At 71.0% G+C, this 56,582-nt stretch carries 50 protein-coding genes and 2 pseudogenes (1 of these 52 running past the window's edge); 23 read left to right on the plus strand and 29 right to left on the minus strand.

Going from position 1 to position 56,582, the window contains the following annotated elements; translation table 11 throughout:
• Window positions 1–217 (minus strand): hypothetical protein (locus ADL01_RS45145; protein WP_159049761.1); only part of this gene is annotated, 217 nt, incomplete at its 3' end.
• A 208-nt stretch (window positions 218–425) separates the two neighbouring features.
• Between ADL01_RS45145 and ADL01_RS39770 the strand changes: the two genes are divergently transcribed.
• From ADL01_RS39770 to ADL01_RS39780, 3 genes are all read left to right on the plus strand, one after another.
• Window positions 426–968 (plus strand): PH domain-containing protein, encoded by a 543-nt coding sequence (locus ADL01_RS39770; RefSeq protein WP_078961054.1) that lies wholly within the window; start codon window positions 426–428, stop codon window positions 966–968.
• Window positions 965–2,551 carry a PH domain-containing protein gene (locus tag ADL01_RS39775; protein WP_053746967.1) on the plus strand — a complete coding sequence of 529 codons (1,587 nt, stop codon included), beginning with the start codon at window positions 965–967 and terminating at the stop codon, window positions 2,549–2,551. The genes ADL01_RS39770 and ADL01_RS39775 overlap by 4 nt, the downstream gene beginning before the upstream one ends.
• A 97-nt stretch (window positions 2,552–2,648) precedes the next feature.
• Window positions 2,649–4,838, plus strand: coding sequence for an MMPL family transporter (locus ADL01_RS39780; protein WP_234354964.1), 2,190 nt, complete (start codon window positions 2,649–2,651; stop codon window positions 4,836–4,838).
• 125 nt (window positions 4,839–4,963) lie between these two features.
• On the opposite strand, the gene ADL01_RS39785 is transcribed toward ADL01_RS39780, so the two are convergent.
• Window positions 4,964–5,239 (minus strand): DUF5988 family protein, encoded by a 276-nt coding sequence (locus ADL01_RS39785; protein WP_053746968.1) that lies wholly within the window; start codon window positions 5,237–5,239, stop codon window positions 4,964–4,966.
• A 94-nt stretch (window positions 5,240–5,333) separates the two neighbouring features.
• Entirely contained in the window at window positions 5,334–6,050 is a 717-nt protein-coding gene (locus ADL01_RS39790; RefSeq protein ID WP_053746969.1) for a hypothetical protein, read from the minus strand.
• Window positions 6,051–6,075: 25 nt separating this feature from the next.
• On the opposite strand from ADL01_RS39790, the gene ADL01_RS39795 reads away from it, so the two are divergent.
• Window positions 6,076–7,788 carry a flavin monoamine oxidase family protein gene (locus ADL01_RS39795; protein ID WP_078961055.1) on the plus strand — a complete coding sequence of 571 codons (1,713 nt, stop codon included), beginning with the start codon at window positions 6,076–6,078 and terminating at the stop codon, window positions 7,786–7,788.
• A gap of 387 nt (window positions 7,789–8,175) precedes the next feature.
• Here the strand turns inward: ADL01_RS39795 and ADL01_RS39800 are convergent, their stop codons facing one another.
• The 5 genes from ADL01_RS39800 to modA all read right to left on the minus strand — a co-directional run bounded on the left by ADL01_RS39800 (window position 8,176) and on the right by modA (window position 12,634).
• Window positions 8,176–8,478, minus strand: coding sequence for a CocE/NonD family hydrolase C-terminal non-catalytic domain-containing protein (locus tag ADL01_RS39800; RefSeq protein ID WP_053746971.1), 303 nt, complete (start codon window positions 8,476–8,478; stop codon window positions 8,176–8,178).
• Window positions 8,479–9,348: 870 nt separating this feature from the next.
• Entirely contained in the window at window positions 9,349–9,768 is a 420-nt protein-coding gene (locus ADL01_RS39805; protein WP_053746972.1) for a TOBE domain-containing protein, read from the minus strand.
• A 90-nt stretch (window positions 9,769–9,858) separates the two neighbouring features.
• Complete coding sequence (locus ADL01_RS39810) at window positions 9,859–10,920, minus strand: ABC transporter ATP-binding protein (RefSeq protein WP_053746973.1); 1,062 nt, start codon at window positions 10,918–10,920, stop codon at window positions 9,859–9,861.
• Window positions 10,917–11,783 carry a molybdate ABC transporter permease subunit gene (gene modB, locus ADL01_RS39815; protein ID WP_078961056.1) on the minus strand — a complete coding sequence of 289 codons (867 nt, stop codon included), beginning with the start codon at window positions 11,781–11,783 and terminating at the stop codon, window positions 10,917–10,919. The genes ADL01_RS39810 and modB overlap by 4 nt, the downstream gene beginning before the upstream one ends.
• Window positions 11,780–12,634, minus strand: coding sequence for a molybdate ABC transporter substrate-binding protein (gene modA / locus ADL01_RS39820; RefSeq protein ID WP_053746975.1), 855 nt, complete (start codon window positions 12,632–12,634; stop codon window positions 11,780–11,782). The genes modB and modA overlap by 4 nt, the downstream gene beginning before the upstream one ends.
• Window positions 12,635–12,900: 266 nt before the next feature.
• Here modA and ADL01_RS39825 point away from each other — a divergent pair, with 266 nt between their 5' ends.
• Window positions 12,901–14,955 carry a phosphocholine-specific phospholipase C gene (locus ADL01_RS39825; protein ID WP_053746976.1) on the plus strand — a complete coding sequence of 685 codons (2,055 nt, stop codon included), beginning with the start codon at window positions 12,901–12,903 and terminating at the stop codon, window positions 14,953–14,955.
• 109 nt (window positions 14,956–15,064) lie between these two features.
• Here ADL01_RS39825 and ADL01_RS39830 read toward each other — a convergent pair whose 3' ends face one another.
• Together ADL01_RS39830 and ADL01_RS39835 are read right to left on the minus strand one after the other, a co-directional pair.
• Window positions 15,065–16,117 carry a hypothetical protein gene (locus tag ADL01_RS39830; RefSeq protein ID WP_053746977.1) on the minus strand — a complete coding sequence of 351 codons (1,053 nt, stop codon included), beginning with the start codon at window positions 16,115–16,117 and terminating at the stop codon, window positions 15,065–15,067.
• Complete coding sequence (locus ADL01_RS39835) at window positions 16,114–16,911, minus strand: phosphatase PAP2 family protein (protein WP_053746978.1); 798 nt, start codon at window positions 16,909–16,911, stop codon at window positions 16,114–16,116. The genes ADL01_RS39830 and ADL01_RS39835 overlap by 4 nt, the downstream gene beginning before the upstream one ends.
• Window positions 16,912–17,140: 229 nt before the next feature.
• Between ADL01_RS39835 and ADL01_RS39840 the strand changes: the two genes are divergently transcribed.
• Complete coding sequence (locus ADL01_RS39840) at window positions 17,141–17,755, plus strand: TetR/AcrR family transcriptional regulator (RefSeq protein ID WP_053746979.1); 615 nt, start codon at window positions 17,141–17,143, stop codon at window positions 17,753–17,755.
• A 195-nt stretch (window positions 17,756–17,950) separates the two neighbouring features.
• Here ADL01_RS39840 and ADL01_RS39845 read toward each other — a convergent pair whose 3' ends face one another.
• Complete coding sequence (locus tag ADL01_RS39845) at window positions 17,951–18,928, minus strand: DUF2510 domain-containing protein (RefSeq protein WP_053746980.1); 978 nt, start codon at window positions 18,926–18,928, stop codon at window positions 17,951–17,953.
• Window positions 18,929–19,312: 384 nt separating this feature from the next.
• Between ADL01_RS39845 and ADL01_RS39850 the strand changes: the two genes are divergently transcribed.
• Window positions 19,313–21,997: an ATP-binding protein gene (locus ADL01_RS39850; protein ID WP_053746981.1), complete on the plus strand. Its 2,685-nt coding sequence runs from the start codon at window positions 19,313–19,315 to the stop codon at window positions 21,995–21,997.
• A 25-nt stretch (window positions 21,998–22,022) separates the two neighbouring features.
• Here ADL01_RS39850 and ADL01_RS39855 read toward each other — a convergent pair whose 3' ends face one another.
• From ADL01_RS39855 to ADL01_RS39890, 8 genes are all read right to left on the minus strand, one after another.
• Window positions 22,023–22,814: an SDR family NAD(P)-dependent oxidoreductase gene (locus ADL01_RS39855; RefSeq protein WP_053746982.1), complete on the minus strand. Its 792-nt coding sequence runs from the start codon at window positions 22,812–22,814 to the stop codon at window positions 22,023–22,025.
• A 64-nt stretch (window positions 22,815–22,878) separates the two neighbouring features.
• Window positions 22,879–24,006 (minus strand): 3-oxoadipate enol-lactonase, encoded by a 1,128-nt coding sequence (gene pcaD / locus ADL01_RS39860; protein ID WP_053746983.1) that lies wholly within the window; start codon window positions 24,004–24,006, stop codon window positions 22,879–22,881.
• A complete protein-coding gene (pcaB, locus tag ADL01_RS39865; protein WP_053746984.1) occupies window positions 24,003–25,364 on the minus strand; it encodes a 3-carboxy-cis,cis-muconate cycloisomerase in 1,362 nt (453 codons plus the stop codon). Before pcaB ends, pcaD begins: the two co-directional genes overlap by 4 nt.
• The gene (gene pcaG / locus ADL01_RS39870; protein WP_053746985.1) at window positions 25,361–25,969 is read right to left on the minus strand and encodes a protocatechuate 3,4-dioxygenase subunit alpha; all 609 of its coding nucleotides are present in this window, start codon (window positions 25,967–25,969) and stop codon (window positions 25,361–25,363) included. Before pcaG ends, pcaB begins: the two co-directional genes overlap by 4 nt.
• Window positions 25,969–26,742, minus strand: coding sequence for a protocatechuate 3,4-dioxygenase subunit beta (pcaH, locus tag ADL01_RS39875; protein WP_053746986.1), 774 nt, complete (start codon window positions 26,740–26,742; stop codon window positions 25,969–25,971). Before pcaH ends, pcaG begins: the two co-directional genes overlap by 1 nt.
• A 9-nt stretch (window positions 26,743–26,751) precedes the next feature.
• Window positions 26,752–27,954, minus strand: a complete 1,203-nt coding sequence (locus tag ADL01_RS39880; protein ID WP_053747016.1) for a thiolase family protein — start codon at window positions 27,952–27,954, stop codon at window positions 26,752–26,754.
• Window positions 27,955–27,959: 5 nt separating this feature from the next.
• On the minus strand, window positions 27,960–28,607 hold the full coding sequence (locus ADL01_RS39885; RefSeq protein ID WP_053746987.1) for a CoA transferase subunit B: 648 nt from the start codon (window positions 28,605–28,607) through the stop codon (window positions 27,960–27,962).
• Window positions 28,607–29,335, minus strand: coding sequence for a CoA transferase subunit A (locus tag ADL01_RS39890; protein WP_053746988.1), 729 nt, complete (start codon window positions 29,333–29,335; stop codon window positions 28,607–28,609). Before ADL01_RS39890 ends, ADL01_RS39885 begins: the two co-directional genes overlap by 1 nt.
• A 231-nt stretch (window positions 29,336–29,566) precedes the next feature.
• On the opposite strand from ADL01_RS39890, the gene ADL01_RS39895 reads away from it, so the two are divergent.
• Window positions 29,567–30,031, plus strand: a complete 465-nt coding sequence (locus tag ADL01_RS39895; protein ID WP_053746989.1) for a MarR family winged helix-turn-helix transcriptional regulator — start codon at window positions 29,567–29,569, stop codon at window positions 30,029–30,031.
• Between the two features lie 166 nt (window positions 30,032–30,197).
• On the plus strand, window positions 30,198–30,929 hold the full coding sequence (locus ADL01_RS39900; protein WP_078961057.1) for an IclR family transcriptional regulator: 732 nt from the start codon (window positions 30,198–30,200) through the stop codon (window positions 30,927–30,929).
• 124 nt (window positions 30,930–31,053) lie between these two features.
• Here the strand turns inward: ADL01_RS39900 and ADL01_RS39905 are convergent, their stop codons facing one another.
• Together ADL01_RS39905 and ADL01_RS39910 are read right to left on the minus strand one after the other, a co-directional pair.
• Window positions 31,054–32,043, minus strand: a complete 990-nt coding sequence (locus tag ADL01_RS39905; RefSeq protein WP_053746991.1) for a DUF3048 domain-containing protein — start codon at window positions 32,041–32,043, stop codon at window positions 31,054–31,056.
• A 148-nt stretch (window positions 32,044–32,191) separates the two neighbouring features.
• Window positions 32,192–33,292, minus strand: coding sequence for an ATP-dependent DNA ligase (locus ADL01_RS39910; protein WP_053746992.1), 1,101 nt, complete (start codon window positions 33,290–33,292; stop codon window positions 32,192–32,194).
• A 74-nt stretch (window positions 33,293–33,366) separates the two neighbouring features.
• On the opposite strand from ADL01_RS39910, the gene ligD reads away from it, so the two are divergent.
• Window positions 33,367–34,377 (plus strand): non-homologous end-joining DNA ligase, encoded by a 1,011-nt coding sequence (gene ligD / locus ADL01_RS39915; protein ID WP_053746993.1) that lies wholly within the window; start codon window positions 33,367–33,369, stop codon window positions 34,375–34,377.
• 78 nt (window positions 34,378–34,455) lie between these two features.
• Here ligD and ADL01_RS39920 read toward each other — a convergent pair.
• Window positions 34,456–35,010, minus strand: a pseudogene (locus ADL01_RS39920) (3-keto-disaccharide hydrolase); the annotation flags it as partial.
• Window positions 35,011–35,048: 38 nt separating this feature from the next.
• On the opposite strand from ADL01_RS39920, the pseudogene ADL01_RS47080 reads away from it, so the two are divergent.
• Window positions 35,049–35,156, plus strand: a pseudogene (locus tag ADL01_RS47080) (copper oxidase); the annotation flags it as partial.
• Between the two features lie 131 nt (window positions 35,157–35,287).
• Complete coding sequence (locus ADL01_RS39925; protein WP_053746995.1) at window positions 35,288–36,307, plus strand: LacI family DNA-binding transcriptional regulator; 1,020 nt, start codon at window positions 35,288–35,290, stop codon at window positions 36,305–36,307.
• Window positions 36,308–36,426: 119 nt separating this feature from the next.
• Here the strand turns inward: ADL01_RS39925 and ADL01_RS39930 are convergent, their stop codons facing one another.
• Window positions 36,427–37,218: a VOC family protein gene (locus tag ADL01_RS39930; RefSeq protein ID WP_053747017.1), complete on the minus strand. Its 792-nt coding sequence runs from the start codon at window positions 37,216–37,218 to the stop codon at window positions 36,427–36,429.
• A 308-nt stretch (window positions 37,219–37,526) separates the two neighbouring features.
• On the opposite strand from ADL01_RS39930, the gene ADL01_RS39935 reads away from it, so the two are divergent.
• Window positions 37,527–37,781: a WhiB family transcriptional regulator gene (locus tag ADL01_RS39935; RefSeq protein WP_053746996.1), complete on the plus strand. Its 255-nt coding sequence runs from the start codon at window positions 37,527–37,529 to the stop codon at window positions 37,779–37,781.
• 125 nt (window positions 37,782–37,906) lie between these two features.
• Here ADL01_RS39935 and ADL01_RS39940 read toward each other — a convergent pair whose 3' ends face one another.
• The 4 genes from ADL01_RS39940 to ADL01_RS39955 form a co-directional block, all read right to left on the minus strand.
• Window positions 37,907–38,884, minus strand: coding sequence for an acyl-ACP desaturase (locus ADL01_RS39940; protein WP_053746997.1), 978 nt, complete (start codon window positions 38,882–38,884; stop codon window positions 37,907–37,909).
• 141 nt (window positions 38,885–39,025) lie between these two features.
• Window positions 39,026–39,802, minus strand: a complete 777-nt coding sequence (ddaH, locus tag ADL01_RS39945; protein WP_053746998.1) for a dimethylargininase — start codon at window positions 39,800–39,802, stop codon at window positions 39,026–39,028.
• A gap of 103 nt (window positions 39,803–39,905) precedes the next feature.
• Entirely contained in the window at window positions 39,906–41,525 is a 1,620-nt protein-coding gene (locus ADL01_RS39950; RefSeq protein ID WP_053746999.1) for an ABC-F family ATP-binding cassette domain-containing protein, read from the minus strand.
• A gap of 329 nt (window positions 41,526–41,854) precedes the next feature.
• Complete coding sequence (locus ADL01_RS39955) at window positions 41,855–42,271, minus strand: SsgA family sporulation/cell division regulator (protein WP_053747000.1); 417 nt, start codon at window positions 42,269–42,271, stop codon at window positions 41,855–41,857.
• Between the two features lie 233 nt (window positions 42,272–42,504).
• On the opposite strand from ADL01_RS39955, the gene ADL01_RS39960 reads away from it, so the two are divergent.
• The 4 genes from ADL01_RS39960 (at window position 42,505) to mmpA (ending at window position 45,023) form a co-directional block, all read left to right on the plus strand.
• The gene (locus tag ADL01_RS39960) at window positions 42,505–43,590 is read left to right on the plus strand and encodes a WD40/YVTN/BNR-like repeat-containing protein (RefSeq protein WP_053747018.1); all 1,086 of its coding nucleotides are present in this window, start codon (window positions 42,505–42,507) and stop codon (window positions 43,588–43,590) included.
• Between the two features lie 65 nt (window positions 43,591–43,655).
• On the plus strand, window positions 43,656–43,982 hold the full coding sequence (locus tag ADL01_RS39965) for a plasmid stabilization protein (RefSeq protein WP_053747001.1): 327 nt from the start codon (window positions 43,656–43,658) through the stop codon (window positions 43,980–43,982).
• 46 nt (window positions 43,983–44,028) lie between these two features.
• Complete coding sequence (locus tag ADL01_RS39970) at window positions 44,029–44,730, plus strand: endonuclease V (protein WP_053747002.1); 702 nt, start codon at window positions 44,029–44,031, stop codon at window positions 44,728–44,730.
• A 146-nt stretch (window positions 44,731–44,876) separates the two neighbouring features.
• Window positions 44,877–45,023, plus strand: a complete 147-nt coding sequence (gene mmpA, locus ADL01_RS45590) for a morphogenic membrane protein MmpA (protein WP_199835143.1) — start codon at window positions 44,877–44,879, stop codon at window positions 45,021–45,023.
• Between the two features lie 37 nt (window positions 45,024–45,060).
• On the opposite strand, the gene ADL01_RS39980 is transcribed toward mmpA, so the two are convergent.
• On the minus strand, window positions 45,061–46,248 hold the full coding sequence (locus ADL01_RS39980) for a saccharopine dehydrogenase family protein (protein ID WP_053747004.1): 1,188 nt from the start codon (window positions 46,246–46,248) through the stop codon (window positions 45,061–45,063).
• Window positions 46,249–46,494: 246 nt separating this feature from the next.
• Between ADL01_RS39980 and ADL01_RS39985 the strand changes: the two genes are divergently transcribed.
• From ADL01_RS39985 to ADL01_RS40005, 5 genes are all read left to right on the plus strand, one after another.
• On the plus strand, window positions 46,495–47,631 hold the full coding sequence (locus tag ADL01_RS39985; RefSeq protein ID WP_053747005.1) for a CaiB/BaiF CoA transferase family protein: 1,137 nt from the start codon (window positions 46,495–46,497) through the stop codon (window positions 47,629–47,631).
• A gap of 45 nt (window positions 47,632–47,676) precedes the next feature.
• The gene (locus ADL01_RS39990; protein WP_053747006.1) at window positions 47,677–48,891 is read left to right on the plus strand and encodes an acetyl-CoA C-acetyltransferase; all 1,215 of its coding nucleotides are present in this window, start codon (window positions 47,677–47,679) and stop codon (window positions 48,889–48,891) included.
• Window positions 48,892–48,959: 68 nt separating this feature from the next.
• Window positions 48,960–51,170, plus strand: coding sequence for a 3-hydroxyacyl-CoA dehydrogenase NAD-binding domain-containing protein (locus ADL01_RS39995; protein WP_053747007.1), 2,211 nt, complete (start codon window positions 48,960–48,962; stop codon window positions 51,168–51,170).
• Window positions 51,171–51,401: 231 nt separating this feature from the next.
• A complete protein-coding gene (locus tag ADL01_RS40000) occupies window positions 51,402–53,354 on the plus strand; it encodes a Xaa-Pro dipeptidyl-peptidase (protein WP_053747008.1) in 1,953 nt (650 codons plus the stop codon).
• Window positions 53,351–54,628, plus strand: a complete 1,278-nt coding sequence (locus ADL01_RS40005; RefSeq protein ID WP_053747009.1) for a M14 family metallopeptidase — start codon at window positions 53,351–53,353, stop codon at window positions 54,626–54,628. The genes ADL01_RS40000 and ADL01_RS40005 overlap by 4 nt, the downstream gene beginning before the upstream one ends.
• A 142-nt stretch (window positions 54,629–54,770) precedes the next feature.
• On the opposite strand, the gene ADL01_RS40010 is transcribed toward ADL01_RS40005, so the two are convergent.
• Window positions 54,771–55,691 carry an FAD-dependent oxidoreductase gene (locus ADL01_RS40010; RefSeq protein ID WP_053747010.1) on the minus strand — a complete coding sequence of 307 codons (921 nt, stop codon included), beginning with the start codon at window positions 55,689–55,691 and terminating at the stop codon, window positions 54,771–54,773.
• A gap of 90 nt (window positions 55,692–55,781) precedes the next feature.
• On the opposite strand from ADL01_RS40010, the gene ADL01_RS40015 reads away from it, so the two are divergent.
• Window positions 55,782–56,582: the 5' portion of a hypothetical protein gene (locus tag ADL01_RS40015; protein ID WP_053747011.1), read on the plus strand. 252 nt of this gene lie beyond the right edge of the window; only the first 801 of its 1,053 coding nucleotides appear in the window; it begins with the start codon at window positions 55,782–55,784; its stop codon lies beyond the right edge, outside the window.

Below are 56,582 nucleotides of genomic sequence, written 5' to 3' on the forward strand. Positions count from 1 at the left end.
CCGCACCCAACACCACCAACGGCCACACCCGCCGCACCGCCAACACCACCACCACAACCACCTGCAACCCCAACCCCGCCCACGGCCCAAACCGCGGATCCTCTTCACGGGGAAAGCCGCTCCACAAAGCGACGAAGACGTTGAGCGCGACGAGTGTGGCGACGAGGATGGTGTCCTGAACGGCGCTGCGGCCCAACCATCGAATCGGCTCTATCACGCGGTCACCCTACTGTCGCCCACGCGCTGCGGAAGCAGACCTGGTTCGTACGAAACAGCGGAGGGTACGAAAGTGGGTAGCGCGCCGCCGAAGTTGCAACCTTGGTCGCTTCCACTCCACACGAACCGCTCTGCCTGATTCACCGCCCGGCTTGTTTGGCTGTTCAGGAACGAACAGCCAAGGGGTCGGAGGAGCAGTGCCACAGCAGATGCGGCAGTCCGCACGGGACGGGTCGGAGCAGGCGGTGCCCGGCGGCGTCGCCCCGCGCCCGCTCTGTGCGCCGCAGCCCGGCCGCCGCCCGGACCGCCGCGCCGTCCACTGGTGGCTGACGCAGAACCTCCTGGTCGTCGTGCCGGTCCTCGCCGGACTGGCGGCCCTGGCGCTGCTGCCGCACACCCCCGCCTGGCTGTGGCACCTGTTCGCGGTGCTGTGCCCGCTGGGTGTGGGGTACGCGCTGCTGACGCCCTGGTACCGCTACCGCGTGCACCGGTGGGAGGCGAGCACCGACGCCGTGTGCGCCACGTCGGGCTGGCTCATCCGTGAATGGCGCGTCGTGCCGTTCACGCGCATCCAGACCCTGGACACCGAGCGCGGCCCGCTGATGCAGCTCTTCGGCCTGTCTGCGGTGACCGTGACGACCGCTTCGGCGGCGGGGCCGGTCATCATCGTCGGCCTGGACAAGGACATCGCGACCGCCCTGGTGCAGGACCTCACCGAGCGTGTCCGCACCCTGCACGAGGATGGCACGTGAGCACGCGTACGCCGGTGCTCGACGCACCCGGGATGCCCGACGAGCCGCGGCTGCCCGCCGGACAGCCGTGGCAGCGGCTTCACCCCCGCATGATCGTGGTCAGCGTGAGCTGGCTCGTGGGCCCGGCCGTGCCGCTGCTCGGCGCCATTCTCGTGGCCCGTGACCTGCTCAACTCTCACGGCCTGATCGTCCTCGGCTCCTACATCGTGGTGGCCGGTGTCCAGGCCGGACACGAGTGGGTGCGCTACCGGACCACCCGCTTCCGGATCACCGACAGCAAGGTCGAGCTGCACTCCGGGCTGTTCTTCCGTACCGACAAGTCGATTCCCCGCGACCGCGTCCGCAGCGCCGACCTGACCGCGAACCCCGTGCACCGTCTTTTCGGGCTCGCGGCCGTCAAGGTCGGCACCGGTCAGCACACCGCCCGCAGCGAGGACGACGAGCTGGTGCTCGACGGGATCTCGCGCGACCAGGCGCTCCAGTTCCGGGCGCTGCTCCTGAACCGGAGCGGCACGACGAACCCCGACGGCACCGCCGCGAGCCCGGAGCTGCCCGTTCCGCTCGCGCGGATGCGCTGGTCCTGGGCCTGGTACGCGCCGCTGACCGTCACCACCGTGGCCGGGGTCCTGGCCGTGGTCACCGGTGGCTCCAAGCTCCTCGACACCCTCGGCCTCGACATCACCGACAGCGGCATCGCGCGGAACGTCTGGGACTGGCTGTCCTCCGTGCCGCTCGCCCTGGCTATCGCCGCCGTGACGGTGGTGCTGCTCGCCGTCGGCGTCGCGGGCTCCCTGGTGGCGTTCGCCGAGGCCTGGTATGGCTACCGGCTCGAACGTGAACCGGAAGGCTCCCTTCATCTGGTCCGCGGGCTGCTCACGTCCCGGTCGGTGTCCGTGGCCGAGCGGCGGATCTGCGGGGTGGAGCTGACCCGGCCGCTGCCGCTGCGCCTGCTCTCCGCGGCCCGCCTCAACCTCCTCGCCACGGGGCTCGGCGGGCACAGTGCCCGCTTCTCCAACCCGGCGCAGCTGATGCCTGCCGCGCCACTCGACTCCGCGCACCAGATCACGGCGGACGTCCTCGACCTGACGTCCTCGCCGATCACCCAGGCAGCGCTGCGCGGTCACCCCCGGCCCGCCCTGCGCCGCCGTCTGGTGCGCGGATGCCTGCTGGCCCCGGCAGGGGCGGCCGCCCTCGCCGGGGCCGGCGCGGGCAGCGGTCTGCTGCCCTGGTGGACCGTCGCCGCGGCCGCCCTGCTCACCGCGGCCTGCGGCGCCCCGCTCGCCTGGGACGCCTACCGCGGCCTCGGCCACGCGCTGCACGGGGACTACCTCGTCGTACGGCAGGGTGCGTTCGTCCGCCGCACGGTGGCGCTCAGGCGCGAGCGGATCGTCGGCTGGACCGGCAGGCAGTCGTACACACAGCGCCGCGCCGGGCTGTGCACGCTGACGGCCACCACCGCCGCGGGCAAGGGCGCCGTCCGGATCCGCGACATCGGCGTCGCCGAGGGGCTCGGCTTCGCGGAGGCGACGCTGCCGGGCCTCCTCGCCCCGTTCTGCGGCACGCCGACCGAGCAGCACCACTAGCACCACCCGAATGGCTCGCATCACAAGACCAAGCCCGCACCACAAGTCCCTTGGAAGACCGAGTTCTCCGGTGTGTTCCGGAGTGGAGGAAAGAACCGTGTTCAAAGCACTAGGACGTTTCGTCGTCGGACACCGATGGCTGGTGATCATCGGCTGGCTCATCGCCGGGGCGGCCGTGATCGGCTACGCCCCGTCCCTGGCCACCACAAGCGATCAGGCCGAGTTCCTTCCCAAGCACTACGAGTCGATCCAGGCGCAGAAGATCCAGGAGAAGGCGTTCCCGAAGGGCTTCAGCCCCTCGGCGATCGTGGTGTTCACGCGCGAGGACGGCAAGGCCCTGGACAAGGCCGACTCGGCCGAGGTCACGAAGGTCGGCAAGGCCATTCAGGCCAAGAAGTACGAGAAGGTCGAGCAGGTCATCACCGTGCCGCCGTCACCGCACAAGAACGTGCAGACGGTGATGGTGTCGATGGCCGACGTGAAGGCGGGCGACAAGAGCCAGCAGCACGCGGTCGAGGACATGCGGGACGACCTCAAGGCAATGGTCGCCAACTCGGGACTGAAGGTGGGCGTCACGGGTGACGCCGCCGCTCAGCTCGACAACGAGGAAGCCTCCAAGAAGGCCGACGGGCTGATCTTCATCGCCACCATCGTCCTCATCATCGTCCTGATGACGATCATCTTCCGCAGCCCCACGATCACCGTCCTCACCATCGTCGGCATCACGCTCGTCTCCCAGATCGCCAACGGCCTGATCGCGATCGCCGCCAAGGAGTTCCACCTCAAGGCCGACAGTTCGGTGTCGCCCCTGCTGATCGTGGTGCTCTTCGGCGTCGGCACCGACTACATCCTGTTCCTGATGTTCCGCTACCGGGAGCGACTGCGGCTCGGTGAGGACCCGAAGACCGCGATGATCTCCGCCGTCAGCCGGGTCGGCGAGGCCATCGCCTCGGCCGCCGGAGCTGTCATCGTCTGCTTCCTGGCGCTGCTGCTCTCCTCGCTCAGCTTCCTCGTCTCCATGGGCCCGGCCCTGTCCATCGCCATCGGCGTGACCCTGCTCGCCAGTCTCACCCTGATCCCGGCGATCATCTCGCTGATGGGCACCAGGGTGTTCTGGCCGTCCAAGTCGTGGCAGCACGAGCCGCGCGCGGCCCGCTTCGAGGCCGTGGGCAAGGCCGTGGCCCGCCGCCCCGGCCTGTCCGTCATCGGCTCCGGGCTGCTCATGATCGTGCTCGCCCTTGGCGCGCTCGGCTACAAGCCGACGTTCGCGAGCCAGGAGGACGAGAACTCCAAGAAGGAGTCCCAGGTTGCGCTGCACGCCATGAGCAAGGACCTGCCGGCGGGCAGCACCAACCCGAGCACCGTCCTGATGCGCTCCACCAACGGCGAGAAGCTCCGCGACGCGGACATGAAGTCCTTCGTCACCGACCTCAAGCAGGTCAAGGGCGTGGGCAGCGCCTCGCGCACCCAGCTCAGCAAGGACGGCACGACCGCCGAGTTCAGCGCCGTTCTGACGATGGACCCCAACGGCCGCGAGGCGATGGATGTCGTACGAGGACCGCTGCGCACCGCAGCCCACGAGGCGGCACCGCCGGGCACCGAGACGAAGGTGGGCGGCGTCACGTCGGTGTTCGTCGACATCAACAAGGCCATCAACCGGGACTTCTCGGTGGTCTTCCCGACGGCGGCCGCGCTCATCATGCTCATCCTCGGCCTGCTGCTGCGCAGCATCGTCGCGCCGATCTATCTGATGGTGTCGGTCGCGCTCGGCTTCGGTGCCACGCTCGGCGCCAGCGTGCTCCTCTTCCAGCAGGTCCAGGAACAGTCGGGCCTGACGTTCTTCCTGCCCGTCATCATGTATTTGTTCGTCGTCGCCATTGGTACCGACTACAACATCCTGATGGTGGCGCGCCTGCGGGAAGAGGCGAAGGAAGGGCTCGGCCCGCGTGAGGCCGCCGCCAAGGGCATCCAGCACGCGGGCCCGACGGTGGCCGCGGCCGGTGTGATCCTCGCGGGTTCGTTCGCGGCGATGATGCTCGCCAGCGATGTCTCGCTCGCCCAGATCGGGTTCGCGGTCGCCTTCGGCATCGTCATCAGCGCGTTCGTGATGGCGATGTTCTTCACGCCCGCGCTCACCGCCCTGCTCGGGCGGGCCGCGTGGTGGCCGCGCCGCATCAAGCCGGAGCAACCGCGGCAGGGCGTGCCTCCGCACGGCAGGCCCCACCACCAGCAGTCGGTTCCGGCCCAGGGCGGCAGCTCGTACGCCCAGGGCGGCCGACGGGACTGACCAACTGCCCCGACCCCCCCCAAAAGGTTCGTGCCCCACCGCCTCTCGCGGTGGGGCACGAACCTTGTGGGGGAAATTCTTGCGTGTGGGGGGAATATCCGAAGCCGGAATCTCGCCCGCTGCTCCTACTCGGCGATTTTCGTGCGGCCGACCCAGCGCAGCTTCAGCGGGCCTGACGCGCCGGATTCCTCGGCACGCGCGGGCGAATTGAAGTGGACCGGAGCGTCGATGAACTCGTAGTGCTCATAACCGTTTCCGAGCCGAATCTTGATCTTCTCCGCGGAGTAGATCACTTCGTTGAGCTCGGCGAGGACGACAGTCCCGGAAAGCGTGCTCGGACCGCCTTCGAGGTGGACGGAGTCCAATGTGATGGCGGAGATGCTGTTGTCGATTCCTCGCATGGGTCACCTCTCGGCTTGGCGCCTCTGACGTGTGAGATTATTCTGCGGCCGCGCGGGGTTCGGATAGTCCTACGGGACCCCTCAATAACCCCTATCACGTCGGCGCTTCATAAGTGGCCATGACCCGGAGCGGTTCACGAACGCACAGTCGAGCGTCCGCGAGCTTGCTGAACTTCTCCCCGAGGGGCCGGATGACGTTCCTCTCGACCTCGTAGTAGTTGGTGAGCGCCGACAGCGGCACCCGGCGCAGGTGCCAGCGCCCCGAAAGGTTGCAGCCGACTGCCGAGTTGGGCGTGAAGTGGCCGGTCAGCCAGCCGTGGTGCTCGCCGTCCTGGGTGTGCTCGAGGCGGAAGTGGTTGAACAGGCTCTGCGCGGTGGTGCGCACCGTCTCGCCCAGGTCCTGCGGCTGCGGGTCGGCCACACCGAACCAACACTCGGGCTCCCCGGCGTCCTTGACGTAGGCGTCGTTGAAGCCGAGCCACGGCCAGACGAAGGCGATGTGACGGGCGTCCGCGGTGCGTACGTCGTCGGCCCGCCGCCCCTCGGGAATCCGGTCGGCGTCGATGTAGAAGCGGCCGAGCCAGCTCGGCAGCCACAGGTAGTACGGGTAGGAGCTGTCGTCGGACAGCAGGTAGCTGTTGGCATTCGAGAACAGTTCGTTCCCGGCTATGGGGCGCAGCCGCACCCCGTACTCCGGCAGGTTGAAACGCACGCTGAGGACTTCGAAGAACGACCGTACGTCCTGGAAGTAGGCGGACAACGTGCCATATGCGTCCGCGGTTTCGACGACGACATCTTTGCGGAAGATCATGAGTTTCTCTCCGGCGTGGTAAGACATGTACGTGAACGAGACTTTAGATCAACAGAAGGGTGCGGTAAACCATGCAGCGGCAAACACGGATACGCCTGCGAGTGCGCGAACTCACCGGCCGTTTCCGGCCGTTCCGTGGCTCGATATCGCGATAGTCGGCGCCGGAATTGGCGGCTGCCTACTGGCGTATCGCCTGGCACGCCACAGGGAACGCGCGGGGGAATTCCGCCCCGAGCGGGTGGCTCTGTTCGAGCGCACGCACCGGGTGGGCGGCCGATTGTGGTCGGCGCCGATGGGGGAGGGCCTCCATGCCGACCTGGGGGCGATGCGCCTGCACCGCGGCCTTCGCCAGGTGCTCGGCGTCGTCGAGGAGGCCGGTCTCGCCTCCGACCTCGTACCCTTCGACTTCGGACGGCCTGAGAACCTTGTCCACGTACGCGGAAGGAGCCTGCGCCAACGCCACTTGACCGACGCCGCGAGACTTCCGTACGACCTGGCGGACGGCGAGCGCGGCCTGAGCCCCGGAAACCTGGTCCTGCGCGCGGCGAACACGCTCGTGCCCGGCTTCAGCGAGCTGCGCCGGGCCCACGGCGAGGCGCTGGAGCAGGGGGACGCGCGCTGGGCCGCGCGGTGCGTGTCGGAATTTCGCGGGCGTATCTCCCAAGTGGCCCTCAGGGGGCGCCCGTTGGCGCAGGTTACGTACCCCGAAGCCCTGCGGGCGGTGCTCGGTGCCGAGGCCGTCGCCTTCCTTCATGACACGGGTGGGTACGACATCGTCGCCAGCAGCGAGAACGCCGCCGAACAACTCGGCATCCTCTTCCGCACCCCGCCGCACGCCGAGTACGTCACGCTGCGCCGCGGCATGCAGAGCCTGCCGCTGGCCCTGTGCGACCGGTTCACGGCGGCGGGTGGCACCCTCCGCACCGGGCACCGGCTCCTGCGCGTCGACCGCGCGACACCGGGGGAGCGGAGTCAGGCGGCATCGGACGACACCGCACACACGGGCCCCGTAGGCTACCGGCTGACCTTCGCCCTGGAGGACCCCGAGGGGCGCGCCACCGGGGAACACGTCCACATCCACGCGCGCACCGTCGTCCTCGCCCTGCCGCAGGGCCCGCTGCTCCGGCTCGACCAGGAAGGGCTGCCCTTCACGCCCCAGCTGCGCGCCGACCTGGCCGCGGTCGAGGCCGTGCCCGCCCGGAAAGTCTTCCTGCTGTACCGGACGGCCTGGTGGGAGGGGCTCGGCATGACGCGCGGGCGCGCCACCACCGACCTGCCGCTGCGGCAGCTCTGGTACGGCGGCACCTGCCCGCCGCCGGGCCCCGCCCGCGGTGACGGCCCCGCGCTGCTGCTCGCCGCGTACCCGAGCGGTCCCGCCACCAGGACGTGGGACGCCCTGCGCGAGCGGCCCGACGCCATGGCCGACTACGCCCACCGCCTCGTCGCGCGGATGCATGACTTGCCCCATCTGGAGGCCCCGCTGTCCGTGCTCTCGCAGGACTGGAACAGCCCGCCGCACGACGGCGCGTGGCACGTATGGCGCCCGGGGCACGGCCCAGACGCCGTCGGGCCCCGGGTCCGTACGCCGTTGCCCGGCGAGGCGGTGCACATCGTCAGCGACTGCTGGAAGGCCGACCCCGGCTCGGTCGAAGGGGTCGTCGCCGACGTGGAAGCGGTACTGAGGGAGCAGTTGGGGTGCGGTCGGCCGCCGTCGCCGCGGGCTCATACCGCAGGGTAGATTCGGATTACAGGATTCAACGTGGTGTGTCTCTTCCATTCTGGAGGCCACCGTCGATGACAGGCGGCTCGCCAGTAACCCCATGCACGCGAAGTCCGTGCGGTGGCCCAAGGCACCGCAGGAGCGGCGCGAGGCTTGACCGTTGGAGAGGGCGCTGCGAGTCCGCGACGCCATCAACCCGCGCAACCGGATAGCTGTCGTGGTCGGTCTGGGGGTGTGGTCTCCGGCAGGGTGAGGTGTTCGGGTTGAGCCCTGAGGACATCGACTACGCGCGAGGCGTGCTTCATGTCCCCAATCCCCTCAGGGGATCGAGCCCTTGAGGGGATTGAGTGACCGGGCATGCGGCTGGGGAGGCCCCGTCAGCAAGTCGTTGGCGATGTCGCCCTCTTACTGGGCCTCCTCGTTCGGATCAGCAGGGAGGCAGTGGCCCCGCTGGAGCCGGTACGCGTTGTCGTCCAGGGCCAGGGTCAGTGAGCTGCCGGCCCGCTCGGACAGGACGGCGCGACCCCACGAGATCGGCCGCGTCGTGGCGTCGGGGTAGACGTCCTGGAGCTTCGTCGAGACATGCGTGGACGGCGCCGAGGACGAGATCCGCCCCGTGAGGACCGGCTGTCCGGCGAAATCGATGTGCTCGGTCAGTGGTTCGGTACGGAAGGCCAGTACGTCGGTGCGGTCCGCGAGGCCGCGCACGTCGGGGGTAGGACGCGAGGAGGTACCAGATCGCCTCGATGTCGGTGCTCGACGGGACGGGGTGGTCCGGGTCGTGCGTCCACGTCAGGGACATCGGCTCCGGGTCCGGGCGGCGGTTCAGGGCGTGCACCCCAGTGCCCTGGGCGGAGAGGTGGAAGGTGAGAGGTTCGTTGGGCCGCGGGTAGTCCCACGAGGACTGCCACCCGGCGTGTCCGACATGCCAACGGGCGCGCGGACGGGGAGTTGTGGGCCGTACCCCGTTCAGGCGCTCGTCGAAGAAGTCCGCGATCTCGCCGCACTCGATCTCGGTCTTCTCGGCGAGGGCGGTCTCGCTGACGTACGGGTTGCGTTCGTCGCCGGCCCCGACGTCCTGGAGCAGGTAGCCGGCGTGGTCGGCCGAGCCGGCGCGGAGGAAGTGCAGGTCGCGTTGGCCGTTCAGAGAGCGGAAATGCCTCCAGTCGCGCAGTCCGAGGGGGGGCGAGGCCGGGGTCGTACCAGGTCAGCCAGTGCAGGATCGGAACGGACGTCGGGTGGTAGGGGTGGCGGTCGCCGTACGGGGACGGCATCGGCTCGCTTCGCTTCTGATCAGGAGCGTCTCCGCCAAGGACTATCCGGTGGTGACCACGGTCAGCGCTTTGATCGGCACGGTCTCCGCGAGCTGCCGGCGCGATCGCCCGCAAGGGTCTTGCGGGTGGTGGCGGTGGTAAAGGCGTCAGAGCTGTGCGGGGGCCAGGTGCGCCGATCGCCTCTGCAACCCGTCCTTGAAGGTCGCAGCCCCATCGCCCGCACAAGCGCAGGTCGGAAAGGTGCGCTACCTGTGGCGATTTCCGTCAAGCGGAAGATCCTCCGCGAAAGGGCAGGTCAGGATGCTCACCCGGTCGCGAGGGAGATCTCCGTGGACTTGATCAGGGCGACGATCGGCGAACCTGCCGCCAGGCCCAGGTCGCGAACGGCGTCCGTGGTGATCGCGGCCGTGAGTGAGCCGCCCGCGACGGTGACCTTGACGGATGCCATCGCGGCACCGGTGGTGATGTCGGAGATCGTGCCGGGGAGTTGGTTGCGGATGGAGATGCCCTCGACGGGGGCGGTGGCGAGCGCGACCTCCGTGGACTTGACCAGGGCCCGCACGGTGGTGCCCGTGGCCAGGTCGAGATCCCTGACGGATTCCCGGGTGATCGCGGCGGTGATCTCCTGACCGCCGTCGAGGCGGACCTTGACGGTGGCCATGACCTCTCCGGTGGTGACGGCGATGACGGTGCCGGGAATCTGGTTGCGGATGCTCAGGCTCATGGCGGACGCCTCACAGGGAAGAAGGTGCGGAATAGCGGCTTTTGGGGTTGTTGTGAGGCTCACGCTAACCGGGCCGGGGCCGGGTCCCGGTCAGGCCGGGTACGCGTGGGTCTGTGTCGCCTTGACGGTCGCCCAGACCTCGGCACCCGGATGGAGATCGAGTTCGGCCGCGGCGATCGTGGTGAGGTCTGCGGCGAGGGGGAGTTCGCCGGTGAGGTTCGCGCGGATCTGGTCGCCGTGGGTCTCCAGACCGACGACCTCGCAGCGCCACAGGTTGCGGGCGCTGGAGCCGGTGGGCCGGTGGCGGTGAAGGGTCACCGCGCCGGGCGGGAAGGCGACGAGGACCGGGCCGGTGAGGTCCTCGGTCGTGGTGATCGCCGGGCCGGTGTCCAGCGTGACGGTGTGGCCCTCGGCCCGGCCCGGGTAGAGGTTGAGGCCGACGAGCTGGGCGATGTAGTCGGTGCGCGGCCGGCGCGCGATGTCCTGCGGCGGCCCCTCCTGTACGACGCGGCCGTGTTCGACGACCACCAGCCGGTCCGCGAGCACCATCGCGTCCAGCGGATCGTGCGTCACCAGGACCGCCACGGCTTCGAAGTCGGCGAGGTGGCGCCGGAGTTGGGCGCGGATGTCGAGGCGGGTACGGGCGTCCAGCGCGGCCAGCGGCTCGTCGAGGAGCAGCAGCCGGGGCCGGGTGGCCAGGGCGCGGGCGAGGGCGACGCGCTGGGCCTGGCCACCGGAGAGCCTGCGCGGCTTGGCACCGGCCTGCTCGGCGAGCCCCATCCGCTCCAGCCACCCGGCGGCCGTCGCCCGGGCCTCCGCTTTGCTCGCCCCCTGGCAGCGCGGCCCGAAGGCGACGTTGTCGAGGGCGGTGAGGTGCGGAAAGAGCAGGTAGTCCTGGAAGACGACGCCGACCGGCCGGGACTCCGGCGGCGTACGCTCCAACTCCACGCCGTCCAGCCGTAGATGGCCGCCGTCGAGCGGGGTGAGCCCGGCCAGTGCCCGCAGCGCGGTGGTCTTGCCGGCACCGTTGGGCCCGAGCAGCGCCACGACATCGCCGGGCGCCGCCGTCAGCCGGACGTCAAGCCGGAAGGAACCCCGCTCGACGACGACACGGGCGTCGAGCCCTGACATGGTTTCGTCCGTGGAGGTCATGACGTGGTCATCCAGCGGTCGCGCAGCCCGGCCAGGACCGCGATCGAGACGGCGAGCAGGACCAGGCTCAGCGCGATGGCGGCGGCCGGGTCGCTCTGGAGTGCCAGATAGACCGCCAGGGGCATCGTCTGCGTACGGCCGGGAAAGTTGCCCGCGAAGGTGATCGTCGCCCCGAACTCGCCCAGCGCCCGCGCCCAGGCCAGCACCGCGCCGGCCGCGACCCCTGGTGCGATGAGCGGCAGTGTGACCCGGCGGAACGCGGTGAAGCGGGAGGCGCCCAGGGTCATCGCGGCCTCCTCGTAGCGCGGGTCGGCGGCCCGCAGCGTGCCCTCCACGCTGATGACCAGGAACGGCATCGCCACGAACGCCTCCGCGACGACGACGCCCGCCGTGGTGAACGGCAGTGTGATCCCGAACCACGAGTCCAGCCACTGCCCGACGACCCCGTTGCGCCCGAGGGCGAGCAGCAGCGCCACACCGCCGACGACCGGCGGCAGCACCAGCGGCAGCGTCACCAGCGCCCGTACGAAACCGCGTCCCGGGAACTCGGTGCGGGCCAGCAGCCAGGCCAGCGGGACACCCAGCACCACACTCACCACCGTCGCCGCGGTGGCGCACAGCAGGGACAGCCGCAGGGCCTTCCACACCTCGGGGCTGGTCAGCTGATCGGGCAGAGTGCGCCACGGCGTCCGTACCAGCAGCGCGATCAACGGCAGCAGCAGGAAAGCCAGCCCCACGAGCGCGGGCACCAGGAGGGGAAGCGGAACGGCCGGCCGTCGGCCCCGGCCCCGGACAGGCCCGCGCCGTGGCCCGCCACCGGTCGGGGTGTCGGCCACGGCTTCGAACCGGCCAGGCTCAGTCACGGCTTGAGGAATCCCGCCCCGGTCAGCACCCGTCGGCCCGCGGCGGACCGGACCAGATCGATGAACGCCTTCGCGGTGTCCGCGTTCCGCGAGCCCTTGAGCAGGACGATCGGATAGTCGTTGACGGCCTTCGCCGACTCGGGGAACTCCACGCCCTCCACTTTGTCACCCGCCGCGTTCACATCGGTCCGGTAGACGACGGACGCGTCGGCCTCATTCAGCTCGACCTTCGTCAGGGCGCTCTTGACGTCCTGCTCGTACGACACGGGCGTGAGCTTCAGGCCGCTCGCGTCGAGGGCCTTCTGCGCGGCGGCACCGCACGGCACCTCCTTGTCGCAGAGGACGACCTTCAGGCCGGACCTGGTGAGGTCCTTGAGAGAGGCGATCTTGTCGGGGTTCCCAGGCAGGGTGGCGATCTCCAACTGGTTGCGGACGAAGGTGGCCGGGGTCCCGGCGGCGTCCTTCGCGTCGGTGACGATCTTCATCGTCTTGGGGCTGGCGGAGGCGAACACGTCGGCCGGGGCGCCGCCGATGATGCTCGCGGCGAGGGAGTCACTGCCGCCGAAGCTGAAGGTGACCTTCGTACCAGGGTGCTGCTTCTCGAACTCCTTGCCCAGCGTCGTGAAGCTCTCCTTGAGGGACGCGGCGGCGAACACGGTCACCGTGCCCGACGGTTTCGAGGAACCCGACGAGGGATCCGACGAGGAATCCGACTTCGCCGACGAGTCGCCGGAGGAGGAGCAGGCGCTCACGGCCAGCAGCACGGCGGCACTCCCACCGGCCAACCGAAGGGTCCGGCGGGTCCGGTGGGCCCGGCGTGCGGAACGGGGCGTCACGGGGCTACTTGGCATAACGCCGATCATACTTCCGCACATGCGGCGAGTCAGGCCTCTTTCGCATCGCATGATCCAGGTTCCTGTCGAAGAAGCCTGGCATATGCGTGGCATGGAGGCTTCTTGGTCCGGCCTTGGCCTCCCCCTCATCTCGCGTACCGACGACCTTCACTCCGAGGCCACCGGACCCTTCCGTGCCGTTCGGTACCCCTGGGAAACTCCTGACGCGCGCATTCCGTCACGTTCCGCTCACTGTCGCCATCAGGACGAGAGGCCCCTCACCCATGCCCGAAGTCAACCGGCGCCGCTTCTTCCAACTCGCGGGCGCGACAACGGCGTTCACCGCGCTCTCGGGCAGCATCGAGCGCGCCGCCGCCCTCCCCGCGCACCACCGCACCGGGACGATCAAGGATGTCGAGCACATCGTCGTCCTCATGCAGGAGAACCGGTCCTTCGACCACTACTTCGGTTCGCTGCGCGGCGTCCGGGGCTTCGGGGACCCGCACCCGGTCAGTCAGGCGAACGGCAAGTCGGTGTGGCACCAGTCGGACGGCACCAAGGACGTGCTGCCCTTCCGTCCCGACGCCGACGACCTGGGGCTGGCCTTCATCCAGGACCTCCCGCACGGCTGGAGTGACGGACACGTCGCCTTCAACAACGGCAAGTACGACAAGTGGATCCAGGCCAAGTCGTCGACGACGATGGCCTACCTGAACCGCAAGGACATCCCCTTCCACTACGCGCTGGCCGACTCCTTCACCATCTGCGACGCGTACCACTGCTCGTTCATCGGCTCCACCGACCCGAACCGCTACTACATGTGGACGGGCTACACGGGCAACGACGGCACGGGCGGTGGCCCCGTCCTCGGCAACAACGAGGTGGGGTACAGCTGGACGACGTACCCGGAGCGCCTCGAAAAGGCGGGCGTGTCCTGGAAGATCTACCAGGACGTCGGCGACGGGCTCGACGCGGCCGGCTCCTGGGGCTGGATCCAGGACGCCTACCGGGGCAACTACGGCGACAACTCGCTGCTGTACTTCAACCAGTACCGCGACGCCAAGCCCGGCGACCCCCTCTACGACAAGGCCCGCACCGGCACCGACGCCCGCAATGGCGAGGGCTTCTTCGACCAGCTCAAGGCCGACGTGTCAGGGGGCAAGCTGCCGCAGATCTCCTGGATCGTCGCCCCCGAGGCCTTCACCGAGCACCCCAACTGGCCCGCGAACTACGGCGCCTGGTACATCTCCCAGGTCCTGGACGCGCTCACCTCCGACCCCGAGGTGTGGGCGAAGACGGCCCTGTTCATCACGTACGACGAGAACGACGGCTTCTTCGACCACCTCGTGCCGCCGTTCCCGCCCCAGTCGGACGCGCAGGGCAAGTCGACGGTCGACGTCGGCCCGGACCTCTTCAAGGGCGACAGCAGCCACGCGGCCGGTACCTACGGGCTCGGGCAGCGGGTGCCGATGCTGGTCGTCTCGCCGTGGAGCAAGGGCGGGTTCGTCTGCTCGGAGACGCTCGACCACACGTCGATCATCCGCTTCATGGAGAGCCGCTTCGGCGTGCACGAGCCCAACATCTCGCCCTGGCGGCGCGCGGTCTGCGGCGACCTGACGGCCGCCTTCGACTTCTCCCGCAAGGACACCAGGCCGGTGGCCCTCCCCGACACCGACGGCTACCTGCCGCCGGACAAGGACCGCCACCCGGACTACGTCCCGACCCCGCCGACTCACCCGGTCCTACCCCGGCAGGAGCGCGGCCTGCGTCCGGCCCGCCCGCTCAAGTACGCCCCGTACGTGGACGGTTCGGCCGACACGACGGCCGGAAAGTTCACCCTCGCCTTCGCTTCGGGCACCCATGCCGGCGCCGCGTTCCTGGTGACCTCCGGCAACCGCACCGACGGCCCGTGGGCGTACACCACCGAAGCCGGCAAGACCGTCTCCGACACCTGGAACTCGGCGTACTCGAAGGACGCCTACGACCTGACGGTGCACGGCCCGAACGGCTTCCTGCGAGTCTTCAAGGGCCAGGGCAAGGGCGCCGCCGGACCCGAGGTGACCGCACGGCACGCCGGCGACGACCTTGAGCTGACGCTCACCAACAAGGGCTCCAAGACAGTGGAGTTGAGGCTGAGCAGCGGGTACGGGGGACGGGCGCGCACGATCAAGGTACGCGCCGGGGCGACCGTACGGCACCGCGTGGACCTGGAGGCCAGCAGGCGGTGGTACGACCTGACCGTCACCTCCGAGACGGACGCGTCGTTCCTGCGCCGGTTCGCCGGGCACGTGGAGAACGGCCGGGCGGGCGTGAGCGATCCGGCGATCGTGACCTGCTGAGAGGCCGGTGAGGGGAGCGGGGGCGCTTTGACCGTGACATGGTTCTGACTGGGCCATGTCACGGTCGACGGGTCGGCCGGTTCACGGCGACGTTCGTTCCCAGCGGCGTTCACAGTGACGTGAGGTGCCCCGGCTCCGACGGCTGCCGGGGCAGCAACGACGGTTCGACGCGTGCCGAACGCGCCTCCAGCGCCAGAACCGTCGCCACCGGATGCTCCTCCTCGCCCCGGACCGAAGCCGAAGCCGCCGCCGTGGCCGAACCCGAACCCGCACCCGAAGCCGAGGACGGAATCACGATGCGCTCCGCAGACACCGGAGCGGGAAGCGGGTCGGTAACCGGCTTCGGCGCCGACCGTGACAGCGTCACCACACCCCACCCCGCGAGCCCCGCACCCGCCAGCGCCAGGAGCAGACCCGCGCCGTCGCCCTGAAGCCGCTCGCCGAGCAGCGTCAGGCCGATCACCGCCGCGGCGACCGGATTGGCCAGCGTCACCAGGGCCAGCGGACCGCCGAGGCCGCCCCGGTAGGCGGTCTGGGACAGGATCAGCCCGCCCGCCGCGAAGGCCGCGACCAGCAGCGCCACCCCGATCACCTGCCAGCCGATCAGCGGACCCGAGTTGTCCGTCGCCGCGACCGTGACGGTCTGGGTGAGCGCCGAGGCCACCCCGGACGCGATGCCGGACGAGCTCGCGTGCCGCAGTCCGGGCTGGGCGCCGGGCCTGGCCAGCACCCCGATCACCACCATCGTCGTACCCGCGACCGCCAGGGCCTCGGGAAGACTCAGCACGTCGTCCGGCGCCGGACCGGACGCCGTGACCAGGATCGCCGCCAGGCCGAGCAGCGTCAGCGCGGTGCCGCGCCATTCCACCGCGCTGACCCGCCGGCCGGCGACCCGCGCCCCCAACGGCACCGCCGCGACCAGCGTGAGCGCGCCCAGCGGCTGCACCACTGTGAGCGGACCGTACCTGAGGGCGACCACATGCAGCAGCGCGCCCGCCGCGTTGAGCAGCACGGAGCCCCACCAGGCGCCGGTCGCCAGCAGTCGTCGTATCCCCGCGTCGGCGTTGCGGGAGGCGAGCCGTTCCTGGGCGACGGCCGCGGCGGCGTAGGCGACGGCGGAGAAGAGGGAGAGGGCGACGGCGGCGAGCGTGGCGGTGTTCATCGGGCCGCTCCCACGAGGACGGGCTCGTCGGCCGGGGTGAGCCTGCCGGCCCGGCCCGCCGTCGACTCGGTGCGGTGCGGCAGGGGGACGACCGTCAGGGCGATGCCCAGCAGGGCCGAGGCCACGATCGCGTCGAGCCAGTAGTGGTTCGCCGTACCGACGATCACCAGCAAGGTCACCAGTGGATGCAGCAGCCACAACCATCGTCGGCGGGAGCGGGTCGCGACGATCAGGCCGATCGCGACCATCAGGGCCCATCCGAAGTGCAGGGACGGCATGGCCGCGAACTGGTTGGACAGGGTGTCGGCCTCGGGTGAGGCGCCGTAGACCGTCGGACCGAACACCTGGCCGGTGTCCAAGAGACCGGTCTCGGCCAGCAGTCGCGGCGGGGCCAGCGGGAAGGCGAGGTGGAACACCAGGGCCGCGCCGGTGACCAGGGCGAGGGCCCGGCGGGCCCAGACATAGTGCGTGGGGCGCCGCACATAGAGCCAGACCAGGAAGGCGACGGTGGCCGGGAAGTGCACGGTGGCGTAGTAGGTGTTCGCGAGATGGATCGCGGTGTCGCTGTGCGTCAGCGCCGACTGCACGGCGCCCTCGCCGGGGAGGCGCAGGGCGCGCTCCCAGTCCCAGACGCGGTGGGCGTTGTGGAAGGCCTCGGCCGAGTGTCCGGTGGCGAGCTGCCGGCCGAGTTTGTAGACAAGGAACAGCCCTGTGACCAGCAGGAGTTCACGGACGAGCGGCGGCCGTCGTATACCGGCGGGCTCCACCTCGGCGGCCTCGGCGCGGGCTTCCATCTCCCGACCCCTTCGGTAGTGCGTCATGGGCGTGAACTCGTCTGTACGGGCGCTCCGCTCATCGATACGTTGGTGTACCGATACGCGAGTGTACCGAAACGAATCCGTTCCGGTACACTCGCGTTTCGATGGACTTACGACACACTGGAAACGGGAATAATCCGTCGGGCCGCCCGAACCTGGCCGCCCGAACCGAATGGCAGGAACGACAGAGACAAGGAGCGCGGTCATGACGTCGCAGGCTGCGGAGGGACCGGAAGCGGTCGTCGCCTCGCGCCGCTCCAAGATCACGCCGCAGCGTGAGCAGGAGTACTTCGACGCCGTGCTCCGCCAGATCCGCGAGTGCGGATACGAGGCGCTGACCATGGAGGGCGTCGCCGCCAGCGCGCGCTGCAGCAAGTCGACGCTGTACCGGCAGTGGAAGACGAAGCCGCAGTTCGTGGCCGCCGCGCTGCGCGCCAACCGGCGCGCCCGTTTCGCCGACGTCGACACGGGGACCCTCGCCGGGGACCTGCGGGCGGCGGCACGGGCGGCGGGCGAGTGGTCGGGACACGACACCCAGCTGATGCAGGCCCTCGGGCATGCCGTCATGCAGGACCCGGAGCTCCAGGAGGCGCTGCGCGAGGCGCTCGTCGAACCGGAGGTGTGCGCGTTGCGCGAGATGATCCGCCGCGCGGTCGAGCGGGGTGAGGTCCCCGCCGACCATCCGGCGCTGGAGTACGTACCGGCGCAGCTGATGGGTGTCCTGCGCGTCCGCCCGGTCCTGGAGGGGCGGTACGCCGACCCGGACTACCTCGTCAGGTTCGTGGACGCCGCGGTGCTGCCCGCGCTCGGCGTCACCTGAGACGCAGGCCGCCGTCCGTGGTGCGACCGGACGGTGACCTGTCCGCGCCGACCCGTGGGGACGGGGGCGGCGCGCACCCCCCGGCCGGGTGGGGTTCCTCTTGAGCGGAGGGGCGCTCCACCCGGCCGATCCACCTGGCTGATGCACCCGGCCGATGCACCCGGCCGATTCACTGGCGCGGGACCGGGCCGCAGGTCAGACGTTCGTCCCGCTGCCGCCTGCCGAGGAGACCTTGATGCCCGCCGTTATCTCGTCGATCACCGACACCTTCTGGTCGGCGTCGATACCGAAGCGGACGACGACGATCTGCCGGGGATTCGACGGCGCGGGGAACGCCAGCGACTGGACGATGCCGTCCGCGCCCTTGCTGGTGACCGCCTTCCAGCGGACCAGATAGCCCTTCTGTCCGGCCACGGTCACCGCCTTCGTGGCCAGTACGTCGTGCGAGGTGATCTTCCCGTAGGTCGTACCGCCGTACGACTCCTCGGCGTTGGCCTCGATGTCGGCCTTGGCGACCGCCTCGGCCGTACTGCCCGAGGTGCCCAGCGCCAGCGCGGGCGCCGAGTACGCCCCGCCCTTCGTGCAGCTCTTCGTCGTGTCGCCCGGGCACTTGTACGAGCTGTCCGAGGTCACCTGCCCGCCCACGGCGATCGACTGGCCGTACCAGCCGTCGGGGATCGGGATGCTGATCCCGTTGGTCGGGTCGGGCACGGAACCGCTGTCGATCTTCGGGCTCTGTGAGGGCTCGGACTGCCGCGGATCCGGTGTCCGCCCGCCCGGGCCGCCTCCGGTGCCGCCGTCGGGGCCGCCCCGACCGCCACCGTTCTGGCCGCCGGGCCCGCCCCGGCCGCCCGGCACCTGTGAGCTCACATCGCTGCCGCCGTCGTCCCTGGTCAGCACGTACACGCCGCCGCCTATGCCGGCGAGGACGGCGATCGCCACCGCGACGGCGATACCGGTGCGCAGCCCGCGCCGGGTGCCCGTCGGCGGATGGTCCGGATACGCCGGATACGACCCGCCGGTGGCCAGCACCGGTGGACCCCAGGCGGTGGGCGAGCCCTCGGGACGGGTCTGTTCCGTCCATGCCTTGCCGTCCCACCAGCGCTCGGTGGCGGGGCCGTCACTTGTCTGCCCGGGGTCGGGATACCAGCCGGGAGGAGTCTCCTGCGTCATGCCCCCACCGTATGAGGCTCGTGTGAAAGTCGGATGAGAGGAGTGCTCTTTCCGCCGGGAACGGCGTGGAAAGGCGGGCCGAGATGCCGAGATAAGGGGATACGCGGGGCCGGTCCCCCGCCGTTCACCAGCCGACCTCGCGTCTTCCGGGGCCCGGCGGCAGGCGCGGGCGCGTGTCTGACGGTGACGGAAAATCAGCGATATTTCATCCGCTGTCGACTGGCGGCAATATGCGGAACCGCTGGTGACGGGTCCGCCGCGTCGCCCTGCCGCGCGCCCTGTCACTCGTCCCGGCGGAGTCTGGGCGGACCCGCCTCCACAGCGGCGGCCGGACGGCTAGTCTCGGGTTCTGTACGTCGTTCAGGCGACTTGGGGAGGTACGGGATGACGGAGGAACGGCCAGGGAAGGCCGGCTCTGCCGCCCTGTGGGAGCGCGAAGCACAGGTCGCCGCCATCGAGCAGGCGATCGAGGTGTTGTGTGTCGACAACTCCTCCTCGGGCAGTCTGCTGCTCTTCAGCGGCGAGGCGGGCTTCGGCAAGACCGCGCTGATGGCCCAGACCCGGCGCCTCGCCGAGCGCCGCAACTGCACGGTGTGGTCGGTGCGCGGCGGCGAGACCCTCAAGTCGGTCCCCTTCAACGTCGTACGGCAGCTGCTGCAGCCCGCCCTGCTGTCGCTGATGCCGGAAGAGGCCCGCGAATACCTGGGCGACTGGTACGACATCGCGGGTCCCGCCCTCGGCATCACCGAACCCGGTGAACGTCAGGCCGACCCGCAGGGCGTGTGCGACGGCCTGGTGGCGGCCGTACGGCGGCTCGCCAAGCGCGACTGGCCGCTCGTCCTGCTCATCGACGACGCCCAGTGGGCCGACCAGGAGTCCCTGCGCTGGCTGGCCGCGTTCGCGGAGCGGCTCGACGACCTGTCCGTCCTGGTCGTCGTCGCGCGCAGGCCCGACGAGGCCACCGGCGCCGGCGCCGACCACCTCGACGTGATCGCCGCGGCGGCCACCCCCGTCGCAGCCCTCGACGCCCTGACACCGGCGGCTTGCGAGGGCCTCACCCGCGCCACCCTCGGCCCCCACGCCGACGCCCCGTTCTGCCGCGAGGTGTGGGCGGTCACCGGCGGCAATCCGTACGAGACCGTCGAACTCCTGGCCAAGGTCCAGGGCGAAGGACTCGCCCCGGTCGAGGCGTCCTGCTGCGAACTGCGCGCACTGAACAACTCGGCGCGCGGCGGCGGCCTCGTCGCCCGTCTTCAGGAGCTGGGTCTCGAGGCCACCCGCTTCGCCCAGGCCGCGGCCATTCTCGGTACGGGCAGCATCACCGTGGACCTCGTGGCACGGCTGGCCACGATGGGTCCCAACGACGCCTACCGCTGCGCCAACCTCCTCTGCGCCGAACGCATCCTCACCGAGCCTGATCTGACGACTCGTCAGATCGCCGACGGTGAGCTGGAGTTCGTCCACCCTTTGATCGCCACCGCCGTCTACGACTCCATCCCGGACGGCATCCGCACCGCCATGCACGGCATCGCCGCCCAGGTGGTCTCCGAGTCAGGTCGCGGCGCCGCCGCGGCTTCCCAACACCTTCTCCATGTGTATCCGGACGGTGACGAGGAACTCGTCGAGCAGCTGCGCGAGGCCGCCCGCGAGCACCAGGCGGTCGGTGCCCCGGACGCGGCCCGCCACTGTCTCGAGCGCGCCCTGCTGGAACCACCCCGGCCCGAGAGCCATCCGCACGTGCTCTACGAACTGGGCTGCGCCACCCTCCTCACCGCCCCCGCGACCACCATCGGACATCTCCAGACCGCGCTCGCGATGCCCGGCCTGGAGGGCGACAAGCGCGTCGACGCGATCGTCCGGCTCTCCCAGGCCCTGCTGCACAACGACCAGTTGGAGGCGGCCGTCCGCGCGGTCGAGACGGAAGCCGCCCGGCACGAACCGGGCCCGGCCCGGATGCGGTTGCAGGGCGTGCACTTCATGTGGGAGTGCCTCCACGGTGGCGACGCGCCGGCGCCCGGCCGCTCCGAGCGCCTCGCCGAACTCGCCCGCCCCTGCACGGGCCGGGACAACTCCGAGCGCGCGCTGCTCATCCTGCGCGGCTTCGACGCCATGGCCCACGGCGAGAACGCCGAGGAGGTCGTGGAGGTGTGCGACCGCGCCCTCGTCAACGGCCGCCTCGCACCAGGACTGGGCTGGATCGACCCCGAGTGGGGCATCGAGCTGCCGATGATGCTGGCCTCCGCGTACGCCTACACCGACCGCCTCGACCGCGCCGAGTCCCTCTACACGGAGGCTCTGCGCGCCTACGAGACGCACGGCTGGAGCGGGGGTCACCTCTCCCTCGCCCATGCCTACGTCGGTCTGGGGCACCGCAGGCGGGGCCGTCTCAGAGAGGCCGAGACGTCTCTGCGCGAGTCCCTGCGGCTGGCCGAACGAGTCGGGCGCGGCCTGCCCCTGTACTGGTCGGCGACCTGCAACCTCGTCGACACGCTGCTCGCCCGCGGCAAGGTCGAGGAGGCCTGGGCGATCGCCGAGCAGTACGGCTTCGCCCCGCCCTACCCGTCCACCATCGTGCTGCCCGAACCCCGCGCCGTACGCGGCAGGCTGCTCATCGCGGTCGGCCGCACCAAGGAGGGCATCAACGAACTGGAGGCCGCGGAGAAGGCGGCGACCGCGCGGGGATTCCACAACCCGGTGCTCGCCACCTGGGCCGTCGACCTCGCCCGGGCCCTGGCCAACGAGGACCCGCTGCGGGCCGCTGGGCTGGCCGCCGACGCGCGCCGTCACGCCGAACGCTTCGGCACGGACACCGCGATCGGCGAGGCCCTCCGCTGCGCGGCGGCCCTGGAGACAGGCCAGCGTGCGGTCCGCCTGGCGTCCCAGGCGGTCGCCTACCTCGAGTCGTCACCCTGCCAGTACGAACACGCGGCGGCCCGCGTCGAGTACGGCATCCTCGCCCGCTCGGTCGCCGACATCCAACGCGGTCTGACGCTGGCCAAGTCGTGCGGCGCGGACGGACTGGTCGCCCAGGCTCGGGAGGTCCTGGACACGGGCCGGGGACTGCGCTGACCCGCAGGGCGCCCGGCAGGATCGGTCAGGCCCGGAGCAACTGCTCCGTGACCCTCGCCAGGCGTCCCCGCACCTCCTCGTCGTACGTGTCCTCGTGCGCCCGCGAAGGGCTCGTACCGTCGAAGTAGCGTCCGCTGCCCGGCTCCCGGGTCACCAGCGCGACAACGGCCGCGGCGCCGTCGGCGACGCTCGACCAGGGGGTGACGCCGGCCTCGCGGACCATCGTGGTGTCCATGTAGGTGGCGGGGTGCAGCACGTTGACGGAGATGTCCCAGGCCGCCAACTCCTCGGCCAGGGTGAAGGTGTGGGCGGCGAGCGCGAACTTGCTGCGGACGTACGCGGTCGTTCCGCTGTAGCCGCGGGTGAGTTCGGGATCGTCGAAGTCGAGCGGCGCCTGGCCGGCCGAGCCGACGTTCACGACCCGTGAGGGCGCGCCCGCACGCAGCGTCGGCAGCAGGGCGCGGGTGAGGACGACCGGCGCGAGGTAGTTCACCGCGAGCCGCAACTCGTGCCCGTCGACGCTCAGTTCACGGGCCGAGCCGCGTGGGCCGGCGCCGACGCCCGCGTTGTTGACGAGCACGTCGAGACCCGGGTGCGCGTCGGACACCCGGGCTCCCAGCTCGCGTACGGCGGCCAGCGAGGCCAGGTCGGCGACGAACCCCTCGGCGTGTCCCTCGGCCCGCAGCTGCGTGACGAGCCGCTCGGTGCGGTCGGGGTCGCGTCCGTGGGCGAGAACGGTGTGACCCGAGCGGACCAGCTCGAAGGCGACGTACCGGCCGAGCCCCGAGGTGGCGCCGGTGATCAGAACAGTGGACATGCCTCCACCGTAGGCACGGCACGCGGGCCCGGACGAGGACCTGCCGAGCCTGCGACCAGCGGGGTCACCCTTGCGCGCCGTCCTCCTCCGCCAGTACGCGCTGCGCCACCGCGAACGCCGAGTTGGCCGCAGGGACCCCGCAGTACACGGCCGTCTGGAGCAGCACCGCGCCGATCTCCTCGGGGGAGAGCCCGTTGCCGCGCGCCGCGCGGACGTGCATCGCCAGCTCGTCGTAGTGGCCGTGGGCGACCAGGGCGGTGAGCGTGATCATGCTGCGCTCGCGCCGGGTGAGGGTCGGGTCGGTCCAGATCTCGCCCCACGCGTAGCGCGAGATGAAGTCCTGGAAGCGGGCCGTGAAGGGCGTCTGCCGTTCCTGCGCCCGGTCCACGTGGGCGTCGCCGAGTACCTGCCGACGCACCTCCATGCCCCGCCGGGGAGCCACCCCGAAGTGCGGGCGCAGCGCGGCCAGCACGGCCTCCGGGCACTGCGCGACCGCCAGATGGGAGGCGCCCGGCAGTTCGACGAGCGTGGCACGCGGCACGGCGTCCGCGATCTCCCGCAGATGGGCCGGGGGAGTGGCCGGGTCCTGCCGCCCGGCGACGAGCAGGGTGGGCACGTCGATCCCGGCCAGCCGCTCGCGCAGATCGAAGGCGGCCAGCGCGTCGCAGCAGGCGGCGTACGCGTCCGGATCGGCGTTTCGGTGATCCGCGACCAGCTCCGGCACGGTGAACCCGGGCGTGAACCAGCGGGCGTCGGCACTCGCGGCGAGCCCTGCCAGCCCCTCGCTCCGCACCAGGGCGGCCCGCTCCTCCCACGGCTTGCTGCCGTTGAAGTGGGCCGAGGAGCACAGCACGGCGAGCGACGACACGCGCTCCGGGTGGTGGACGGCAAGATGCAGACCCACCGCACCGCCCAACGACACGCCCGCGTAGGCGAATCGGGCGATCCCGAGGGAGTCGGCGAGCGCCAGCACGAGCGCGGCCAGATCCCCGACGGTGGCCCCCGGCCCGATCAGCCCGGGCGCCGAACCCCCATGCCCTGGCAGGTCCCAGCGGACCACCCGGTGCGTGACGGACAGCTCGGGCGCCACCTTGTCCCAGAGGGCGTACGACGTGCCGAGCGAGGGCCCGAGCAGCAGCGGGGGAGCGGTGACGGAGCCCTCGACGCGGTGGTGCAGCAGCTTGTCGGTCACGGTCGCTCCAGAGCACGGTCGGTGAGGGTTCCGGCGGAGCCGGTGTAACGGGCGGGGTCCGTCAGGTCGTTGAGGGGCAGGTCCTTCAACTCGTACTCCTCGGCCAGGAGTTCGACGAGTGTCCGGCCTTCGGTGTAGGTCCGGGCGGCCACTTGGGTGAGCAGCTCCTTCGCGCGGGCCCGGCCCAGCACGGGTGAGAGTTCGACGGCCAGCCGCTCGGAGACGATCAACCCGTGGGTGAGGCCCAGGTGTTGGCGCATGACATCCGGGTGCACGCGCAGCCCCTCGGTCAGCTCCACGGCGTCCCGGGCCGCGCCCCCGGTCAGCCGGAGCAGCTCCCTGAGCGGCTCCCACTCGGCGTGCCAGGCACCGGCCGGCCGTTCGTCCTCGGCGACCAGAGCCCCGAACAACGTGGCCGCGAGCTGCGGTGCGCGTCGGGCCGCGGCGGCGATCAGCGTCGACCGTACGGGATTCGCCTTGTGCGGCATCGCCGACGAACCCCCGCCGCTGCCCTCGGACACCTCGGCGATCTCGGTACGGGCCAGCGTCAGCACGTCGGCGGCGAGTTTCCCGAGGGCGCCGGCCGTGAAGGCGAGCGCCCCGGCGAGATCGGCGACCGGGGTGCGCAGGGTGTGCCAGGGCAACACCGGATCGGCGAGGCCGAGTTCACGGGCGTAGGCGGCGACGAGGGCTCGGGTGTCCACCGGTGGGTCGCCCGCGCCGAACACGGTAAACGCGGCCAAGGTGCCTGCGGCGCCCCCGAGTTGGGCGGGCAGGCTCTGTCGTACGGCCGTGAGGCGGTCCCGTGCGTCCAGCACGAGCGAACGCCAGCCCGCCGCCTTCAGGCCGAAGGTCGTCGGTACGGCGTGCTGGGTGAGCGTGCGGCCCGGCATCGGGGTGTCGCGGTGGTCGGCGGCGAGCCGGGCGAGGGCGCGCGCGGTGCGGTCGAGGTCGGCGAGGACCAGGTCCAGGGTGCGGGCGGCGACCAGCATCGTCGCCGTGTCCAGGATGTCCTGGCTGGTCGCACCCCGGTGCACGTACGGCCCGTACTGCGCGCCGACCGCCGCCGTCAGGTCCGCGACCAGGGGGATCACCGGGTTGCCGCCGGACCGGGCGCGCAGCGCGATCGACCGTACGTCGAAGGAGGCGGCCTCGTGGACGGCCGCGTCGACCGCCGTGGCCGCCTCCCCGGGCGCCAGCCCCAGGCCTGCCTGCGCCCGGGTCAGCGCGGCCTCCGCGTCGAGCATCGCCCGCAGATACGCGGTGTCGCTCGTCGCGGCGGCCGCCGGGGAACCGGCCCACCCGGGGGAGAGCAGGCCGGTGTCGGCGTCGGACTCGGCATCGGCAGGTGGTGTCACTCGAACTCCAGGAAGACCGTTTCGCCCTCGCCCTGAAGGCGGATGTCGAAACGGTACGTGCGCCGCTCGCCCTCGGCGGCGACCAGCGTGGCGCGCCGCTCGGCCGGCAGGGAGTCGAGCAGCGGATCGGCGCCGTCCGCCAGATACGCACGCGTGTACAGGTGGGTCAGCAGACCGCGCGCGAACACACACACGCTGATGTACGGCAGGCCCGCGTTGCCCGGCGGCAGCGTGTACAGCGCGTAGTGCCCGTCGGCGTCCGTGGCGACCCGCCCGAAGCCCGTGAAGTCGGTGCCGTTGCGGCCCAGGAAGCCGCCCGTCACCGGGTCGCGGCGCAGCGAGCCGGGGGCGCCGGAGAGGGAGCCGTCGGGCGCCGCCTGCCAGAACTCCAGCAGGGCGTCGGGGATCGGGTCGCCCGCGCCGTCCAGGACGTACCCGTGGAGGGTGACCGTGTCCGGGTGGCCCTTGGGCGCGACCTGCTCGCCCTCGGGGAAGGGGAGCGCATACCCGTAGAAGGGGCCCACGGTGTGCGACGGGGTGGGGCGAAGGTTCTCCGGGGCGACGGGAGACGCGGGAGAGACAGGAGAGGCGGGGGAGACGCTCATCAGTCGCGGCCTTCTTCGATCCAGGTGGCGGAGGGACCGTCGAGGACGATGTCCCACTCGTAGCCGAGCGAGAACTCGGGCTGGGACAGGTCGTGGTTGTACTCGGCGACGAGGCGATTGCGGGCGGCCTCGTCGGTCACCGAGCGCAGGATCGGGTCGTAGCGGAACAGCGGGTCGTTCGGGAAGTACATCTGCGTCACGAGCCGCTGCGTGAACGCCGTGCCGAAGACCGAGAAGTGGATGTGCGCGGGCCGCCAGGCGTTGGTGTGGTTGCGCCACGGGTACGCGCCCGGCTTGATCGTGGTGAACCGGTACCGTCCCTGATCATCCGTCAGGACCCGCCCCACACCGGTGAAGTTGGGGTCGAGCGGCGCCGGGTGCTGGTCCCGCAGATGCGCGTACCGGCCGGAGGCGTTGGCCTGCCACAGCTCGATCAGCTGACCGCGCACGGGCCGCCCGCTGCGGTCGAGGAGCCGTCCGGAGACGGTGATGCGCTCGCCGAGCGGCTCGCCCTGGTGCTGGACGGTGAGGTCGCTGTCGATCTCGGTGATGTCGGTGGCCCCGAACACCGGCCCCGACAGCTCGACCGTCTCCGGGTCCCCGCCGCTCACCGCGACCAGCGGCTGCTTCGGGTGCCGCAGCACCGAGCTGCGGTACGGGGCGTAGTCGCGCGGCGGATGGTTCTGTACGGGGGCGCCTTCGGCGACCGCCTTGTCGTAGGCGTCCTGGAGGTCGCTGACCTCGGTGTCGATGTCCGACTGGGTGAGAGCCATGGGGAGTTCCTAGCGTTCGAGGACGAGGGCGAGGCCCTGGCCCACGCCGATGCAGAGGGTGGCGACACCGACTCCCGTGCCCTTGCGGGCGAGTTGGTGGGCGACGGTCCCGGCGAGCCGGGCACCGGAGGCGCCGAGCGGATGCCCGAGGGCGATCGCACCGCCCTGCGGGTTGAGGACCGCCGGGTCGAACTCGGGCCATTCGGCGACGCAGCCGAGGACCTGGGCGGCGAACGCCTCATTCAGTTCGAGAGTTGACAGGTCGTCAAATCCCTTGCCGACCTTGGCGAGTGCGCGGTTGACGGCTTCGACCGGGGCGAGCCCGAAGTAGTTCGGGTCGATGGCCGAGACGCCGGTCGCCGAGACCCGGGCGAGGGGTTCGCGGCCGGTGGCCTTCAGACCCTCCTCGTCGACCAGGAGGAGGGCGGCGGCGCCGTCGTTGAGGGGGGAGGCGTTGCCCGCCGTGACGGTGCCGCCCTCGGGGCGGAAGGACGGCTTGAGCCCGGCCATGGCCGCGAGGGAGGCGTCGGCGCGTACGCATTCGTCGGCGGCGAAGGCGACCGGGTCGCCCTTGCGCTGGGGCACCGGGACGGGGGCGAGCTCGGCGTCGAACAGGCCTGCCCGCTGTGCCGCGGCGGCCTTCTGGTGGCTGGCGAGGGCGAACTCGTCCTGCTGCTCGCGGGTGATCTTGTGCTTGTCGGCGATGAGTTCGGCGGACTCGCCCAGCGGGATCGTCCAGCGCGGGTCCATCCTCGGGTTGGTCATGCGCCAGCCGAGCGTGGTCGAGTACAGCTCGGTGTGCCCGGCGGGGAAGGGCCGGTCGTTCTTGGGCAGGACGTAGGGGGCGCGGGTCATGGACTCCACACCGCCCGCGAGCGCGATGGAGGCGTCGCCGACGGCGATGGCGCGGGCGGCCTGGATCACCGCTTCCAGACCGGACGCGCACAGCCGGTTGACGGTGACGCCGGGGACCGAGGTGGGCAGCCCGGCGAGGAGGCCCGCCATCCGGGCGACGTTGCGGTTCTCCTCGCCGGCGCCGTTGGCGTTGCCGAAGTAGACGTCCTCGACACGGGCGGGGTCCAGGCCGGGCGTCCGGGCGAGGAGTTCACGGATGGCGTGGGCGGCGAGGTCGTCCGGGCGCAGGCCGGCCAGGCCGCCGTTGTAGCGGCCGATCGGGGTCCGTACGGCGTCGACGATGTAGACGTCCTTCAGACGGCTCACGGCTGGATCTCCTCGGGGATGCGGACCTTCGCGGCGGTCTTCGCCACGATCTCCTCGACGCCGACACCCGGCGCGGTCTCGACGAGCACCAGCCCGTCCTCGGTGACATCGAGAACACCCAGGTCGGTGATGACCCGGTTCACACACGCCTTGCCGGTGAGCGGCAGTTCACACTGCTCCAGGATCTTCGGCGAGCCGTCCTTCGCGGTGTGCGTCATGACGACGATCACCGTGCGAGCGCCGTGCACCAGGTCCATCGCCCCGCCGATCCCGGTGACCAGCTTGCCGGGGATGGCCCAGTTCGCCAGGTCGCCCCCGGCGGACACCTGCATCGCGCCCAGTACGGCGACGTCGATGTGCCCGCCGCGGATCATCCCGAAGGACAGCGCCGAGTCGAAGAAGGAGGCGCCCGGCAGGACGGTCACCGTCTCCTTGCCCGCGTTGATCAGATCCGGGTCGACCTGGTCCTCGGTCGGGTAGGGGCCGGTGCCCAGGATGCCGTTCTCCGACTCCAGGATCACCTCGACGTCGGCGGGGAGGTAGTTGGGGATCAGCGTCGGCAGACCGATGCCCAGGTTCACGTACTGCCCGTCGCGCAGCTCACGCGCGGCCCGGGCGGCCATCTCTTCCCTGTTCCAGGCCATCAGCTGCTCACCGTCCGCTGCTCGATCCGCTTGTCGGCCGCCTGCTCGGGCGTCAGGGCGATCACCCGTTGCACGAAGATGCCCGGCAGGTGCACCGCGTCCGGGTCGATCTCGCCGGGCTCCACCAGTTCCTCGACCTCGGCGACCGTGATCCGGCCGGCCATGGCCGCGAGGGGGTTGAAGTTCCGGGTGGACTTGTTGAAGACCAGGTTGCCGTGCCGGTCGCCCTTGGCGGCCCGGACCAGCGCGAAGTCGGTGCGGATGGCGCGCTCCAGCACGTACTCCGTGCCGTCGAACTCCCGTACCTCCTTCGGCGGCGAGGCCAGCGCGACGCCACCGGAGCCGTCGTACCGCCAGGGCAGTCCGCCCTCCGCGACCTGGGTGCCGACCCCGGCGGGTGTGTAGAACGCGGGGATTCCGGCGCCGCCGGCGCGCAGCCGCTCGGCGAGCGTGCCCTGCGGGATCAGCTCGAGCTCCAGCTCACCGGCGAGGTACTGGCGGGGGGGAACCTTGATTTCCCCCCCTTTTACAAGGGGGAGGGGGGGGGGCCCGCCCCCCCCCCGGCGGAACCCGTTCGACACCACCGACAGGCCCGAGACCGAGCGCTCGTACAGAGCCTCGATCAGCACGTTCGGCACACCGCTGAGCCCGAAACCGCCCACCGCGAGCGACGCGCCGTCCGGCACATCGGCCACCGCCTCCAGGGCTGTGGCGACCACCTTGTCCATCCGTGAAGCCCCATCTCTTCCGAGCAATTACTCAGGGCACTGAGTATTTCAGCAAGGTTTCCCTCACGCTGCCACTCGTCGGTCATGGCGTCAAGAGTCATGCGAAAATGGCAGGTGGGGGCAGTGTGTCCAGGCGGGAGACATAGAGACGACTGGACGGTATCGTCAGTACACCAACGAAATACACCAACGAAATTCTGTGCGCAGAAGACGACGACCCCAGGAGCGGACATGGCCGCGGTGGACCTCTCCACCCACCCCGGGCACCTCGCCCGGCGACTCCAGCAGGCCCACTACCTGCTGTGGAACACGATGGTCTCCGAGGAGATCACCTCGCCGCAGTTCGCCGTACTGAACGCGCTGGTCGCCGAACCGGGCCTGGACCAGCGCACGGTCGGGGAACGGGTGGGCCTCGACCGGTCCACGGTCGCCGAGGTCGTCAGCAGACTCGGCCGCCGGGACCTCATCGACAAGGTGCGCGACCCGGAGGACGGCCGTCGCTCCCTGTTGCGCCCCACGGACGACGGAGTGCGCACCCACCGCAAGCTGACCGTGCGGACGGCCCGGATGAACCAGGTCTTCCTCGCCCCGCTCTCCGCCGACGAACAGACCGTGTTCCTCGAACTCATCCAGCGGGTCTGCGACGCGGCGGAAGGTCTGCGCAACCCGGCGGAACCGCTCACCTCCCCCCGCTGACGGCACGTCCCCAGCCCGGCCGGGTCCGCTCAGCGGACCTGGAGCGGATACCGTGCGGGGACGAGACCGTCGCCCGGACCACCCGTCGTCCGGAGCCGAGAAGGGGACAGGGATGGCAGCCGGAGGATCCGGGGCAGGAGACGCGCGAGAGTCCGAACCCGCGGGGATGCGGACCGTGCAGCGGGCCATCGACGTTCTCGGGCTCTTCGACGAGGTCAGGCCCGCGCTGTCCCTCCGTGAGATCGTCAGCGCCTCCGGGCTGCCGAAGACCACCGTGCTGCGCCTGCTCCAGACCCTGCGGATCAACGGACTGCTCTGGGTCGACGAGCACGGCCGCTACATAGCGGGCCCGGCGCTGCTGCGCTGGTCCCGGCTCGCCGAACAGGCCTGGCGACTGCCGGCCGCGGCGCAGGCGCTGCTGCGCGACCTCGCCGCCGAGCACAAGGAGACGGTGCACCTGTATGTGCGCCGGGACATCCACCGCGTCTGCATCGCCCAGGAGGAGGGCCCGCAGGCGCTGCGCCAGGTCGTGCGGGTCGGCGACGAACTCCCGCTGTGGGCGGGCGGCGTGGCCAAGGCGCTGCTGGTGGACGCCCCGGACATGCTGCTCCTGCGCGTCGCGCAGGCCTCACCGTACGGAGCCGGACATCTGGTGACCCTCCGGACCTGGATCAAGGAGGCCCGCGACCAGGGGTACGCCGTGAGCCACGGTGAGCGCGAGGAGGGCCTGTCGGCGGTGGCCGTGCCGGTACGGGGGAGGCGCGGCGCGGTGATGGCCGCGCTGTCCTTCGGCGGGCCGAGTACGCGGTTCACGCCGGAGCGGGTGACCCGGTTCGCGGCGGCGCTGCGCGGGGCGGCGGGGGAACTGGCGCGGGCGGGGCTGCCGTTCGAGGCGTGAGGGGGCGCTCCGCTCGATGCGTGGTGGATGCGTGACGCGTGATGCGGCGGGCGTGGGTCGGCGCGTCGGCCGGTACGGCGACCCCGGCACCGGCCCGCGCGTCGGACGGCGGGGCCCGCACCCGTCAGGCCGTCGCGAACACCACCCACACCTGCCCCTTCGCGAAGTTCACCGGCGTACCGTCCGCCGTCGTGAAGGCCGTCCCCTCCGCCGCAGACCCGCGCCGCCACTTCACATCGAACGCCCGTCCGTCCCGCAGGACCTGTGCCCGGCCCGATCCCACGGACAGGGTGTACGGCGAGTTGTTGCCGAGGACGTCGTGGAACCGCGACTCGCGCACCTTCACGTACTGCACGACGACCGTCGCGGCGGCGATCCGGTTGTCGTCGGTCGTGACGGTCGGGGCACCGTCCATCGACACCAGCCAGCGGTGCCGGTCCGCGGACCAGGTGAACGTGAAGCGCGCCGACGGGAAGCGGACGGTGCGCGACGCCAGCGGCGTCCCGCCCTCGGGCGCGGTGCCGTAACGGAAGCCGGTGGTCAGCGCGTCCGCTCCCGGCGCGACGCCGACCAGCCGCTGCGGCCGCAGAAACAGGTTGTGCGGCGCCGCTCGGTCCGGGCCCCGGTAGTACGCGCCGGACGTCGCCGACTCCGGGGACTCGGCGTTCAGGGGTGCCCGGTCGATCAGCGGCAGCAGCTTGTTCTGGGCCCCGGAGAAGGCGAGCGTCGGCTCGTCGAACTGACGCAGCAGCTCCAGATCGGACTCGCGTGCGCTGCGCACCGGCCCGACGGCCTTCGGCAGCCGGGTCGCGTAGATCGCCAGCAGCCGGCTCAGACCGCCCTCGACCTGTTCGGCATACACGATGTCCGCCGCCTCCAGGCCCGTCTGGGGACGCGCCGCGTCGACGTTGTCGATCTTCACGGCGAGCAGGGGTCCGGCACCCTTCGGCTCGTGCGACTTGCGGTGGTCGGGTTCCTGACTGTGGCTGTGTCCGCGCCCGTCGTCGGAGCGGTCGTTCGACGTACAGCCGGCCATCAAGGAGGCCGAGAGGGCGGCGGCCAGCAGCGCCGCCGTAGCCATTCCCCGGCGCTGCGTCCGTGCCATCCGCGTCATCTGTCGCCTGTCCACCGTCGCCACCACATCCGTGCCTACGATTGTGCGCTTATCGTTTCAATGGTGGCCACGCCCGATAAATTCTGATCGCGCGCGTGAAGGGGCCAAACGGCCCACGGGAAACGAGAGACGAGCCCGAAGGCTGCCCTCAGTCCTGAGTGCCGCCCTGAGCGCCCTGAGTGCCCTGCGGGCCGAGGATCTCCGCGAGGTCGTATCCCACCGGCTCCTCCAGCTGGTCGTACGTGCAGCTGTCGGCCGTACGGTCCGGGCGCCAGCGGCGGAAACGGGCCGTGTGCCGGAAGCGGGCGCCGTTCTCCATATGGTCGTACGCCACCTCGGCGACCAGTTCGGGACGCAGCGGGATCCACGAGAAGTCTTTCTTCGCCGACCACCGGCTCGGCGCCCCCGGCAGCCGCGACGCCTCGTGCGCCGCCTCGTCCGCCCAGGCCGCCCACGGATGCTCACCCACGTCCGCCAGCCGCAGCGGCTCCAGCTCCGCGACGAGTTCGGCCCGCCGCTTCATCGGGAACGCGGCGCTCACCCCGACATGCTGGAGGACACCCCGGGCGTCGTACAGCCCGAGCAGCAGCGAGCCCACGATCGGTCCGCTCTTGTGCAGCCGGTACCCGGCCACGACGACATCCGCCGTCCGCTCGTGCTTGACCTTGAACATCACCCGTTCGTCCGGCCGGTAGCGCAAGGTGAGCGGCTTGGCCACGACACCGTCGAGACCCGCCCCCTCGTACTGCTCGAACCACCGCCGCGCCACCTCGATGTCCGTGGTCGCCGGCGCCACATGAACAGGCGCGGTTACGCCGGACAACGCCATGGTGAGCAGCGCGCGCCGGTCGGCCAGCGGAACGTCGACGAGTGACTCGTCACCCAGCGCCAGCAGGTCGAACGCGACGAAAGACGCCGGATTCCGTTCGGCCAGCGTCCGCACCCGGGACTCGGCGGGGTGAATACGCTCGGTCAGCGCGTCGAAGTCCAGACGCCCGCCGAGCGCGATCACGATCTCTCCGTCCACCACGCACCGCTCGGGCAGCCGCTCCCGCAGCGCCGCCACCAGCTCGGGGAAGTACCTGGTCAGCGACTTGGTGGTGCGGCTGGCGACCTCGACCTCGGCGCCGTCGCGAAACGCGATCGCCCGAAAACCGTCCCACTTCGCCTCGTAGTGCATGCCCGGGGGGATCTGCGCCACGGACTTGGCGAGCATCGGTTTCACGGGGGGCATGACCGGGAGATCCATGGTTCGATTCTGCGCGCGCCCGACCGTAATCGCCCGGTGTGCGAGCTTCGCGCGGTACGCCTACCGTGGCTCGCATGGGCGAAGCGGTGGAGCTGGAAGCGTTCGGTCGGGCGGTGCGGCTGTCCAGTCCGGACAAGGTCTTCTTTCCGGAGCGTGGCTTCACCAAGCTCGACCTCGCGCGGTACTACCTCGCCGTCGGTCCCGGCATCCTGCGTGCGCTGCGTGACCGGCCCACCACCCTGGAGCGCTATCCGGAGGGGGTGACCGGCGAGAACTTCTTCCAGAAGCGGGCGCCCAAGAACATGCCCGACTGGATTCCGACCGCCCACATCACCTTCCCCAGTGGTCGCAGCGCCGACGAGATGTGCCCGACCGAGGTCGCCGCCGTGCTGTGGGCCGCCCAGTTCGGCACCCTCACCTTCCATCCCTGGCCGGTGCGGCGCGCCGATGTCGACCACCCCGACGAACTGCGCCTGGACCTCGACCCGCAGCCCGGTACGGATTATGAGGACGCCGTACGTGCCGCGCACGAACTGCGCGCCGTACTCGACGAGTTCGGCGGGCTGCGCGGCTGGCCCAAGACCTCCGGCGGGCGCGGTCTGCATGTCTTCGTGCCGATCGAACCGCGGTGGACGTTCACGCAGGTGCGGCGGGCGGCGATCGCCGCCGGACGGGAGCTGGAGCGGCGGATGCCGCAGCAGGTGACGACCAGGTGGTGGAAGGAGGAGCGCGGGGAGCGGATCTTCGTCGACTACAACCAGACCGCCCGCGACCGCACCATCGCCTCCGCCTACTCCGTACGGCCCCGGCCGCACGCACCGGTCTCGGCGCCCCTGAAGTGGGAGGAGGTCGGTGACGCGCGGCCCCTCGACTTCGACCTCGCGACCATGCCCGGCCGGTTCGCTCAATTCGGCGACGTCCACGCCGACATGGACGACCACGCCTTCTCTCTCGACGCCCTGCTCGAACTCGCCCGCCGCGACGAACACGAGCACGGACTCGGCGACCTGCCGTATCCACCGGAGTACCCGAAGATGCCGGGCGAGCCCAAGCGCGTACAGCCAAGCCGGGCCCGCAAGGGGTGACTTGGCCAAGAACCAACCCCGACGAGGTCGCCTCCCGGTCGGGGCGGTCACGCCACCGATGGGGAGGCGACCCCCTGGTCAGGACAGTTCCTTGATCTGGACGTCCCGGTACGAGATCACATCGGTCGTGCCGTGCACCTGGAGGCCGATGTACCCGGACGCGAACCGCCGTCCGTCCGTGCCCGGGTCGTCCGAGCGCGGCGGGGTGAAGTCCTGGCCCCCGATGTTGTCGAACTCGTTGACCAGCACGCCGTTGCGGTACACCGAGTAGTGCTGGTCGACCACCCGGATCTCGTAGTCGTTCCAGGTGCCCTTCTGGGTGACGCCGGCCCCGGCGAGGCCCACCCGGTCGAAGCCGTAGACCGAACCCGTCTTGTACATGTCGCCGTCAGGCCGGTCGAGCACCTGCATCTCGTGCCCGTACTCGATGGCCACCCACTCCGGCCGGGCCTCCTGCGGATGACCGTGGACCCACGGGAAGCGCACGAACACACCGGCGTTGGCGTTGCCCGTGCCCGGTGCGTCGTCACGCCACTGGAGCTTCAGCGAGAAGTCGCCGTACTTCCGCTCCGGGAACCACAGCATGCCCAGGCCGTCGACCGTCGTGCCGCTGGTGATCGACCCGTCGTCGTTCGGGTTGGCGAGGATGTTGAGCGGGACGTCGTTGTTGCGACGGCACGAAACTGACCCACAGTGACGTCGAACCCGGCGGCAGTCGCACCTACACCTGGCGCACACACGCCCCGGGCCGCCGTACGGACGGGACCTGGCGGGCGGGATACGAACCGCACGGCGCGAGCGGGGCCGGCGAGCCGCAGTCGGCGCACGAGCACTGACGAGGTCCGCGAGCGCTCTCATCCCTTGCGGGCCGGGACTATTGTGACGGCAACCGCCGATGAGGAGCCCCGAAGTGACCGAGACCGCGTCGCGTCCCACTCTGGAGGCCGTGGCCGCGCGGGCGGGAGTCTCCCGGGCCACCGCGTCGCGCGTCGTGAACGGCGGGGACGGCGTACGCGAACCCCTCGTCGAACGGGTCAGGCGTGCCGTCGAGGAGCTCGGGTACGTGCCCAACCAGGCGGCCCGCTCCCTGGTCACCAGGCGGCACGACGCCGTCGCCGTCGTCATCGCCGAACCGGAGCCCCGGGTCTTCGCCGACCCCTTCTTCGCCCTTCAACTCCGAGGCATCAGCAAGGAGTTGACCGCTCACGATTCCCAGCTCGTACTGCTGCTCACCGAAGGACGCGACGACCACTCCCGCGTCGGCCGGTATCTCGCCGGAGGGCACGTCGACGGTGCCCTCGTCTTCTCCCTGCACCTCGACGACCCACTGCCCGGCCTGGTCCAGCGTGCCGGCGTTCCCACCGTGTTCGGTGGCCGGCCCGGCTGGAGCGACGGCACCCGCGACGCCGTGTACGTCGACAGCGACAACCGGGGCGGCGCCCGCACCGCCGTACGGCATCTCGTCGCCCTCGGGCGGACGCGGATCGCGCACATCACGGGCCCCCTCGACCAGACCTCGGCGGCGGACCGGCGCGACGGGTTCCGGGACGTCATGCCGGACGCCGACCCACGGCTGATCGTCGAGAGCGACTTCACGCCGGCGGGCGGGGAACGCGCGATGCGTGAACTCCTCGACCGGTGTCCGGACCTGGACGCCGTGTTCGCCGCCAACGACCTCAGCGCCTCGGGCGCCCTGCGGATCCTGCGCGAACGCGGACGGAGGGTGCCGGAGGACGTCGCCGTGGTCGGCTTCGACGACATGTTGCCCGTCGCCGAGCAGAGCGACCCGCCGCTCACCACGGTCCGCCAGGACATCGAGGAGATGGGCAGGCTGATGGCGCGGCTGCTGCTCGGTGCGGTGGTCCCTGCGGGGGGCGCGCCGTCCAGCGTGGTCCTGCCGACCACGCTGGTTCGTCGCGCCTCGGCGTAGGGGTTCTTAGGGCGGGTGGTTCGTCTGGTGCGGGCCGGTGGGGGCTTGTCGCGCAGTTCCCCGCGCCCCCTTGGGAGCGCGCCCTTGGGAGCGCGCCCCTCCGGGGGGCGTCCCTCCTGTTACGTCTGCGGCGTTGCGCTCTTGATCACCGCGAAGCGTGCCCCGTACGGGTCGGTGAGCCGTGCGATGCGGCCGACGCCCTCCATGTCCGTGGCCGGCATGGTGACCTGGCCGCCGTGTTCCTGGGCCGTGGTGACGGTCGCGTCGGCGTCGGTGACCTCGAAATAGGGCAGCCAGTGCGGAGCGGCCCCGGTGCCCGTCGGGTCGTCGTCCACATCGACGATTCCGCCGAACATCCCGTCGTCCCCGGCACCCTCCGGGTTCACGCACGTGTACGACCCGCCGGGGAACTGCACCGCCGAGGTCTCCAGGCCCAGTACGGCGCCGTAGAACGCGGCGACCTTGGGCACGTCCGTCGTGTAGAGCTCCACCCAGCACAGGGAGCCGGGGTCGCCCGCGACCTCGAGGCCCTTGATCCGGCCGGGCTGCCAGAGGCCGAAGACGGCGCCGGTGGTGTCGGTGAGGATGGCCATCCGGCCCGCGTCCATGACATCCATGGGCGGCGCCGGAGTGCCGCCCCCGGCCTGCTCGGCGGCCTTGGCGGTCGCGTCGGCGTCCGGGGTCTGGAACGACACCGTCCACGACGGCGGACCCTGGCCCTCGGTGCTCTGCATGCCGCCCGCGACGGTCTTGCCGTCCAGCTGGAAGAAGCCGTACCCGCCGGCCTCGGGGCCCGCCGACTGGAAGTCCCAGCCGAAGAGCGCACGGTAGAAGGCGGTGGCACCCGCGATGTCGGGGGTGCCGAGATCGATCCAGTTCGGAGCACCGGTCACGAAACGGGTGGTGAGCATCATTGCCCTCCTCTTGGGCCCCGCCCGCTGCGAGGGCCCCGTCGACTGCTCTGCCGAGTCTCGCACCGCCCACTGACAATCGCCGCCGGAGCACGTCCGTGCCCCGGCCACCGTGTTCCGGAACGCTCCGCGCGCCGCCGTGCACCGGCGCATCCGGCGGGAGCATCATCGGGCGGACCGGCAGAGGACGGACAGCGGACCGGCAGCGGCCCGGACCACCGAGGCCCCTCGCTCTCCCTCCGGGCCGGGCACGAGGCGTTGATCGGACGTTGAGCGAACGTTTTTCACCGCCCGGCACGATCTGACCCATGCACTACGAGACGATCACCCCGATGGACAGCGCCTGGCAGGCGCAGGCCCTGTGCGCGGAGACCGGGGCCGACTTCTTCTTTCCCGAGCCCGGCAGTTCGGTGCGCGAGGCGAAGCGCATCTGCGGGATGTGCGAGATGCGCCCCGCCTGCCTGGAGTACGCACTCAGCAACGACGAACGGTTCGGCGTCTGGGGCGGCCTCTCCGAGAAGGAACGGCTCAGCCTCCGGCGCACCTCCCACACCTCCCACTGACCTCTCGGGCGGCGATTCCCGGCGCGGGCCCGGGGAAAGCACTGCGCCGCCACCCCATGGCCGACGTGCGGGACGCGGCGCTGGACGAGGTGACGGCGTACGAGTGAGTGGTGTTCCGGCGTGGGTCAGCCGGCGGCGCGGGCCGCCATGCGGGCCTTGCGGGCCGCGAGCTTCGCGTCGAACTTGGCGGCCTCCGCGTCCAGGCCACCCATGTACATGCCCAGTTCCTCCTGGGCCTGGAGGCCCTCGCCGCTGAGGTCGCTCATCTCCATGACCTTCAGATGGCGCAGGACGGGCTGGAGCACGTCGTCGTGGTGGATGCGCATGTTGTAGACCTCGCCGATCGCCATCTGCGCGGCGGCCCGCTCGAAGCCGGGCATGCCGTGACCGGGCATGCGGAAGTTCACGATCACGTCCCGGACGGCCTGCATGGTCAGGTCGGGCGCGAGTTCGAAGGCGGCCTTCAGCAGGTTCCGGTAGAAGACCATGTGCAGGTTCTCGTCGGTCGCGATGCGGGCCAGCATGCGGTCGCAGACCGGGTCGCCGGACTGGTGGCCGGTGTTGCGGTGCGAGACGCGGGTGGCCAGCTCCTGGAAGGCCACGTACGCCACCGAGTGCAGCATCGAGTGCCGGTTGTCGGACTCGAAGCCCTCGGCCATGTGCTGCATACGGAACGCCTCGAGCTGGTCGGGGTCGACGGCGCGGGACGCGAGCAGGTAGTCGCGCATCACGATGCCGTGCCGACCCTCCTCCGCCGTCCAGCGGTGCACCCAGGTGCCCCAGGCGCCGTCACGGCCGAACAGGCTGGCGATCTCGTGGTGGTAGCTGGGGAGGTTGTCCTCGGTGAGGAGGTTGACGACCAGGGCGATCCGGCCCAGCTCGGTGACCTTGGACTGCTCCTTGTCCCAGGCCTCGCCGTCCTCGAAGATGCCGGGGAAGTTGCGGGCGTCGCTCCACGGCACGTACTCGTGCGGCATCCAGTCCTTGGCGACCTTCAGATGCCGGTTGAGTTCGGTCTCGACCACTTCTTCCAGGGCGAACAGCAGCCGGGCGTCTGTCCAGGCGCCGGACGGGCTGCCGAGGTGCGGAGAAGTGATCGTCATGAATGCTCCAGAATGACGGTGCGAGCGGTATACGGACTGCCGGTACTCAACCTACGGCATCGTAGGCTACGTTCCCGTAGGTTACGCGACCGTAGGTTAAGAGCCTTGTAAAGATCTCTGATCAGCGGGCTCGGCTGGAGGTCAGACGTACAGCTCCCGCAGCCGTACCGAGAGGCAGGTCACACAGCCCTCGAGCTTCTCGAACTCGCTGATGTCGACGACCACCGGCTCGTGGCCCAGATCGGCGAGCAGTTCGGCCGTCTTCGGCGCGCTCGCCGCCATCAGCAGCTTCCCGCCGCCCAGCAGCACCACGTGCGCCCCCGACTCCTCCGGCACCGCCAGGAAGCGCGGGAAGAGGGACGGGGTGTCCACCAGCGGCGCGTACCCGATGACGGTTCCGTCCGGCAGCGCGGTGACCGCCGACTTCAGATGCAGCACACTGCTCACCGGTACGGCCACGACCCTTGCGCCGAGCGGCTCGAACACGGCCTTGAGCTGCTGCACCCCGGCGGCGTTCGTCCGCCCGCCCCGCCCGACGTAGATCGTGTCGCCGACCTTGAGGATGTCCCCGCCGTCCAGGGTGCCCGGCTCCCAGACCCAGTTCACCGAACAGCCGAGGCGGGCCACCGCCTCCTCGACGCCTGCGGTCTCGGCGCGCCGGGACTCGGCGCCGGGCCGCGCGATCAGCGCGACGTTGCGGTAGACGACCACCGCGTCCTCGACGAACACCGAGTCCGGGCAGTCGTCCGCCGGATCCACCTCGACGGTCTCCCAGCCGTGGGTGCGCAGCGCCTCCGCGTACGCCTCCCACTGCCGGCCGGCGAGGTCGGCGTCGATCTCCTCGCGCTCGATGTGCGTGACGAGGCCCTCGGCCAGGCGCGGGCTGGGGCGGCGTATGAGCGCCTTCTTGCTGGGCACGAGTGGCTCCGTATCGGAAGGGGGTGTCCGCGCACATCATGCAGCGCGGGCCGCGCGGACAAAAGCCCCGGAGGTCAGACCGGGGCTCGCGGCCCTTCGTACGTCACCCCACCTCCTCCGCGTCGATCTCCCTCAGCTCCCCGTCCAGCAGCAGCCACCGGGTGATCCCGATCGACTCCAGGAACGGCAGGTCGTGGCTGGCCACGATCAGCGCGCCCTCATAGGAGTCCAGGGCTGTCGTGAGCTGTCGCGCACTCGCCATGTCCAGGTTGTTGGTCGGTTCGTCCAGCATCAGGAGCTGCGGTGCGGGCTCCGCCAGCATCAGGGCGGCCAGGGCGGCGCGGAACCGCTCACCGCCCGACAGGGTCGCCGCCTGCTGGTCGGCGCGCGCGCCCCGGAACAGGAAGCGGGCCAGCCGGGCGCGTACCCGGTTGTTGGTGGCGCCGGGCGAGAACCGGGCCACGTTCTCCGCGACCGTGAGCTCGTCGTCGAGCACATCGAGCCGCTGGGGCAGGAAACGCAGCGGTACGTGCGCGCGTGCCTCCCCGGAAACCGGTTCCAGTTCCCCGGCGATCGTCCGCAGCAGGGTCGTCTTGCCCGCCCCGTTGCGCCCGATCAGCGCGACCCGCTCGGGCCCGCGCAGGTCGAAGGAGCCCGCCACGCTCGCTCCGTACGCCAACTCCAGGTCCAGGAGCGTGAGTACGGTACGGCCCGGCGGTACGGCCGTGTACGGCAGGTCGATACGGATCTCGTCGTCGTCCCGTACGGCGTCCACGGCCTCGTCGAGCCGCTCCTTCGCGTCGGCGAGCCGCTCCTCGTGCATGATGCGGTGCTTGCCGGCCGACTCCTGGGCGGACCTTTTACGCGCCCCCATGACGATCTTCGGCTCGCGTTTCTGCTCGAACATCTTCTGCCCGTACTTCTTGCGGCGGGCCAACTTGACCTGTGCGTCGACCAGTTCGCGCTTCTGCTTCTTCAGGTCGGCCTCGGCGACGCGCACCATGCGCTCCGCCGCGTCCTGTTCGGTGGCGAGCGCCTCCTCGTACGCCGAGAAGTTGCCGCCGTACCAGGTGACCTTGCCGGAGCGCAGATCGGCGATCTGGTCGACCAGGTCCAGGAGTTCGCGGTCGTGGCTGACCACGACCAGCACACCGGACCAGGAGGAGACGGCCGTGTACAGGCGTCGGCGCGCGTACAGGTCCAGGTTGTTGGTCGGCTCGTCCAGCAGAAGTACGTCCGGGCGGTCGAGGAGCAGGGCGGCCAGCCGCAGGAGGACCGCCTCGCCGCCCGAGACCTCGCCGACCGTGCGGTCCAAGTCGATGTGACCGAGCCCGAGTTCGCCGAGGGTGACGAGAGCTCGTTCCTCGACGTCCCAGTCGTCGCCGATCGTCTCGAAGTGCTCCTCGGCCACGTCACCCGCCTCGATGGCGTGCAGCGCGGCCCGGCGGGCGGAGATACCGAGGACCTCCTCGACGCGCAGGGCGGTGTCGAGGGTGACGCTCTGCGGGAGATAGCCGACGTCGCCCGCGACCCGGACGGTGCCGTCGGCGGCTGACAGCTGCCCGGCGATCAGCTTCAACAGGGTTGATTTTCCTGACCCGTTGACGCCGACCAGCCCGGTGCGACCGGGGCCGAACGCGGCGTCGAGGCCCTCGAAGACGGCGGTGCCGTCGGGCCAGGCGAAGGACAGGGAGGTGACTGCGATGGAAAGGGTGGCTGACATACGGCCTCGCGGTTGCTTGATTCGGTGGGGGCAAACGCGTGTCGAGACACCGACGGGCGGCGGGAGAATCCTGGTCGCACGAGAAAGGCCCTGCTCCGGAGGGAGTCATGGACGGCTCGAACACCGAGGTCGCACGCACGCGGACACACCACTGCGAGGGTGTGGGGCGCGGTGTCTCAGGACCTCAGTAGAGCAACGTCCTTCTCCATTCGACGGCAACAGGACCGCTGCAAGCGTAGGAAGAGGCGTTTCAGGCTGTCAAAGCATTAAACGAGGAAACCGGGAACCGGGGGAACGCGGTTGTCACAGGGCGTTGTCGCAAAGCTGAGTCACAGGGCGTCGCGCATCAGCTCCGCGAGGTCGCGGTCCAGGTCCGTCTGAAGGTGCTCCAGGCCGACCGGCACCAGCTTGGTGGTGGCCGCGAGGAAGCGCCGCAGCTCGCCGGAGCGGACATGGACGACCGCGGTGCCCTCGGGGGCGTGGAACTCCAGGACCGTACGGTCGTAGCCGTACGGCCGCACGCGCACGTCCCCGTGTCCCTGCGGCTCCAGCATGCCGTCCGACAGAAGCTCGCGGGCGAAGGTCCAGCGGACCTCCACGCCCTCCAGGGTGGCCGACGCGGGGAAGGTCATCCGGACGGCGAACGGTTCCCGCCGGTCGTAGGTGAGGGTTGCGGGAATGGTTGTCATCCGCGGTGCGGCGGCGACGAGACGGGCCTCTACGAGCTGCTCGATGACGGTGGACAACGCTTGCTCCCTTGTGACGGTTGGCCGGACTCCTGGCTGGAACGGTCCGCACACTGAGAGAGACGCTGGAACGAGCCAAACAGTGCACCTGAATTTCTAGTGACCTCTGTCACCGAGTTCATTCACTGCTACGTTCGCCCGCCATGAGGATCATGAGATTCATGAGGATCACGGGCATGAAGCGACAGACCATACGCACCGGACAGTCGAGCCGGTCGGGGCTGACGAGGCGCATGGCGGTCGCTGGGGCGTACGCGGCCGCGCTCGCCGCCGTGGCCGCCGGACTGGCCGCACCCGCGCAGGCGTACGACGGGACGGGCGCCGTCCCCGGGGCCGGACACCGTACGCCGCACTGGGCGGCGAAGGACAGCGGCACCCCCGACGTCCGCTTCCGCGGCCTGTCCGCCGTCAGTCGCGGCACCGCCTGGCTCGCCGGCACTCAGGGCACCGTACTGCGCACCACCGACGGAGGAACGAGCTGGCGAAACGTCTCTCCGCCGGGCGCGGCCGAGCTCCAGTTCCGGGACGTCGAGGCGTTCGACGCCCGCCGCGCAGTGGTCCTGGCCATCGGCGAGGGCGAGGCGTCCCGGGTCTACCGCACCGACGACGGCGGTCTGACCTGGACCGAGTCCTTCCGCAACACCGACGCCAGGGCCTTCTACGACTGCCTCACCTTCTTCGACAGCCGCCACGGCCTCGCGATGAGCGACCCGGTGGACGGGAAGTTCCGCATCCTCTCCACCAGCGACGGCGGACGCTCCTGGCAGGTGCTGCCCAGTGCCGGCATGCCCGCCGCCCTGGAGGGCGAGGCGGGCTTCGCGGCGAGCGGACAGTGCCTGGTCAGCTCGGGACCCCGGGACGTGTGGCTGGCCACGGGCGGCGGCGCACACGCGCGCGTGCTGCACTCCGCCGACCGCGGGCTCACCTGGAGCGCCGGCGACACCCCGGTACCGGCGGGCGACCCGGCCCGCGGCGTCTTCGCGCTCGCCTTCCGCGACCGCACGCACGGACTCGCGGTCGGCGGCGACTACCGCGCCGACCAGGCCTCACCTCAGGCGGGCGCGCTCACGGCGGACGGCGGCCGCACCTGGACGACGGCTGCCGGCTCCCCGCCCGCCTACCGCTCCGGCGTCGCCTGGCTCCCGTACAGCCGCACCGCGGCGCTCGCGGTCGGCCCGACCGGCACCGACCTCACGCTGGACGCGGGACGCACCTGGAAGACCGTCGACACGGGCTCGTACGACACCGTGGACTGCCCTCCCGACCTGGGCTGCTGGGCCGCCGGGGAGAAGGGGCGCGTGGCACGGCTCGAATCGTGAGGTATGGGTACCCGTTCACCGGCACACGCCCGAGAGGACAACACGAGCGAAGGAAGTGAACGGCCATGCCACGCGGTGCGAGCCCCAAGCGGGAACGTCAGTACGAGCACATCAAGGACAGTGCGCTGGACCGGGGCGAGAGCGAGCAGCGCGCCGAGGAGATCGCCGCGCGGACCGTCAACAAGGAACGCGCCCGGTCCGGCGAGTCCAAGACCGCCAGCCGTACGTCCACCGAGGACATGTCATCGAGCAAGCGCGGCGGGCAGCGCTCGCACCAGGGCGCCCAGGGCCCGACGTACGACCAGCTCTACGAGGAGGCCAAGAAGCGGAACGTGCACGGCCGCTCGGACATGAACAAGGAGCAGCTGAAGGACGCCCTCGGCGACAAGTGACCTGAGGCGGAGGGCCGGTGGGCGGGCCCGTACGCTCGTCGTCACCATGGAGACGAAGACGACGACCGTATCCGTTCCGGCGGCCTGGCCCACGACCGAGGAGGGGGCCCGCGCGGTCCAGGACGAGCTGCGCCCGCTGGTCGTCCTCGACGAGCCGGGCCCGCCGCCCGGCGCAGGGCATGTCACGGGCGTCGATGTCGCCTACGACGACGAGCGCGACCTCGTCGTGGCCGCCGCCGTCGTCCTGGACGCGGCGACCCACGAGGTCGTCGCCGAGGCCACGGCCGTAGGGCGGATCTCCTTCCCGTACGTGCCCGGCCTGCTCGCCTTCCGTGAGATCCCCGCCGTCATGGCCGCCCTGGAGGCCTTGGCCGTCCCGCCCGGCCTCGTCGTCTGCGACGGCTACGGACTCGCCCACCCGCGCCGCTTCGGCCTCGCCAGCCACCTCGGCGTCCTCACCGGTCTCCCCACGATCGGCGTCGCGAAGAACCCGTTCACCTTCACGTACGAGGAGCCGGGCGCCCGGCGTGGATCGGCGTCCCCGCTCCTCGCGGGCGCGGAGGAGGTGGGCCGCGCCCTGCGCACCCGGGACGCGGTCAAGCCGGTGTTCGTGTCGGTGGGCCACCGCACGACCCTCGACACGGCCTGCGCCCACACCCTGGCGCTCACCCCGCAGTACCGCCTCCCGGAGACGACCCGGCGGGCGGACGCCCTGTGCAGGCGAGCCCTGAAGGAAGCGACCGCCTGAAAGTGACCGCCTGAAGGAAGCGATCGCCTGAAAGAAGCGCTCGCCTGAGGGGACCGGGGCGCCGGGGGAACAGATGATCATCCGGGTATGTGATCTGAGTAGTTTTACGGATGCCGGCAGCCCCGGCCTGTCGGCAGGCTGTGTCCATGACCACGCACCGCGCCCCGAAGCCCGTCGCCAGCCCCACCCAGCCCGTCGAACGCGCCGTCACGGCCGCGCTGATCGTCGCCGTACTGGCGGGACTCGCCTGGATCGTCGGCATGATCTACACGGTCACGGGCTGGGCCCAGTAAGTCTGTCTGCCTGTCTGTCCCTGCCTGCCCCCGCCGGTCACCTGCTGGCCGCCACCCGGAACGTGATCCCCGCCTTGCGCAGACGTTCGATCAGCGCGTCGCCCATCGCCACGGCGGTGGTGACCTGCCCGGCCGTCTCCGGGAGGTCGTCGAAGGCCAGGGAGAGCGCCGACTCGGCGAACATCTTCGCCGTCTCGTCGTAGCCGGGGTCGCCGCCCGCGACCTCCGTGAACACCCGCTGCCCGCCGCCCTCACCCACGAACCGCACCGAGAACCAGCTCTTCGCGCGCCGCTCCGCGCTCGGCCCGTCGCCCGGTCGCAGCCGCCCGGACAGCCAGCGCCGCGCGGGCGGCAACTGGGCCGCCGCGAACACCGCACCGGCGGCGGCGACCCCGCCCACCGCGAAGGGCAGCCGCCGTACCGCCGCGTAATGGCGGTAACGGAAATCGGGTCCATACCGTTCCAGCGCCCGTGCCGAACGCACCACGACCTGCGGGTCGATGGTGGGCAGCGGCAGCGCCCAGGCGTCGACCTCCCTGGCGTACCGGGGCGGGCCCGCGGGGGCGGTCGCCCGGCGGCCCAGCAGCCGCGGCTCATGGCGCCGGCGGTCGCGGGCTGCGGCCAACATCTGCGGGCCCCGGGAGAACTGGTTGAGCGCCGAGGCGAAGGTGCCGCCCGAGAACGTCGCCTCGGTGCGCACGAACCCGTCGACGGTCAGCGGCACCCCCTCGGGCAACTGGGTGACCGTGAAGTACGCGCCCAGGTCGTGCGGGATCGAGTCGAAACCGCAGGCGTGCACCAGCCGGGCGCCGGTCTCCCGCGCGCGCGTGTCGTGCCGGACGTACATCAGGTCGACGAACTCGGGCTCACCGCTGAGATCGAGGTAGTCGGTGCCGGTGTCCGCGCAGGCGGCGACGAGTTCCTCGCCGTACGTCAGATAGGGGCCCACCGTCGTGGCCAGCACGCGCGTGTGCCCGGCGAGCGCCCGCAGCGCGGCCGGATCGGAGACGTCCGCCGTCAGCACCCCCACCTCGGCCGCCTTGCCGATGCCCCTGAGGCGCTCGCGCAGCCGCTCCAGCCTGTCCGCGTCGCGGCCGGCGACCGCCCAGCGCAGACCTTCGGGCGCGTGCGCGGCGAGGTAGTCGGCGGTGAGCGTGCCGACGAAGCCGGTGGCTCCGAACAGCACGATGTCGTACGGACGTTCCAGCCAGTTCGGCCTGCTCATGACACCCCTTGTCGTGCGTACCCGCTGGGCGTACCGCGTTGTACGTCCCGCGTCGTGCGTACCGCGCCGTTGTCGGTGGTCGAGGCTAGCGTGAGGAGAGTGGAGTCGCGCGGCCGGTCGTTGTCTCGAACCGGGTGGTTGGCCAAGCGCTTGCTTAATCAATGCCTGGTGAAACCTTGTGCGGAGTGGAACGCGTTCCTAGCATCGCTGGTGTCACGTGGGTTGTGTCAGGGGAATGGGGGCTCGATGTCGGTGGCGGGAACGGCGGGCAGCGGCCCGCTCACCGGAGTGCGCGTGGTCGAGCTGGCGGGCATCGGGCCCGGACCGTTCGCCGCCATGCTCCTCGCCGACCTGGGCGCCGACGTCGTCCGGGTGGACCGCCCCGGGGGCACCTCTCTCGCCGTCGACCCCGAGTACGACGTGAGCAACCGCAACAAACGGTCGGTGATCGTCGACCTGAAGGCAGCCGACGGTCCCTCCCGCGTCCTCGACCTGGCCGCCCGCGCCGACATCCTGGTCGAGGGCTACCGCCCCGGTGTCGCCGAGCGCCTCGGCGTCGGCCCCGAGACCTGCCACGCCCGCAACCCGAGGCTCGTCTACGGCCGGATGACGGGCTGGGGACAGGAGGGACCGCTCGCCCGTCGCGCCGGGCACGACATCACCTACCTCGCCCCGACCGGCACCCTCGGCCTGATCGGCAGCCCGGCCGAGCCGCCGCCCGCCCCGGCCAACCTCCTCGGCGACTACGCGGGCGGCTCCCTCTACCTCGTCGTCGGCGTCCTCGCCGCCCTCCACCACGCGCGCGCGACAGGCACCGGCCAGGTCGTGGACGCCGCGATCGTCGACGGCGCCGCGCACCTCGCCACGATGATCCACGGCATGCTCGCGGCGGGCGGCTGGCAGGACCGGCGCGGCGCCAACCTCCTCGACGGGGGCTGCCCGTACTACGGGACGTACGAGACCGCCGACGGCCGGTACATGGCGGTCGGCGCGCTGGAACCGCAGTTCTACGCGGAGTTCCTCGAGCTGCTCGGCCTCCCGGACCACGCCGCCGCCCGCAAGGACATCGCCCGCTGGGACGACCTGCGCGAGGCCGTCACCGCCCGCTTCAAGTCCCGTACGCGGGACGAGTGGGCGGCCGTCTTCGAGGGCTCCGACGCCTGCGTGGCGCCCGTCCTCTCGCTGCGCGAGGCCCCGCACCACCCGCACATGGCCGCCCGCGGCACCTTCACCGACCACGGCGGCATCACCCAGCCCGCCCCCGCGCCCCGCTTCTCCGTCACCCACACGTCGATCCACAGCGGCCCCGCCCAGCCCGGCGCCGACACGGCGGACGTGGCGCGCGACTGGGATGTGCCCCGACTCCTGCAAGATGGCGGCTGACCTCGGTCGGCACCCGCTCGCCCAACCTCCCCGAAAGGCCCACCAGTGAGCACCGAAGCGTATGTGTACGACGCGATCCGCACCCCGCGCGGGCGCGGCAAGGCGAGCGGAGCGCTGCACGGCACCAAGCCCGTCGATCTCGTCGTCGGCCTCATCCACGAGATCAAAAACCGCTTCCCGGACCTCGACCCGGCCGCGATCGACGACATCGTGCTGGGCGTCGTCGGACCGGTCGGCGACCAGGGTTCCGACATCGCGCGGGTCGCCGCGGTCGTCGCCGGACTGCCCGACACGGTGGCCGGCGTCCAGGAGAACCGCTTCTGTGCGTCGGGCCTGGAGGCCGTCAACATGGCCGCCGCCAAGGTGCGTTCCGGCTGGGAGGACCTCGTCCTCGCGGGCGGCGTGGAGTCGATGTCGCGGGTGCCGATGGCCTCGGACGGCGGCGCCTGGTTCAACGACCCGATGACCAACCTCGCCGTCAACTTCGTGCCGCAGGGCATCGGCGCCGACCTCATCGCCACCATCGAGGGCTTCTCGCGGCGCGATGTCGACGAGTACGCGGCGCTGTCCCAGGAGCGGGCGGCGACGGCGTGGAAGGCGGGCCGCTTCGAGCGGTCCCTCGTCCCGGTGAAGGACCGCAACGGCCTCGTCGTCCTCGACCACGACGAACACCCGCGCCCCGGCACCACCGCCGACTCCCTGGCCGGGCTGAAGCCGTCGTTCGCGGACATCGGCGACCTGGGCGGCTTCGACGCCGTGGCCCTCCAGACGTACCACTGGGTCGAGAAGATCGACCACGTCCACCACGCGGGCAACTCCTCCGGCATCGTGGACGGCGCGTCACTGGTCGCCATCGGGTCCAAGGAGGTCGGCGAGCGCTACGGGCTGCGTCCACGCGCGCGGATCGTCTCCGCCGCCGTGTCCGGCTCCGAGCCCACCATCATGCTCACCGGCCCGGCGCCCGCCACCCGCAAGGCGCTCGCCAAGGCGGGGCTGACCATCGACGACATCGACCTCGTCGAGATCAACGAGGCGTTCGCGGCCGTCGTCCTGAGCTTCGCCCGGGACATGGGCCTGTCTCTCGACAAGATCAACGTCAACGGCGGCGCCATCGCACTCGGCCACCCGCTGGGCGCCACCGGCGCGATGATCCTCGGCACCCTGATCGACGAACTGGAGCGCCAGGACAAGCGCTACGGCCTCGCCACACTGTGCGTGGGCGGCGGCATGGGCATCGCGACGATCGTCGAGCGGGTCTGAACTCCCGGCGGAACCGACCCGGCATCCAGAGCCTTCCGAGCTTCTGAGCTTCTACGGAGATCCCTGTCATGACACAGAGCACCACCATCCGCTGGGAACAGGACCGCACGGGTCTCGTCACCCTCGTTCTCGACGACCCGGACCAGTCCGCGAACACCATGAACCAGGCGTTCCGCGACTCCCTCGCCGTGGTCACCGACCGCCTGGAGGCCGAGAAGGAGACGATCCGGGGTGTCATCATCACCTCGGCCAAGAAGACGTTCTTCGCCGGCGGCGACCTGCGTGACCTCATCCGGGTCACCCCGGACACCGCCCAGGAACTCCTCGACGGCGGCCTCGCCATCAAGCGCGACCTGCGCCGTATCGAGACGCTGGGCAAGCCGGTGGTCGCGGCGCTGAACGGCGCGGCCCTGGGCGGCGGTTACGAGATCGCGCTGGCCTGCCACCACCGGGTCGCGCTGGACGCGCCGGGTTCGAAGATCGGCTGTCCCGAGGTCACCCTCGGTCTCCTCCCCGGAGGCGGCGGAGTCGTCCGTACGGTACGCATGCTGGGCATCGCCGACGCGCTGCTGAAGGTGCTGCTCCAGGGGACCCAGTACAGCCCGCAGCGGGCTCTGCAGAACGGTCTGGTCGACGAAGTGGCCGCGACTCAGGACGAGTTGATGGCGAAGGCCCGCGCCTTCATCGACGCCAACCCGGTATCCCAGCAGCCCTGGGACAAGCCCGGCTACCGCATCCCCGGCGGCACCCCGGCCAACCCCAGGTTCGCGGCGAACCTGCCCGCCTTCCCCGCCAACCTGCGCAAGCAGACGAACGGCGCGCCCTACCCGGCTCCGCGCAGCATCCTCGCGGCGGCCGTCGAGGGCGCCCAGGTCGACTTCGAGACCGCGCAGGTCATCGAGGCCCGCTACTTCGTGGAACTGGCCGCCGGACAGACCTCGAAGAACATGATCCAGGCGTTCTTCTTCGACCTCCAGGCCGTCAACTCCGGCGCCAACCGCCCCAAGGGCATCGAGCCGCGCCCGGTCCGCAGGGTGGCGGTCCTCGGTGCCGGGATGATGGGCGCGGGCATCGCCTACTCGTGCGCCAGGGCGGGCATCGAGGTCGTCCTCAAGGACGTGTCGGCCGAAGCGGCGGCCCGGGGCAAGAACTACTCCGAGAAGCTGTGCGCGAAAGCCGTCTCCCGGGGACGTTCCACGCAGGAGAAGGCGGACGAGCTGCTCGCGCGCATCACACCGACCGCGGATCCGCAGGACGTGGCCGGCTGCGACGCGGTCATCGAGGCGGTCTTCGAGGACCCGGCCCTGAAGCACAAGGTGTTCCAGGAGATCCAGCACCTCGTCGAACCGGACGCGCTGCTGTGCTCCAACACCTCCACGCTGCCCATCACCGCCCTCGCCGAAGGCGTCGAACGCCAGGCCGACTTCGTCGGACTGCACTTCTTCTCGCCGGTCGACAAGATGCCGCTCGTCGAGATCATCAAGGGTGAGCGGACGGGGCAGGAGGCGCTCGCGCGGGCGTTCGACCTGGTCCGCCAGATCAGGAAGACCCCGATCGTCGTCAACGACTCGCGCGGCTTCTTCACCTCACGGGTCATCGGGCACTTCATCAACGAGGGTGTGGCGATGGTCGGCGAGGGCATCGAGCCCGCGTCGGTCGAACAGGCGGCGGCGCAGGCCGGTTACCCGGCGAAGGTCCTGTCCCTCATGGACGAACTGACGCTGACGCTGCCGCGCAGGATCCGCGCGGAGTCCAAGCGGGCGGTGGAGGAGGCCGGCGGTACGTGGGTGACGCACCCCGCGGAGGCGGTGATCGACCGCATGGTGGACGAGTTCGGCCGTACCGGGCGCAGCGGCGGCGGAGGGTTCTACGAGTACGGGCAGGACGGCAGGCGGACGCGCCTGTGGCCCGGGCTGCGGGAGCACTTCGGGCGCGAGGGCGCGGCGAGTGAGGAGGGGGCGGAGGGCGCGGAGGGCGTGCGCATCCCCTTCAAGGACATGCAGGAACGCATGCTGTTCTCCGAGGCGCTGGACACGGTGAGGCTGCTGGAGGAGGGCGTGCTGACGTCGGTCGCCGACGCCAACATCGGTTCGATCTTCGGGATCGGGTTCCCCGGGTGGACCGGGGGAGTCCTGCAGTACATCAACGGCTACGAGGGCGGCCTGCCCGGGTTCGTCGCCCGGTCGCGTGAGCTGGCGCAGCGGTACGGGGAGCGGTTCGCTCCGCCGGCGTTGCTGGTGGAGAAGGCGGCGAAGGGAGAGGGGTTCGTGGACGGCTAGGGTTTTGTCGCCCCCGGGTCTGGGGGGTGCCGCCCCAGACCCCCGCTACGGCCCTGAACGGGCCTCGTCCTCAAACTCCCCCAGAGGGGGGACCCCCAGACGGGCTGAAGATGCCGGCCGGCGCTTGAGGGCGCCGTACCGGCATTTCTCAGCCACCTCAGCCACCTCAGCCCCTGCAGCCTCCCAGTTACCCTCTTCTGTACGGGAGTTGACCGAGGTACCGTCCGGCGCATGCCGATACGCACGCGCTCCACGACCTTGCGAACGCTCGCGACGGCGGCCACCGCCGCCCTCACCGCCGCCCTGCTCACCCCGGCCGTCGCCCACAGCGCCCCACGGGAGAGCAGACCCGTCTACTCCTACGGCAACGCGATCCGCGAGGCCGTCTGGGTGGACATCGGATTCGACGGCGACAGCGACGGAAAGACCGACCGCGTCGCCGTCGACATCGTCCGGCCACGCGAACTCGCCGCGCAGAGCCGCAAAGTACCCGTGATCATGGACGCCAGCCCCTACTACTCCTGCTGCGGACGCGGCAACGAGAGCCAGAAGAAGACGTACGACGCACACGGCAACGTTGTCCAGATGCCGCTGTTCTACGACAACTACTTTGTGCCGCGCGGCTACGCCTTCGTGGGTGTCGACCTGGCCGGCACCAACCGCTCGGACGGCTGCGTCGACGTCGGCGGACGCTCCGACATCCAGTCCGCGAAGGCCGTGGTCGACTGGCTCAACGGCCGTGCCAAGGGCTACACGAGCCGCACCGGCACCGACCGGGCCAAGGCGACCTGGACCAACGGCAGGACCGGCATGATCGGCAAGAGCTACGACGGCACGATCGCCAACGGAGTCGCCGCCACCGGCGTCAAGGGCCTGAAGACGATCGTCCCGATCAGCGCCATCTCCTCCTGGTACGACTACTACGACGCCAAAGGCGCCCCCCTCTACGCCTCCGGCCCCGAAGGGCTGTCCGACTACGTCGAGAGCCCGGCCGCCCGCACCAAGTGCGCCGCCGTACAGCAGAAGATCGTGGACGGATCCCCTCTCAGTGGTGACTGGACGCCCTTCTGGACCGAGCGCGACTACGTGAAGGACGTCCGGAAGGTCAGGGCCAGCGTCTTCGTCATCCACGGTCAGCAGGACCTCAACGTCCGCCCCAAGCACTTCGGCCAGTGGTGGGACGCCCTCGCCAAGCAGGGCGTCGAGCGCAAGATCTGGCTCTCCCAGACCGGCCACGTCGACCCCTTCGACTTCCGCCGCGCCACCTGGGTCGACACCCTGCACCGCTGGTTCGACCACGAACTCCTCGGCTACGACAACGGCATCGACGACGAGCCCATGGCCGACATCGAACGCCACCCCGACCAGTGGGTCACCTCGGCCGTCTGGCCGCCCCGCGCCACGCCCCGGGTGAACCTGCGCCCCGGCACCGGCGCACAGCCCGGCGTCGGCACCCTGGGCCTGCGGAAGCAGTCCGGCACAGCGACGTTCACCGACGACCCGAGCCTGAGCGAGACCGACTGGTCCGCCAAGATCGACAGCCCGACGCCCGGCAAGGCCGGCTTCGTCACCAAGCCCCTCAGCAAGGCGCTGCGCGTTTCCGGCTCGTCCACAGTGACCGTGACGGCCACCCCGAGCACCTCGACGGCCCACCTGTCCGCCGTCCTGGTCGACCTCGGCCCCGACACCATCCGGGACTACGCGGACGGCGCCGAGGGCATCACCACGCTCACCGACCGCACCTGCTGGGGCCAGAGCACCACCGGCGACAGCTCCTGCTTCAGCTCGACGCGGGCGAAGACGACAGCCGTCGACTACACGATCTTCAGCCGGGGCTGGGCCGACCTGGGCAACTACGCCTCGGCCACCGAGGGCGTCCCGCTCACCCCGGGCAAGCGCTACACGATCACCCTCGACCTGCACGCGAGCGACCACGTGATCCCGGCGGGCCACCGCCTCGCCCTCATCGTCGCGGGCACGGACAAGGACCTCATCGACCCTCCGTCGACCACCCCGACCCTGACGCTCGACCTGGCCCGTACGACGGCCAGCGTCCCGTTCGTCGGCGGCGCGGGCGCCTTCGCGCGGGCCACGGCAGGCACCGTCGCGGCCACCCCGGCCCCCTCCCTCCTCCACGGCGTCCGCGACCCGCGCGCCGGCCACCGCATCCCGGGAGCCGTATGAAACCGCGCCTGACCGCGCTGATCGCCGCCGCCCTCGCCGCACCCCTGCTGGCAGCCCCCGCCCACGCGGCCGAGGCCGGGCCGACGCCCCCACGCACCGGATTCGAGCAGACGAACGGTGCCCGCTGGACCAGCCAGCCCGAGGAACAGGACTTCCTCGGCGCCGTCGACCGGGCCAGCGCCCGTGTGACGCTCACCCGCATCGGCACCACCGAGCAGAACCGCCCCCTGCACCTCGTACGCGTCGGTGAGCGACCCACCACCCGCACCGTGCTGCTCATCTGCAGCCAGCACGGCGACGAGCCGTCCGGCCGCGAGGCCTGTCTCACGACGATCCGCGACCTGGCGTACGCGAAGGACGCGCGGACGAAGGCGTTCCTGTCGCGCACCACCCTGCTCGTCGTCCCCACCGCCAACCCCGACGGCCGGGCCGCCGACACCAGGGGCAACAGCGACGGCGTCGACGTCAACCGCGATCATCTGGCCCTGCGGACGGCGGAGGCACGGGCGATGGCGGCGGTCATCCGCGACCACAAGCCCGACGTGGTCTACGACCTGCACGAGTACGGGGCCACACCCCTGTACTACGACAAGGACCTGTTCGACCTCTGGCCGCGCAACCTCAACACCGACGCGGCCGTGCACACCGAGGCGCAGACCCTGTCCCAGACGTACGTACGGCCGGCCGCCCGGAGCGCCGGGTTCACGACCGGCACGTACGGCATCTGGACCGACCCCGTCACCGGTGACCCGATCCGCCAGGTCGCCGGGGACGGACAGGAACGCATCCTGCGGAACATGTCCGGCGTGAAGCACGCGGTCGGGCTGCTGATCGAGAGCCGGGTCGAGCCGCTGACGGAGGGGATCCCGGAGCCGGACAACAACCGGCGCCGGGTGAACTCCCAACTCGCCTCCCTGAAAGGGCTGTTCAGCTTCGCCGGGGAGCGCGGCAGACAGGTCCACGCGGCCACCGGGGCCGCCCGGCTGGCCGGCTACCGGGACACCGGGCCGGTCTACCTCGGCGGCGCGGACAACGACCCGGCCGAACCCGCCGAGGTGATCGAGAACCCGCCGTGCGGCTATCGGCTCACGGCGGACCAGTACACGGACGTCGCCGACGAACTGGCCCTGCACGGAGTACGCGTACGACCGGACCACGAGGGAACCGGGGCCTACGTCCCGTTGCGCCAGTCGCTACGCGCCCTCGTACCGCTACTGCTGGACGAGCGGGCGCCGTACCACCTGACGGCAGGGGAGGCAGTCACGGCCTGCTGAACGGGCGAGGCGGGCGGGGCGGGCGGGGCGAATCGGCCCCGCCCGCGCCTCAGTTGGGCGGTAGCCCCGTCAGGGGCGCGGGGAACCGCGCGACCAGCCTCCACCGACCCGCAGCAAACGAACTGCCGGACCAACACACCGCCTAGCTCCCGGCAAGCCCCGCCGCGTCCGCCGCGCACCCCCACGCGACCGTGACACCCGCACCCCCGTGCCCATAGCTGTGCACCAACACCCGCCCGTAAGCGCGCACTTCACGCTCCAGCCGCACCGCCTCACGAGTGGGCCGCAGCCCGACCCGATGCCCGAGCACCCGCGCCCCGGCGATCTCCGGCCGTACCTCCGCGCACCGCCGGACGATCTCCTGCGCCACCGCCGGATCGGGCACGAGCGACCACTCGTCCTCGTCGGCCGTGCCGCCCAGGATCAGGCCGCCCGGCTGCGGAAAGAAGTACGTGGTCTTCGCGTCGGTGTGCCCGACCGCCGTGAACCACGTCGTGATCCCCGGGTTCTCCACGACGACCAGCTGCCCGCGCACGGGACGTACCGCAGGATCGGGCACGAGATCGCGCGCACCGAGCCCCGTGCAGTTGACGACGACATCCACCGCGTCGGACGCGAAGGCTTCGGCGAGATCCTTGACGGACCGTTCCTCCACCACACCACCCGCCGTGAGGAACCGTTCCCGCAGCCACCCCAGATGCACCGGCATGTCGATCAACGGCAGCCGTGCCCGAAGTCCCTCAGCCGTCTCCCGCAGCTCCGGTACCCGCGCCGCCCACGATCCCAGCTCGTCCAGGCGCGTCCCGGTCTGTACACCCTCGACAAGGCGTACGCCCGTCTTCCCGGGCCGCTCGGCCAACTCCTCGTAGACGGACAGCGACGCGAGCGCCCATTCCCCGGCGCACGCCTCCGGCTCGATCCGGTACGGCCACCACAGCGCGCCCGCAACCGCCGAGGTGGTCCGCTCGGCGGGCTCCCGCGCCCACACCCGGACCCGGCGGCCACGCTCGGCCAGCACCACCGCTGTCGTCAGGCCGATGATCCCGCCGCCGACCACGATCACTTCACCACTCGAACGCGTCTTCACCGGGGGACCGTAGCGGAATATGTCATGCCGTGCTCAGATCGGTCCCAGTCTGGGGATACTCACAGCATGTCTGCCGAGTACGCCACCTTCGGCCTGGCACCGGCGATGCGTGCCGGTGGAGTCCTCGCCAACGGTGACTACCAAGTCCACCGGGACTTCCTCGACTTCATCGTCGACGGGCGCCCCCTCCTCTACCAGCTGTCCGACCTCGACGCGGTCTCGCCGCTCGCCTCCGACGTGCCGCCAGCGATCTTCACCGCCCAGGTCCGCGGCCTGCTCCTGGAGGCGGACGCACCCCTGGAGGGCGGCCGGTACATCATCTACGGCTGTCCCGAGTGCGCCGACCTGGCGTGCGGCGCCGTCACGGCGGCCATCGAGAGGGACGGCGACGACTACGTGTGGCGCGACTTCGCCTGGCAGACGGACACCCACGCCGACCTGGAGCTCAACGGCTACCACGGTATCGGGCCCTTCCGCTTCCCCGGCGCCGAGTACCGGGACGCGCTCACCTCCCTGCTCGACACGGCGGAGGCCGCCGAGGCAGGGGGCTCCGCCGAGTCCGGTGCGGCCCGCCGCCGGGTCCTGCTGATCGGCGCCCGGGTCGCCGTCCTCGCCAAGCTCGCCGCCGCGCTGCGCACCATCGGCATCGGCGCGGACATCACCCGGGACGCCACGGACGTCCCGGCCGAGGAACTGCGGGGCTACGGCGCGGTCGCCTTCGGCCGGGCGATCGAGGAGACGGAACGTGCCGCCGTACGCCACTCCTTCGATCGCGCGGGCGTGGACGTGGCGTACGTCGACGGTCTCGCCCCGATCGTCCCGCTCCTCGTCGCCCAGATCGAACACGCTCTGGACCGCAGCCCGTTG

Source organism: Streptomyces sp. NRRL WC-3618 (assembly GCF_001280005.1).
In the GTDB taxonomy this organism is placed as follows: domain Bacteria; phylum Actinomycetota; class Actinomycetes; order Streptomycetales; family Streptomycetaceae; genus Streptomyces.

Coding starts and splice junctions, on each gene's coding strand:
- ADL01_RS39900 (WP_078961057.1), top strand. CDS start 30,198: ATGCGGACCGTGCAGCGGGCCATCGACGTTCTCGGGCTCTTCGACGAG.
- ADL01_RS39805 (WP_053746972.1), bottom strand. CDS start 9,768: ATGAGCCTGAGCATCCGCAACCAGATTCCCGGCACCGTCATCGCCGTC.
- pcaH (WP_053746986.1), bottom strand. CDS start 26,742: ATGGCTCTCACCCAGTCGGACATCGACACCGAGGTCAGCGACCTCCAG.
- ADL01_RS39845 (WP_053746980.1), bottom strand. CDS start 18,928: ATGACGCAGGAGACTCCTCCCGGCTGGTATCCCGACCCCGGGCAGACA.
- ADL01_RS39960 (WP_053747018.1), top strand. CDS start 42,505: ATGGCGGTCGCTGGGGCGTACGCGGCCGCGCTCGCCGCCGTGGCCGCC.
- ADL01_RS39940 (WP_053746997.1), bottom strand. CDS start 38,884: ATGACGATCACTTCTCCGCACCTCGGCAGCCCGTCCGGCGCCTGGACA.
- modA (WP_053746975.1), bottom strand. CDS start 12,634: ATGCCAAGTAGCCCCGTGACGCCCCGTTCCGCACGCCGGGCCCACCGG.
- ADL01_RS39980 (WP_053747004.1), bottom strand. CDS start 46,248: ATGAGCAGGCCGAACTGGCTGGAACGTCCGTACGACATCGTGCTGTTC.
- ADL01_RS39890 (WP_053746988.1), bottom strand. CDS start 29,335: ATGGACAAGGTGGTCGCCACAGCCCTGGAGGCGGTGGCCGATGTGCCG.
- ADL01_RS40000 (WP_053747008.1), top strand. CDS start 51,402: ATGCCGATACGCACGCGCTCCACGACCTTGCGAACGCTCGCGACGGCG.
- ADL01_RS40005 (WP_053747009.1), top strand. CDS start 53,351: ATGAAACCGCGCCTGACCGCGCTGATCGCCGCCGCCCTCGCCGCACCC.
- ADL01_RS39790 (WP_053746969.1), bottom strand. CDS start 6,050: ATGATCTTCCGCAAAGATGTCGTCGTCGAAACCGCGGACGCATATGGC.
- ADL01_RS39950 (WP_053746999.1), bottom strand. CDS start 41,525: ATGTCAGCCACCCTTTCCATCGCAGTCACCTCCCTGTCCTTCGCCTGG.
- ADL01_RS39995 (WP_053747007.1), top strand. CDS start 48,960: ATGACACAGAGCACCACCATCCGCTGGGAACAGGACCGCACGGGTCTC.
- ligD (WP_053746993.1), top strand. CDS start 33,367: ATGGGCGAAGCGGTGGAGCTGGAAGCGTTCGGTCGGGCGGTGCGGCTG.
- ADL01_RS39785 (WP_053746968.1), bottom strand. CDS start 5,239: ATGCGAGGAATCGACAACAGCATCTCCGCCATCACATTGGACTCCGTC.
- ADL01_RS39970 (WP_053747002.1), top strand. CDS start 44,029: ATGGAGACGAAGACGACGACCGTATCCGTTCCGGCGGCCTGGCCCACG.
- ADL01_RS39985 (WP_053747005.1), top strand. CDS start 46,495: ATGTCGGTGGCGGGAACGGCGGGCAGCGGCCCGCTCACCGGAGTGCGC.
- ADL01_RS39825 (WP_053746976.1), top strand. CDS start 12,901: ATGCCCGAAGTCAACCGGCGCCGCTTCTTCCAACTCGCGGGCGCGACA.
- ADL01_RS39935 (WP_053746996.1), top strand. CDS start 37,527: ATGCACTACGAGACGATCACCCCGATGGACAGCGCCTGGCAGGCGCAG.
- ADL01_RS39895 (WP_053746989.1), top strand. CDS start 29,567: ATGGCCGCGGTGGACCTCTCCACCCACCCCGGGCACCTCGCCCGGCGA.
- ADL01_RS39850 (WP_053746981.1), top strand. CDS start 19,313: ATGACGGAGGAACGGCCAGGGAAGGCCGGCTCTGCCGCCCTGTGGGAG.
- ADL01_RS39930 (WP_053747017.1), bottom strand. CDS start 37,218: ATGCTCACCACCCGTTTCGTGACCGGTGCTCCGAACTGGATCGATCTC.
- pcaG (WP_053746985.1), bottom strand. CDS start 25,969: ATGAGCGTCTCCCCCGCCTCTCCTGTCTCTCCCGCGTCTCCCGTCGCC.
- ADL01_RS39905 (WP_053746991.1), bottom strand. CDS start 32,043: ATGACGCGGATGGCACGGACGCAGCGCCGGGGAATGGCTACGGCGGCG.
- mmpA (WP_199835143.1), top strand. CDS start 44,877: ATGACCACGCACCGCGCCCCGAAGCCCGTCGCCAGCCCCACCCAGCCC.
- ADL01_RS39770 (WP_078961054.1), top strand. CDS start 426: ATGCGGCAGTCCGCACGGGACGGGTCGGAGCAGGCGGTGCCCGGCGGC.
- ADL01_RS39810 (WP_053746973.1), bottom strand. CDS start 10,920: ATGACCTCCACGGACGAAACCATGTCAGGGCTCGACGCCCGTGTCGTC.
- ADL01_RS39830 (WP_053746977.1), bottom strand. CDS start 16,117: ATGAACACCGCCACGCTCGCCGCCGTCGCCCTCTCCCTCTTCTCCGCC.
- ADL01_RS39855 (WP_053746982.1), bottom strand. CDS start 22,814: ATGTCCACTGTTCTGATCACCGGCGCCACCTCGGGGCTCGGCCGGTAC.
- ADL01_RS39965 (WP_053747001.1), top strand. CDS start 43,656: ATGCCACGCGGTGCGAGCCCCAAGCGGGAACGTCAGTACGAGCACATC.
- ADL01_RS39910 (WP_053746992.1), bottom strand. CDS start 33,292: ATGGATCTCCCGGTCATGCCCCCCGTGAAACCGATGCTCGCCAAGTCC.
- ADL01_RS39840 (WP_053746979.1), top strand. CDS start 17,141: ATGACGTCGCAGGCTGCGGAGGGACCGGAAGCGGTCGTCGCCTCGCGC.
- ADL01_RS39885 (WP_053746987.1), bottom strand. CDS start 28,607: ATGGCCTGGAACAGGGAAGAGATGGCCGCCCGGGCCGCGCGTGAGCTG.
- ADL01_RS39835 (WP_053746978.1), bottom strand. CDS start 16,911: ATGGAAGCCCGCGCCGAGGCCGCCGAGGTGGAGCCCGCCGGTATACGA.
- ADL01_RS39795 (WP_078961055.1), top strand. CDS start 6,076: ATGTACGTGAACGAGACTTTAGATCAACAGAAGGGTGCGGTAAACCAT.